Source organism: Methylobacterium sp. C25, from assembly GCF_021352225.1.
Lineage (GTDB): Bacteria > Pseudomonadota > Alphaproteobacteria > Rhizobiales > Beijerinckiaceae > Methylobacterium.
On record NZ_JAAUVI010000008.1, the window covers coordinates 57,672 to 113,185 of the forward strand.

Below are 55,514 nucleotides of genomic sequence, written 5' to 3' on the forward strand. Positions count from 1 at the left end.
GCACCGGGGTCGGAGAAGCCCGGCGCGTAGAGGCAGTCGGCACCGGCTTGAGCATAGGCGACGAGCCGCTCGATGGCTGGCCCGAGCTCCTTGCGCCCAATCAGAAATCCCTCGCTGCGACCGACGAGGATGGCGTCCCGGTCGATTGCGTCCATCGCCGCACGTGCCGCCGCAATGCGTTCGACGGCGAGAGCCTTGTCGTAGAGCGCGTCGCCCGTGCGATCCTCGATCGACAGCCCGGCGATGCCGGTCTCGAGGGCAAGGGCGACATTGCCGGCCACGCCCTCGGGATCATCGGCGAAACCGGATTCGAAATCCGCGTTCACGGGCAGATCCGTCGCTGCGCAAAGGGCGCGAAGATGGTCGAGCACCACCTCGCGGGTCACCGAGCGGTCGTCGAGACCAGCGCTCCAGGCTAGGCCGGCACTCGTCGAAGCGAGTGCCTTGAAACCGAGCTTTTCCAGCCGCTTGAGGCTGCCGATGTCCCAGGGGTTGGGAAGGGCGAAGCAACCCTGCGCATGCAGGGCGCGGAAGGCGATGCGCGCGGCTGTCGCCTTCGCGCTCATGTCAGATCGCGTCCGATCCCGTCTCACCCGTGCGGATGCGGATCGCATCCTCGATGCCCGAAACGAAGATCTTGCCGTCACCGATACGGCCGGTCTGGGCAGATTTGCGGATCGCCTCGACGGCAGCTTCCACCTGGGAATCCCCGAGCACGATCTCGAGCTTCACCTTCGGCAGGAAGTCCACGACGTATTCGGCGCCGCGATACAATTCGGTGTGGCCCTTCTGGCGGCCGAAACCCTTGGCCTCGATCACAGTGATGCCCTGCAAGCCGACGTCCTGAAGGGCCTCCTTCACTTCGTCGAGCTTGAACGGCTTGATGATCGCTTCGATCTTCTTCATTCGGTCGGCGCCTGACCTGCGCATTCGCGGAGCTAATGATTCCTAGCACCGCCTCTTGAGGATCGCCACGACGTTTTGCTGTGGCCCTCGCGCAAACTGCGCAAGCCTTGAGCAGAAAATGCACAACATTCGAGCATTTTGCCGCAATTCGCCCATCCCGCAGGCAGGCCTGGACCGTGTGCGAGCAGGAGCCATCCATGACCACCACCCGTCTGCTGACAGTCGACGCAATGCGATGCGTCGACGAGACCGCGATCTCGAGCGGCATCGCCGGCTACACGCTGATGCGCAATGCCGGGGCGGCGGTGGCAGAGCGGGCGCGGGCGCGACTGCCCGTCAGCGGGCGGGTTCTGATCCTGTGCGGCCCCGGCAATAACGGGGGCGACGGCTTCGTGGCCGGCCGGCTTCTTGCCGAAGGCGGCTACGCCGTGACTCTGCGCCTGCTGGGCGACGCGGCCGCCTTGTCCGGCGACGCGGCCCTCGCCGCCGCTGACTGGCGCGCGGGGGGCCATCCCGTCGCGCCGGCGCTCGCACGCGACGAGGTTTCAGGATTCGATCTGATCGTCGATGCGCTCTTCGGAGCTGGATTGTCGCGGGAGATCGCGGGCGAGGCGAGGGCGGTGATCGAGGCGGTCGACCGTTCAGGCACGCCCGTTCTCGCGGTGGACGTCCCGAGCGGGATTGATGGCGACACGGGCGAGGTGCGCGGCATCGCCCTCGCGGCCATCGAAACCGTCACCTTCGTCGCGCTGAAACCGGGCCACCTTCTGCAGCCGGGGCACTCCCTCTGCGGCGCGCTGCACGTCGCCGAGATCGGCACGGGCGAGGCGGCTCTTGCGGCGGGGCTCGCGGCCGGAGGCGCTCCGTCGTTCCGGAACGGGCCTGACCTGTGGCGCGAGGTGTTTCCGCGGCCGAGCGCGCAGGGCCACAAATACACCCGAGGCCATGCTCTCGTTCTGTCGGGACCGCCCTTCAAGACCGGGGCCGCCCGCCTCGCCGCGCGCGGCGCACTGCGGGTCGGCGCGGGGCTCGTCACGATGGTCTCGCCGAAGGCCGCGATGGCCGAGAACGCCGCCCATCTCACTGCCATCATGCTGCGCGCCTGCGACAGCCCCGACGACCTCGACGACCTGCTCACCGACGAGCGTCTCGACACGGTGCTGATCGGTCCGGGCCTCGGCATCGGCGACACGGCGCGCGACCTCGTCGTCGTGGCGGCCTCGGCCGGCCGCAAGCTCGTGCTCGATGCCGACGCACTGACGAGCTTCAAGGGTCAGGCGCCGCTGCTTGCCGAGCACCTCCGCCAGGGCGAGGCGCAGGCCGTCCTGACACCGCACGCAGGGGAATTCGCGCGGCTCTTCGCCAGCACGGGGGCGGTCGAGGAGGGGCTGAGCAAGATCGAGCGGACAAGGCGGGCGGCTGCGATCGCGGGATCGGTCGTCGTCCTGAAGGGCTCCGATACCGTGATCGCCGCGCCGGACGGCCGGGCTGCGATCAACGATCACGGTTCTCCCTATCTCGGTACGGCCGGTTCGGGGGACGTACTCGGCGGCCTGATCGCAGGGCTGCTGGCACAGGGGATGGCGCCGTTCGAGGCGGCCTGTGCCGGCGTCTGGCTGCACGGCGATGCGGGCTTGCGGCACGGGCCGGGGCTGATCGCCGAGGACATTCCGGAGATGATGCCGGAGGTGCTGGCGGGATTGCTCGGGGCCTAACTCACCTCGAAGCTCGTCCACATCCCCGTGTCGAACCGCTCCAGCACCGTGGAGCTGATCAGCCAGCGCCCCGGATTGTCGGCGAGGAAGGCGATGCGGGCGGTCTTCCCGTCTAGGAGCTGGAAGGTGTCGAGCCAGTAGGGCTCCCAGCCATCGTCGAGCGGGTGGAGCAGCCGGAAGGCGTGGCCGTGGACGTGCAGCGTCTGCAGGAACGCCGTATCGTTGCGCACCGCGAGCACCACGACCTGACCACGCTTCACCGAGAAGGCCGGTGCGGCGCCCGCGGTGCCGCTGGCTCCGTTGATCTGCCAGATCCGGGTCGGATCGCCGGTGAAGGCCGGCTCCGTGCCCGGCTTGTCCTTGTCGATCCGCGCGCCACCCGTGAGGACGAGATCGCGGCGAAACGCGCTCTGAAGCTTCACTTCGGCCGGCAGGAGGCTGTTGTTGCCGATAAGCGCGATCGGCGGCAGCGCGCTGCGCCGTTGCAGCGGCGCGCCCTTGGCGGTGAGGGTCGCCAGGGCCAGGCCCTGTCCGATCAGGGCATTGATCGTCACCGCCGCACCCGGCTCCGTCGGCATGTCGAGCAGCAGGTCGTAGCGAGTGCCTGGCGCGAAGGGCAGGGTGGCGCGCAGGGGCTCGAACAGATCGGTCGGCTGGCCATCGACGGCTACGACATAGGCCTTGGCCCCGTCGAAGCGGATGCGCGTCGCACGCGCGTTGCAGGCATTGGCGAGCCGCAGCCGCAGGCGGCTTCCCGGCGGCACCTCGACGGCCTCCGGGATCGGCCGGCCATTGACGGTGACGAGATTGCCGAGCCGGCCCGAGGCGGCAGCGAAGGCGAGCTGGCCAAAGGGGAGGGGCTGTCCGTCATCCTCCAGCCGCACGTCCTGCAGCAGGAAGGTCAGGTCGCGGTCGGTGGGAGGCGGCGTCGCCTCCTCGACGACGAGCATACCGGCGAGGCCGCGGCCCGACGGCTCGCTCGATCCGCCGACGACGAGGGGCCGGATCACCGAGGTGCCGGCATCGGGCGGCGTGAACTGGTAGGTGAAGCTCGCCCCCGGCGCGATCGGCGGCTGCGTGACCCCGCCGACGCCGTCCATGGCGTTGGTGTTGCGCACGCCGTGCCAGTGCAGCGAGAGCGGCTTGTCGGTCTTGTTGTCGAGCTTCAGCCGGACGGCCTCGCCCTTCCGGATCCGGAGAACCGGCGGCGCCGATTTCCCGTCGAAGCACCAGACCGGCGTCTCCTTGGCCGGCTCGGGCTTCAGCCGCGCCTGGCCGGGCGCCGCGGTCCAGGTGGTTTCGGCCGGGGGAGCGGACGGCGTGCCCTGCGCGACCGAGGGCCGCGGCAGCCAGGCGAGGGCAGCGACGCCTCCGAGCAGAGCGCGTCGCGACGGTCCTGTCGTGGCTTTGCGTGGCGGCATGGCACCCGGATGCTCGAGAGAGACGGTGCGCTCCGGCCGAAGCGCAGAGGGCTACTTAGCGGCGGCCGGGCCCCGTCGCCAACACGAGGCGGCCCCATGCGAAGTTTTTTGCTGCAGTCGGAAATGTGCGTGTTATAGAGCCGCCCCTGTGCGGTCGGACGTGTGCCTCCTCGCAGGTGCCCGCGGGCGTGGCGGAACTGGTAGACGCGCTGGATTTAGGTTCCAGTGTCGCAAGACGTGGGGGTTCGAGCCCCTCCGCCCGCACCAGTCCTGCCGCCGTGACCGCCGAGGGGCCTGGCGAAAGGGCATCCCGCGGCCGCGTGAGGCGGCCCGCATTCCCGGATCGGTCCGTCGCCCCGCCGAGGGTTCGCCCGCGGCGGACAAAGCCGTTGCTGAAAAGACTTTAGAGAATCGGACGAGACGACGATGCAGGTGACCGAGACGACTTCCGAGGGGCTGAAGCGCGAGTTTCAGGTGCTCCTCCCCGCGAGCGAACTCGAGGATCGCCTGAACACCGAGCTCTCGAACATCAAGGGCAAGGCCCAGCTCAAGGGCTTCCGCCCGGGCAAGGTGCCGGTGGCGCATCTGCGCAAGGTCTACGGCAAGTCGGTCATGGCCGACGTGCTGCAGAACGCCGTCAACGAGGCGAACCAGAAGATCGTCGCCGACAACAGCCTCAAGCTGGCGCTCGAGCCGCAGATCGAGTTCCCGAAGGACGAAGAGCAGAACATCGTCGAGAAGGCCCTCGAGGCGAAGGGTGACCTCGCCTTCAAGGTGAAGCTCGAGGTGCTGCCGACCTTCGACCTCGTCGACCTCTCCGACGTCACCCTGACCAAGCCCGTGCTCAAGCCCTCCGACGAGGAGGTGCAGGAGGCACTGGACCGCATGGCCAAGCAGAACCGCGACTTCGCCGCCAAGGACGAGGGCGCCGCGGCCGAGACCGGCGACAAGGTCTCGATCGACTTCGTCGGCAAGATCGACGGCGTCGAGTTCGAGGGCGGCAAGGGCGAGGACGTCGACCTGGAGCTCGGCTCGAACAGCTTCATCCCGGGCTTCGAGGACCAGCTCGTCGGCGCCAAGGCCGGCGACAGCCGCGTCGTCAAGGTGAACTTCCCCGAGGATTACCAGGCCGCCCAGCTCGCCGGTAAGGCCGCCGAGTTCGACATCACCGTAAAGGGCGTCCAGGCGCCGGGCGAGGTCACGATCGACGACGAGCTCGCCAAGCGCTTTGGCATGGAAGACCTCGAGAAGCTCAAGGAAGCCGTGAGCAAGGCGATCGGCACCGATTACGACGCCGCCTCGCGCCGCAAGACCAAGAAGGCGCTGCTCGACGCGCTGGACGGCAAATACGCCTTCGATCTGCCCCCGAGCCTCGTCGCCCAGGAATTCGCCAGCGTCTGGGCCCAGGTCGAGCAGGACCTGAAGACCCGCGAAAAGACCTTCGAGGACGAGGGTACGACCGAGGAAAAGGCTCAGGAAGAGTATCGCAAGATCGCCGAGCGGCGCGTGCGTCTCGGCCTGGTGCTTGCGCAGGTCGGCGAGACCGCCGATATCAAGGTCTCCGACGACGAGGTCAATCAGGCCCTCTTCGCCCGGGTACGTCAGTTCCCCGGCCAGGAGAAGGTGGTCTACGACTTCTACCGGAACAACCCGCAGGCGCTCGCCGAGCTTCGCGCGCCGCTGTTCGAGGAAAAGGTCGTCGACCACGTCCTCGGTCAGGTCAAACTCGTCGAAGAGCCGGTCTCCAAGGAGGCGCTCTTCGCCGAGGACGACGAAGAGGCCGCACCTGCCGAGACGAACGAGGCGGCGGCCGAGAAGGCCGCCGGCTGAGGCCCGCACCCACGGTTCAGGGTCAGCGGGTCCGATCAGGCGGTGTTAACAACCGCCGTAGTTGGCTTGTAACACCGGCCCGGGGATGATTCGCCCCGGCCGGTCCCTGACCTTGAGGGCGTGAGAATGAGAGATCCGGTCGACTACTTCCAGAACAGCCTCGTCCCGATGGTGGTCGAGCAGTCGAGCCGCGGCGAGCGCGCCTTCGACATCTATTCGCGCCTGCTCCGCGAGCGCATCATCTTCCTGACCGGCCCGGTCGAGGATCAAGGCGCGTCGCTGATCGTCGCGCAGCTGCTGTTCCTCGAGGCGGAGAACCCGAAGAAGGAAATTTCCTTCTACATCAACTCGCCCGGCGGCGTGGTGACCTCGGGTCTGTCGATCTACGACACCATGCAGTTCATCCGCTGCCCGGTGACGACGCTGTGCACCGGCCAGGCCGCCTCGATGGGCTCCCTGCTGCTCTGCGCCGGCGAGGCCGGTCATCGCTTCGCCCTGCCGAACGCGCGGATCATGGTCCACCAGCCCTCCGGCGGCTTCCAGGGTCAGGCCACCGACATCCTGATCCATGCCCGCGAGATCGAGGCCCTCAAAAAGCGCCTCAACGAGATCTACGTGAAGCATACGGGTCGCGACTACGAGACCATCCATCAGGCTCTCGAGCGCGATAACTTCATGACAGCCGAGGCGGCCAAGGAGTTCGGCCTGGTCGACGACATCCTGCACAAGCGGCCGGAGCCGGCCGCGGCTTAAGACGTTGCCGACGATGCGGATCAGCCTGCCTATGCGTCCTTTTGGCGACAGTTCAGCGCATTGAGCAGGTTGATCCGGAGACGGCAGCGTGATTGCATCGGAGTTCGTGCCCTCGATCGAACCCGGTGCATGCCCTGAGGTGACTGTTTCTTTAGGCGGATGCCTTTAATTCTGAGCGATGCGCGTTCGCCCCTTGCCGGCGCCGCGCTCGCGGAGCGGAGACCGATATGAGCAAGACTGGCGGCAACGACTCCAAGAGCACGCTGTACTGCTCGTTCTGCGGCAAGAGCCAGCACGAAGTCCGCAAGCTCATCGCGGGCCCGACGGTGTTCATCTGCGACGAGTGCGTCGAGCTGTGTATGGACATCATCCGCGAGGAATCGAAATCCTCGCTCGTGAAGTCGCGGGACGGCGTCCCGACCCCGAAGGAAATCCGGCGCGTCCTCGATGACTATGTCATCGGCCAGGACTACGCGAAGAAGGTCCTCTCGGTCGCGGTCCACAACCACTACAAGCGCCTCGCCCACGCGACGAAGCACTCTGACGTCGAGCTGGCGAAGTCCAACATCATGCTGATCGGGCCGACGGGCTCGGGCAAGACGCTGCTCGCGCAGACGCTCGCCCGCATCCTCGACGTGCCGTTCACCATGGCGGATGCCACGACGCTCACCGAGGCCGGCTATGTCGGCGAGGACGTCGAGAACATCATCCTGAAGCTGCTCCAGGCCTCCGACTACAACGTCGAGCGGGCGCAGCGCGGCATCGTCTACATCGACGAGATCGACAAGATCTCCCGCAAGTCCGACAACCCGTCGATCACCCGGGACGTGTCGGGCGAGGGCGTGCAGCAGGCTCTCCTGAAGATCATGGAAGGCACCGTCGCCTCCGTGCCTCCGCAGGGCGGCCGCAAGCACCCGCAGCAGGAGTTCCTGCAGGTCGACACGACGAACATCCTGTTCATCTGCGGCGGCGCCTTCGCGGGGCTGGAGCGGATCATCTCCCAGCGCGGCAAGGGCACCTCGATCGGCTTCGGCGCGACCGTGCAGGCTCCCGACGACCGCCGTACCGGCGAGATCTTCCGCTCGGTCGAGCCTGAGGACCTGCTGAAGTTCGGCCTGATTCCCGAATTCGTCGGCCGTCTCCCGGTCCTGGCGACGCTCGAGGATCTCGACGAAACCGCCCTCAAGCGGATCCTGCAGGAGCCGAAGAACGCCCTGGTGAAGCAGTACGCCCGTCTCTTCGAGATGGAGAACGTCGAGCTGACCTTCCAAGAAGAGGCGCTCTCCATGGTCGCCCGCAAGGCGATCGAGCGGAAGACCGGTGCGCGCGGCCTGCGCTCCATTCTGGAGACCATCCTCCTGGAGACGATGTACGACCTGCCGGGCCTCGACTCGGTCGAGCAGGTGGTGATCGGCCCCGAGGTGGTCGAGGGCAAGTCGCGGCCGCTCTACATCCACGGCGACCGCAACAAGGAAGCCCCGGCAAGCGTCAGCGCCTGATCCGATTTGGGGCCGCGCCGTGCAAGCGGCGCGGCCCTGTCATTCCACCGTCACGAAACTTGAAAGCCGTGGCGGCGAACGCCACCTGATCGTCAGCGCAGTGGCCGCATGCTCACCCCCGAGGTGCGGTGCCGCGTCACCAGCCGCAACGTTCGATCCGATCTCCGACCAAACGCGGCCCGGTCGGCCCTGGCAGGATGCTTGCTCGTCAAAGAGGAGCGAATGCCCGGCGTCAGAGCACAAGGGAAGCCAACCCCATGACCCAGTCGAAATCGCGCCAGCCGGTCGTCCCGGGCTCGACGGGCTCCTATGCCGTCCTGCCCCTGCGCGACATCGTCGTGTTTCCGCACATGATCGTGCCGCTCTTCGTCGGCCGCGAGAAATCCATCCGCGCCCTCGAAGAGGCTGTGAAGGCAGACAGGCACATCCTGCTGGCCACCCAGATCAATGCCGCTGACGACGATCCGTCGACCGACGCGATCTACAAGATCGGCACGCTCGCCAGCGTTCTGCAGCTCCTCAAGCTGCCCGACGGGACCGTGAAGGTTCTCGTCGAGGGCGCCGGACGCGCCAAGATCGAGGAGTTCGTCCGCTCGGACGAGTATTACGAGGCGACGGCGGAGACGCTGTCCGACGATCTCGGCGATCGCGTCGAGGCGGAAGCCCTCGCACGCTCGGTGATCTCCGAGTTCGAGAATTACGTGAAGCTCAACAAGAAGATCTCCCCCGAGGTCGTTGCCGCCGTTACGCAAATCGACGAGTCCTCGAAGCTCGCCGATACCGTTGGCTCGCATCTCGCGGTCAAGATCGCCGACAAGCAGGCGATCCTCGAGATCCCCACGGTGGCGCAGCGCCTCGAGCGCGTGCTGTCGCTAATGGAGAGCGAGATCTCCGTGCTCCAGGTGGAGAAGCGCATCCGGACCCGCGTCAAGCGGCAGATGGAGAAGACCCAGCGCGAGTACTACCTCAACGAGCAGATGAAGGCGATCCAGAAGGAGCTGGGCGACGAGGACGGCCGCGACGAGCTGGCCGAGCTCGAGGAGAAGATCGAGAAGACCAAGCTCTCGAAGGAAGCCCGCGACAAGGCGACGGCCGAGCTGAAGAAGCTGCGCCAGATGTCGCCGATGTCGGCCGAGGCGACCGTCGTGCGCAACTACCTCGATTGGATGCTCGGCATCCCGTGGAACAAGCGCTCGAAGATCAAGAAGGATCTCGTCGCGGCGCAGACCCTGCTCGACGAGGATCATTTCGGCCTCGACAAGGTCAAGGACCGCATCGTCGAGTACCTCGCCGTGCAGCAGCGCGCGAACAAGCTGACCGGCCCGATCCTGTGCCTCGTCGGCCCTCCGGGCGTCGGCAAGACCTCGCTCGGCAAGTCGATCGCGCGGGCAACGGGTCGCGAGTTCGTCCGGATGTCGCTCGGCGGCGTGCGGGACGAGGCCGAGATCCGCGGTCACCGCAGGACCTATATCGGCTCGATGCCGGGCAAGGTCGTGCAGTCGATGCGCAAGGCCAAGACCTCGAACCCGCTCATCCTGCTCGACGAGATCGACAAGATGGGCATGGATTTCCGCGGTGATCCGTCGGCCGCCCTGCTGGAGGTCCTCGACCCCGAACAGAACGCGACCTTCAACGACCATTACCTCGAGGTCGATTACGACCTGTCGAACGTGATGTTCGTGACCACGGCGAACACGCTGAACATCCCCGGCCCGCTGATGGACCGCATGGAGATCATCCGGATCGCCGGCTACACCGAGGAAGAGAAGGCGGAGATCGCCCGTCGCCACCTCATCCCGAACGCGCTCAAGAAGCACGGCCTGGATGAGAAGGAATGGTCGATCACCGACGATGGCCTGATGATGCTCATCCGCCGCTACACCCGTGAGGCGGGCGTGCGGAACCTGGAGCGCGAGATCTCCAACCTCGCCCGCAAGGCGGTGAAGGAGATCCTGATCTCGAAGGTGAAGTCCGTCGTGGGCAATCCCGAGACCCTGCCGGAATTCCTCGGCCCGCCGAAGTTCCGCTACGGCGAGATCGACGCGGACGATCAGGTCGGCGTCGTCACGGGTCTGGCCTGGACCGAGGTCGGCGGCGAGTTGCTGACGATCGAGGGCGTCATGATGCCCGGCAAGGGCAAGATGACGGTCACGGGCAACCTGCGCGACGTGATGAAGGAGTCGATCTCGGCTGCGGCGAGCTACGTCCGCTCGCGGGCCCTCGACTTCGGCATCGAGCCGCCGCTCTTCGAGCGCCGGGACATCCACGTCCACGTTCCGGAAGGGGCAACCCCGAAGGACGGTCCGTCGGCCGGCATCGCCATGGCCACCGCGATCATCTCGACGCTGACCGGCATCCCGGTCCGTCGCGACGTCGCAATGACGGGCGAGGTCACCCTGCGTGGCCGCGTCCTGCCGATCGGCGGCCTCAAGGAGAAGCTGCTCGCCGCTCTGCGCGGCGGCATCAAGACGGTGATGATCCCGGAAGAGAACGCCAAGGACCTCGCCGAGGTGCCGGACAGCGTGAAGAACGGGCTCGACATCATCCCCGTCGCCCGCATGGACCAGGTTCTGATCCACGCCCTCGTGCGCCAGCCCGAGGCGATCGAGTGGGACGAGCCGATCCCGGCAGTGAAGAAGCCGGGCCAGGAAGACGGCGCGGCAGTCGTCGCTCACTGACGCCGCTGGCCTGACGAACGAAACGAGCCTCCGGGACGATGTCCCGGAGGCTTTTTTCTTGAGCGGAGATCTGTGGCCGCGCGACGCTAGGCGTCAGCAGGCGCAGGGTTTACGTCTCGGAATTCGCTCGGTCTTCGCCGGAACCCGTGCCATGCTCCGCCTCTGCCCGCTCGCCCTGCTTCTTGCCGCCGCGCCGGCTGCCGCCTTCGAGCGGGCCCCGCTGCCGTCGGAAGGGCCGATGCAGAAATGTCCGGAGCAGGGGCCAAGCTTCGTCCGCATCCCTGGCACCAGCACCTGCATCCGCCTCTCGGGCCGCGTCGCCGCGGGAGCCGACGTCGCGACGGATGGGCGCACTTATAGCGCCGGCACGGGGAACGGCCGCTTCGCGATCGATACGCGCACCGACACGGCCGTCGGCCCGATGCGCTCATTCGTGCGCATCGACGCCGGCCGTCGCTGAAGCGTCAAAGGCTGCGCGAGAGCAGCAGCGGCCCGCGCCCCGCGTTGCGCCCGTAAGGGGAGGGCGGCGTCGAAGGCCGGCCGTAGACGGTCGGCGTCCCGGATTTTCCGAGTTCGTCGGCCAGAGTGCGGATCAGCCCTTCGGAGACGGTCCGCGCAGTGGCGAGGACCGTCTGGTTGGTCTCGACGACGGCGGCGAAGCGGCGATGGGCAGCCTTCAGGCTCTCGATGCCGTTTGGCGCGAATCGCGCGAGCGCGATGGCGTTGGACTTGGCGGCCTCCAGGCCGTTCAGGTAGGCAGAGGCCAACTCGGCCTTTCGCGGACCACCGACCATCGCCTCGCGGATGCGCCCGGCACGCACGCCCTCGCTCTCGCTGGCGAGCACGGCATCGAGGTCGTGCATCGTTGCCATCAGGCTGGCGATGAACGCCTCGGCAGAGGCCTTGTCCTGGATGCGGACGGCGCGCGGATCAGGCGGCTGCACGACCGGCCTCCTGCATCTTCATCATCTCGCCGTAAACCTGGCTCGAGATCCCGACGCCGCCGCTCTTCACGATCGAGCCGGCATATTCCTTGGTGAGCATAGAGCGCCAGACGCCGCCACCGGTGCCGTTCTCGCCGAGCGGCCCCTCGGTGCCGGTCGATTGCGTGACGGTCTCCAGGCTGTTCTCCAGGAACATCGATTCGAAATCGTCGGCGGTCTTGCGCGCCTTGGCCTGGGCGGTCGCCTTGGCCGTGTCCATCGTGTCGGTGCCGGTCTTGGCGACGGCACTGGCCAAGGCTTTGCCGACGCCGACTGCTGCGGATGCCGCGAAGGTTGCGAGAGGAAGCATGGTCTGGCTCTCCTTCTGGATCACATGAGTTCGATGTCGGCCTGCAGGGCGCCGGCGGTCTTGATGGCCTGCAGGATCGAGATCAGGTCGCGCGGGCCGACGCCCAGCGCATTGAGGCCGTCGACCAGTTCGCGCAGCGTCACGCCCTCGCGGACCAGGGCCAGCTTGTTGCCGTCGCCGGTATCGACCTTGAGGGCGGTGCGCGGCACCACGGCTGTCTGACCGTTCGAGAGCGGGCCGGGCTGGCTGACCTGCGGTTGCTCGGTGATCGTCACGGTCAGGTTGCCCTGGGCGATCGCCACGGTGGAGACCCGCACGTCGCGGCCCATGACGATGATGCCCGAGCGCTCGTCGACGATGACGCGGGCCGTCTGGTCGGGCTCGACCTTGAGCTGCTCCACCTCGGTGACGAGGCGGATCATGTTGCCGTGATACTTGGCCGGAATCTGGATCGTGACGGTTGCCGGGTCGGTGGGCTCGGCGGTGTCGGCGCCCATGAAGTCGTTGATCGCGGCCGCGATGCGCTTCGAGGTCGTGAAATCCGGGTTGCGCAGCGACAGGCGCAGCGAGCGCGCATCGTTGAGCTTGAACGCCACCTCGCGCTCGATGTTTGCACCGTTTGAGATGCGGCCGTTCGTCGGGACGCCCCGGGTAATCTTTGCCGCGTCGCCCTCGGCCGAGAAGCCGGCGATGGCGACGGAGCCCTGCGCCAGCGCGTAGACCTCGCCGTCGGCCCCCAGGAGCGGCGTCACGAGCAGCGTGCCGCCCTGGAGCGACTTGGCGTCGCCGAGCGAGGACACGGTGACGTCGATGCGATTGCCCTGCGCCGCGAAGGGCGGCAGGTTCGCGGTCACCATCACCGCCGCGAGGTTCTGCGTGCGCATGGTGGCGCCGCGCGTGTTCACGCCGAGCCGCTCGAGCATCGCCTGCAGCGACTGCTTGGTGAAGGGGATGTTGTTGAGCGTGTCGCCGGTGCCGTTGAGGCCGACGACGATGCCGTAGCCGACGAGCTGGTTCTGACGCACGCCCTCGATCGAGGCGAGGTCCTTGACCCGCGACAGAGCCGAGGCCCCGCCGATGCTCGACAGCCAGAGGCCGAGTCCCAGCACCAGCAGGCGCAGAACGGGAAAGGAAGGGGGCCGAACCGGACGCGGGGTCATGGTGGACTCGGGTGAATGACGCATCCTCTCCTGCGAGCCGCGTGCCATCCGCTCCGTTTCCGCAAAGCATTGAAATCGAGTGGTTTTTCTAACCGGCCGTTGGCAAGTGAGGCCTTGGCCAGCGCATCCCTTCCTGCCGGCCCGGCAGCTTCTGCCGGGCTGTTTACCGACGGTTAACCATGGCGGCCGGATGACTGGACAGGTCGAGCCACCATGGCTCCCGTCTTCTCTCCGGCCAGGATCATGCGCGTCGAGCAACGCTTTGCCGCTACCGCTGCCGGGCCGGCCACCGCCGGACGCCGCACGGACGCAACGCGCGCTTTCTCCCTCACGGAGGGCGCGCAGCAGGCCCGCGCCGGAACGAGCGCCGCGACGCAGACCGGCATGCTCGCCGGGCTCGATGCCATCCTGACCCTACAGGGCAACGAAGACGCGCCCCAGGAACGCCGCCGCCGCTCGGTCAAGCGCGGGCACGACCTCCTCGACGGCCTCGACCGGCTCAAGGCGGCCATCCTCGGCGGCCGCGTCGCCACGCACGAACTACAGGCCATTGCCGGCAGGTTGTCCGATCGCGCCGAGTCCAGCGGAGACCCGCGCCTCGACGGCTTGGTCGCCGAGATCGAGCTGCGGGCCGCCGTAGAGCTCGCCAAGCTCGAAGCCCTGCGCGAGGCCTGATCTCACTCAGGGCCCCAGAATCGCCTCCAGCGTGCAAGTCAGGCCCTCGGGCGCGTAATCCGTCGTCACCGATCCGCCCGCCAGGCCTCGCTCGATCAATCGCGAGCCGAACCCCTTGCGAGACGGCGTGGAGACGGGAGGACCGTCGCGCTCGACCCAGGCCAGGCGGAAAGTCGTCTCGGTCGTTCCGACGATCGACCAGGATACCGAGACGCGCCCGTTCTCCTGCGACAGCGATCCGTATTTGGCCGCGTTCGTCGCGAGTTCGTGCAGAATCATAGAGAGAGACAGGGCGAGGGACGGATCGAGGCGGATCATCGGGCCCTCGACCGTGAAGCGGCCCTCCCGGCCCGCATGCAGCGCGAGGGCGCCCGCGACCACGTCGGACACTTCCGCGCTCTCGCGGCTGCCGGCGAGCAGGATGTCGTGCGCCTTGCCGAGCGCGATGAGTCGCGGCACGAGGTCCTCGCGCGCCGCGTCGAGATCGGTGGCGTTGCGCAGCGTCTGGGTCGCAATCGACTGGACCATGGCGAGCGTGTTCTTGAGCCGGTGGCTCAATTCGCCGTTGAGCCAGCGCTGCTGCTCCTCGGCGCGAGCCCGCGCCACGGCGGCCTGGGTGCGGTCGGCCATCGTCCGGACGAAACCGACCTCTTCCTCCGTCCAGAGATGCGGCGCGTCGTAATGCACGAAGGCGACCGCAGCGAGCCGGCCGCGCTCCACGATCGGCACGTTGACGAGAACACGGATGCCGAGGGCGAGAAGCGTCTCGGACATCGCCCGCGTGCGCGGATCCGTCTCGACATCGGTGATGATCACGGTCTCGCCGCGCTTCAGGTCGTCGACGAAGTTGCCGTAATCGCGGAAGCGATGCAGCCCGGCGATGCTCGCCGCTCCCGGCAAGCGCCAGTCCGGCTGGATCACGATGCTCTCGTCGGCGTGGTCGACGAGGCCGTAGCCCGCCCGCGTGGCGCCGAGAGCCCGCGCCATCACCTCGGCCGCCGCAGAGGTGATCTCGCCGACGTCATCACGGTCGCGAATCCGGTCGCCGAGCTCGATCAGCGCATCCTTGCGCCGCTCGGCGCATTTGCGGTCGGTGATGTCGATGACGACGCCGGGGAAGCGCGACGGGCGTCCCGCGGCATCGTGATAGCAGCGCCCCCGGGCATAGACCCAGGTGACGCTGCCGTCGGCACCGAGCAGGCGGTATTCCTCCCGGAACTCGCCCGCTTCGGCGGCTGTCGCCGTGATCTTCGCTGCAACCACGTCCCGGTCGTCCGGGTGGATGCCATCGACGAAGGCCGAGAGCGGCGCGCCGGCTGCCGCCTCGGCGGGATCGACCCCGTACATCCGCGCGAAAACCTCGCCGGCATAGACCCGGTCGCGTGTGATATCCCAATCCCACCAGCCCAGCGCGCCCGATGCCTCGACGGCGAAAGCCAGACGTTCCTCGATGAGGGCAAGCGCGGCCTGGCTCGCGCGCAGTTCCACGGCAAGGTCGTCCGAGGCGGCGATATCAGAGACAGCGTCGGCAAGGTCGAGCTGGTAGTCGCGGTCGGTCGGCGGGCGTCGGCCGTCCTCTGCAGAGGATAGATCGGTCTCGGCGTCTCGCAGCAAGGCGCGCAAGCGCGCGTTCTCCGCCGCAAGTCGGTCGACCTCCGCTGGATATCGGTGATCTTCGGTCACGCAGCGCCTGTTTCAACCGATTCAGAGCTTAGCCGAAAAGCGCTTTTTCGACAACGAGATAGATCGGCCAGGGACCGGAGCGCATCGCCGCAGGAGAGCCGCCTCGCCGCGTCGAGCCAGCCCATCAGTCCGGGTCGTCCGTTGACCTGGCCGGATTGATCTTCGACAACGGCGCGGCGTGAGGGGAGGCTCGCAACGAGCCCTGCATCGCGCGCCTGATTCAGCGGCGATGCTCTTCAACTCCCACGTCTTTCTCCTCGTATTCCTGCCGTTTGCCTTCGGCCTGCACGCGCTGGTCGAGCGCTTCCGGCCACACTGGCGGCTCGCCGTGCTCGTCCTGCTGTCGCTCGTCTTCTACGGCTGGTGGGACATCCGCTTTGTGCCGCTGATGCTGGCCTCGATCGGCGTGAACTGGCTGGTGATGCGCGCTTTCCTGGCGCGTCCCGTCTCATGGCTGATCCCGCTGGCGATCGGCGCGAACCTGCTGGTTCTGGCCCTCTTCAAGTACATGAATTTCTTTGCGGACCTGGCGAGTCTGCTGCCCGGCGTGACGGCGCCCCACCTCGATTGGGTGCTGCCGCTCGGCATCTCGTTCTTCACCTTCCACCACATCATGTACCTGACAGACCTGAGGGCGGGCCGGGCACCGGCCTTCGGCCTGGTCAAGTACGCGCTCTACATCGCCTTCTTCCCGCAGGTTCTCGCCGGCCCGCTCGTGCGCTGGAGCGAGATCATGCACCAGTTCGACGAGCGCCCCTATGCGCGCCCCGACGCGATGGAGCGGATCGGGCGCGGGCTGCTGCTGCTCGTCATCGGCCTCTCGAAAAAGGTGCTGCTGAGCGACCCCCTCAGCTTCCAGGTCAATTCCGTGTTCGAGAATGCGGCCGCCGGGCACGTCGTCACCGTGACCGAGGCCTGGCAGGCGACACTCGGCTTTACCCTGCAGATCTATTTCGATTTCTCCGGCTACACCGACATGGCGCTCGGCATCGCCCTGCTCTTCGGTCTCGTCCTGCCGCAGAACTTCGACGTGCCCTACCGCGCCACCTCGCTGCGGGATTTCTGGCGGCGCTGGCACATGACCCTGTCGCGTTTCCTGCGCGACTACCTCTACATTGCCCTGGGCGGAAATCGCCGGGGGCTCGCCCTTCAATTGGCCGCCCTGTTCGCGACGATGACGCTGGGCGGCCTCTGGCACGGCGCCGGCCTGACCTTCGTCGCCTGGGGCGCGGCCCACGGCCTCGGCCTGTGCGCCGGCGTCCTCTGGCGCCGCACCGGCCGCCACATGCCGGCGCTGATTGGATGGGCGCTGACGCTGAGCTTCGTCGTGCTCACCTGGGTCTTGTTCCGCGCCACGAGCTTCGAGGGCGCCCTCAACATCTACAAGGGGCTGTTCGGTCAGGCGCCGATCGGTTCCCTGTTCCGGTGGCGCGGGCTCGCGATTCCCGCCGCCATCGCCTTGATCGGCCCGAGCGCCTGGGTTGCGGTGCATCGGCTGCCGGCGAGCCGAACGCTCGCGGTGGGGCTCGCGATGCTGTATGTCGTCATCCTCCTCAAGATCGGTGAGGACGCGAACCGCGAGTTTATTTACTTCCAGTTCTGACGCGAAGCCGCACGACTTGTTTCGCGAGCCTGCCCGTTGGCCGTCGCCCTGTCTCGGGGCGCCGATGGCTACAAAGGGCATGTATACCCCGGCGGGAAACGGCGTAGCTCCAAGCAACCCTCTCGTCCGCTGAAAAGAAAAATCTCAAACGCAGCCCGCAAGACATCGATCAAATTTGAATTTGCCGATTTTTCACCGTTTCGACCGTGGCGTGTTTGCCGCATGGCCACATCTTTTTGTTTTCATCGCCCCGGCTTCGCCGTGGTGCGTTGTGAAGACCGCACCCCTCGCTTATACGCTCGCGCAATGTCGCGGCAGCCGACAGTAATTGGCGTGAGGCAAGGCATGACCAAGGTGACGATCGACGAGAGCTACACGCCCTCCGACACCGAGCCTTTCATGAATGACCGGCAGCGCGAGTATTTTCGGCGCAAGCTGCTGAATTGGAAGAGCGAGATCCTGCGCGAAGCGCAGGGTACGCTGAGCGCCTTGCAGAGCGAGAACGAGAACCATCCGGACCTGGCCGACCGCGCCTCGTCCGAAACCGACCGTTCGATCGAGTTGCGGGCACGCGATCGGCAGCGCAAGCTCACCAGCAAGATCGACGCGGCTCTCTCGCGGATCGAGGATCGCTCCTACGGCTTCTGTGAGGAGACCGGTGAGCCGATCTCGTTGAAGCGCCTCGATGCTCGTCCGATCGCCACGCTGTCGCTGGAGGCGCAGGAGCGCCACGAGCGCCGCGAACGCGTCTACCGCGACGACTGACGCCTCGGATTGGGACCTGCGGTCGAGGAGAGATCCTCGACGCTCCCGCGTTGCCCGGCGGCACCGTCGGATGTCGTGTTGGATCGGGGCCGCCATCAGGCACAGAGGCAAGCGGTGTCATTCCGGTTACGCTTTCGACACGGCTTTCGGCCGACGATCGGACCTGATCCGAATCGGGTCCGGAGGCTTGCCATGGATATGTTCTATCGTGGGGTCGAGACGTCGCTGATCGCGTTGACCCTCGCCCTCGGCTTGGGCGCGGCGACCCTCTCAGGGCTCCACACGCGCGCCGCCGCTCCCGCGGAGACCATCATGTTGCCGATGATCTCCGTCACGGCCGGCGAGCCGGCGGAATAAGCTGCCCTAAGCTCCTGAGCAGAACACGGTCGAGGTGTCGCGACCGGATCGGTCGGCACGCCGTGCCCTCTAGGAAACGGCTGCCCGAGCCTGCGAAGCGTCCCTGCCGCTACGGCGCAGTAGCAGGAAACCCGTGATGGCGGCGAGCACGAGGATCGCGCCCTGCATGCCGAGCGCTTCCCAGCTACCGTTGAATCCGAGCGTGCCCACCCATTCCGGCACTCCGTCGTTGTGGACGGGAATGATGGCCTGTTCCTGAAGCTCCTGGAACGCGGCGCCGACCATCTTCAACGCCATCACGAACAGGAAGGCGGAGGTGACGAGGAACATTGGCCGCAACGGCAAACGCAGGGCGAGCCACTGCATGGCGACGAACATTGCCGCCAGCGCCACCACGGCCGCCGCCAAGCCGGCGAGCAGACTTCCGTCGAAGCCGTTGGCGCCCTTGGCCAAGGCGTGCACGAACAGCATGGTCTCCGCCCCCTCGCGGAAGACGGCGAGGAAGGCGATTGCGGCGAGGGAAACCACCGTGCCGGCGCCCAGGGCCTTCTCGGCAAGCCGGTTGAGATCGGTCTGCCAGGCTTTCGGATCCTGCCGCAGCAGGAGCCAGCCGCTCATATAGAACATCAGCGCAGCAGCGAGCAGCATCACCGCCGCCTCGAACAGATCGCTGTGGTTGCCGTCGTAATAGGTCTCGAACACCCAGGCCATGCCGAGGCTCGCGAGCACGGCCGCCGCGGCGCCGACATAGAGAGGCGCGATCCGCTCCGAGGCACCCGCGCGCCGCAGGAAGGCCGCCAGCGCCGCGATTACCAGGAGCGCTTCAAGCCCTTCGCGAAACAGGATCGTGAAGGCCTGAAGAAAAATCGATCCGCTCATAGTTTTTCAAGGCCTTTGCAACGTCGATCCGGCGCGCCGAAGGGCACGGCCGGCACAAAGATTGGCAAAATTCAATCTTATTCCCGAGATCTGTAATCTACACGATCTCAGGCAAAGAATTAATATGAAATCAGGATCAAATCTGGCGTACGGAACGGAAATTCGGGAGCAATTTCATTTCAGGCAGCGTCTCAACACAGAAATTTATCTCCGCAGTGCCGGCTCGGCAGACCGAGAGGACAGGTCCCTGCACCACTTTATTCCGCGCTCGCGACGTTTCAGGGCAACCGAATGGCCATGCTGTGAATTGGTCAGAAGTGTGGCCGAGCGTTCACGGCGGAATTCGAACGAACAGAGCGCGTCGCCGGATGGATGCGCGGGTAGGTTGGGATGACAAACAGGTTGGTATCGACGCTGACCGCCCTCTTGGGGGGTTGCCTGCTCGCTGGCGCGACGAGCGCCACGATCGCGACCGCAGCTCCCATCGAGCAGCGACCCACCAAGATCGCTGAAGCGGCCCAGGCCCAGACGGCGGTCGCGGATGACGACGCGTCGACGAATTGCAACAAATCCCGCAAGCGACTCTGGGTCGAGGGAGAGGGCTGGGTCGTCCGACGCGTCACGACCTGCCGCTGAGCTGAGCGAAAAACCCGCTGCGGCTGCACTTTGCACGGGATGGCGGCCCGTATCAGCATTCTGCACCGCTGGTGCGATGGGCTGCCGCGGAACGAGCTAGCGAAGGATGCGATTGACCCCGCATCGAGCCTGGAGTCCGTCCGATGCGTCCCATCCTTCTCGGCCTCGCCGTGATGATCTCGTCCTGTGCCGTGTCCGGCGCGATGGCCGGCGAGCGCTTCAGAGTCATTGGGGATTACGGGTACGGCGATCGATACGCGTTCGCCGGCGAGACGATCGGCGGCGCCTATGTCGGCGCCCCCCTGACACGGTTTCCGCGCCCGAACGAGATCGTGCCGCCCGCCTGGGGCTACGGCACCTATGGCGTCCCGACGATTACCGGAATTCGCCAAGCCCCGGCCGGGGCTCCTACGCTGACCGTGATCAACAGCCGCGACGCAGCGGCCGCGCGGAGCGGCGTTCGCGTGATCTCGGTGACCGTGCCGCGCCGCTGAGGCAGGCATCGTTTCGCGACGCGACGCGCCGAAGCAATCGAAGGGTGCGGGCAGGAAGTTCTCCCACCATCGCAAGTTGAACGGACTGTAAGCGGAGGTTTTAACCTCTTGGCGTCATCTTACCTGCACGGTTTCCGCGGGGCGGGACCGCTCACGGCAGGCCAAGATGCATATCGCGATCGTCGATTCGAGCCGCGTCGTCCTGAAGCTCATCGCAGGGCTTCTGGAGCCGCGCGGCCACGTGGTCGAACTGTTCACCGACTCCTCCGAGGCGCTCGACTATCTCGCCAAGCAGCCCTCGGTCAGGGCCCTGATCACGAGCCTGGAGGTTAGGCCGATCAGCGGGCTGGAACTGTGCTGGAGCTCGCGCCTGATCGGCGATGCCAACCGGCCGCTTTCCATTATCGTGATGTCCTCGACGCGCTGCACCCACACGCTTGCCGAGGCCCTCGACAGCGGTGCCGACGACTTCATCGAGAAGCCGCCGAGCGCCGAAGAGCTTCACGCGCGTCTGCGCGCGGCCGAGCGGCTCACCACCATGCAGGCGGCCTTGATCCGCCTCGCCGAGACGGATCCTCTCACCGGCCTGATGAATCGGCGCGCCTTCATGAGCCGCGCACACGATGCCGTCACCCATGCCGGCACCTCCGGCAACCTCGCAGCGGTCCTGCTCGACATCGACCATTTCAAGCGCATCAACGACGCCCACGGACATGATATCGGTGACGAGGTGATCAAGGCGGTGGCCACGCTGATTTCCGGACGGGGCATTGCCGGCCGGCTCGGCGGCGAGGAGTTCTCGCTGCTGCTGCCGGAGCACGATCTCGACAAGGCCATGGTGGTCGCGGAACGGCTGCGCCGCCGCGCCCTCGGCCTGCGCATCCCAGCCGAAAAAGGGCCGGTCAAGCTGTCCTGCAGCTTCGGCGTCAGCACCTGGCGCGACGGAGATACCGTCGACGGGTTGCTCAAGCGCGCCGACGTTGCGCTCTATGAGGCGAAGACGACCGGCCGCGACCGCGTGGTTGCCTCGGGCATGGAACGACTGCTGAGCAAAGCTTCCTGAGATCAACTGGAACGTTTTTCGCTGACATTAAGAAGTATTAATGTAACCTTACCAGAAATGTCCCGCGCCGGGACCAAGATGACACAGAATCGGCGACGCATTGCTGTTTTGAACCACTTTACTGCATAGAAGTGCTGGAACGGATTTTGTTCTGAACACCCCGATACGGCCGCGATGTATTGCGGCGGCACGCGTAAAGGGGAGTGCGGCATGAGTCACACCGTCGAAGTCCTGATCGTCGACGAGCCGTTCGGGTTCGATCCGAGCTTTCGGGCGGCTCTCGAGCATACCCCAGCCCTGCGCACGATCGGCGAGGAGGACCTCGCAGCAGACGCACCGGGCACCGTCGTCGCCCTGATCTGCGCTCGCGAGGCACTTCTCGACGCAGCCTGCGATCGGATCGCGGCGTTGCGCGATCGTCAGCCTTCGTTGCGTATCCTCGTCGTCTTCCAATCTCTGGGTTCTGACGACCTTCGTCACCTGCTGGCAGCCGGAGCCGACGCGTTCGTCGGGCGCGGAACCCCGGCGCGCGACGTCTGCGGTGTCATCCTCGGACTGGCCGGTGCCCCCGTCGAGACCGCCGTCGAGGCGCACAAGAACGGCTATGCCCCGGTCCCGGACGTCCTGGCCCTGACGCCGCGCGAGGCCGAGGTGCTGCGCTTCCTGAGTGCGGGGTTCTCGAACAAGGAGGTGGCGCGCCGCCTCTCGCTCTCGGTCCGAACGGTCGAGACGCATCGGCTCAACCTGCGCCGCAAGACGCAGACCGGCCGGCTCAAGGATCTCGTGATGCTCGCCCGCCAGCTCGGTCTCGATCCGGTGATCGACGCCGATCTCCCGCGCCGCTCCGCCTCGCATTGAGACAGGGCTCGATAGTGGCTCTCGCCGACACCGAGCTTCCACCTCGGTGCGGCACCTCGTCGGCTCACTCGATCACGCCGCACGCCGACGATGAGAGGCCACCCGGCCTGCGGCCGGCACCCCCTTGCGCGCCACCTTTGCCCGCGGCTTGGGCGCAGGTTGCTGGAGCCGGCTACGCAGCAGGCTGAGCACCGCGGCCTCCTCGGGCTTCAGTTGGTCGAGCTCCTCGGTCAGCTCGTCCTCGACCCTCTCCTTCACCTGCAGCAGCAGGGCGCCGTCGAGGTAGCAATCGAGCACCTGAGGGTGGATGTAGCATTTCCGGCAGATCGTCGGCGTGTTGCCGAGACGGGAGGCGACGGATTCGATGGCATCGCGCACGTTGCGCTTGGCCATGGCCTCACTGTCGAAGCTCTCGAATTCCTTCAACGCCAGAGCCGCGAGCACCGTGCCGGCCCAGGTTCGGAAATCCTTGGCGGTGAAATCCCGGCCCGTGATCTCGCGCAAATACGCGTTGACGTCGGACGAGGTGACGTCCCTGCGAACGCCCTCGTGGTCGAGATACTGGAACAGCTCCTGGCCCGGCAGGTCCTGGCAGGCCTTGACGATCCGGGCGACGCGCCGGTCGCGGATCGACAGGTTCCATTCCTGGCCGCTCTTGCCCTTGAAGCGGAAGGTCAGTTCCGAGCCCTCGATCTTCACGTGGCGATCGCGCAGCGTCGAAAGGCCGTAGCTCTTGTTCGAGCGGGCATAGTCGTCGTTGCCGACGCGGATCAGGGTGTTCTCGAGGAGGTGCACCACGGTAGCGAGCACCTTTTCGCGCGGCAGGCCGCGCTTGCCCATGTCGGCGTCGATGCGCGTGCGGATACCGGGCAGCGCGTCAGCGAACTCCATGATCCGTTCGAACTTCGTCGCCTCCCGCGCCTCGCGGAAATCAGGGTGATACCGGTATTGCTTGCGCCCCTTCGCATCGCGACCGGTCGCCTGGATGTGGCCGTTGGCGTGCGGGCAGATCCAGACGTCGGTGTAGGCGGGCGGGATGGCGAGCTTCTTGATCCGTGCGATCACGGCCTTGTCGCGGATCGCCGTGCCGTCGGTATCCCGGAACGAGAAGCCCGTCCCACTGCGCTTGCGCGTCCAGCCCGGCTTCGAATCGTCCACGTAGCGCAGGCCGGCCTCGCGGGCGGCCTCTCGCGGATCGACGGTCCCGGTGTCCTCGCAGGCTGACATGATGGCTCTCTCGCAAGACGCGAGGGCTCAACCGGAATCGGGCGGGCCGTGTTCCCGCCCAACGGCCTCGAGCTCCACCGCAAAGGTGCGAGACCCTGATCGGTTTCCGCGGAGGCGATTGATCCGGCCATCAAATAGCCGCAGGCACGTCCAAAACAAGGGAACGTTGCTTTTGAGGGCAAGATAATGACGCCAGCATTTTATGCAGTCACCGCACTCTCCATTGGCGCAACCCTCCCAATAGCCTCTCCTGCAGCCGCGTTTGATAATATTAAAGAAGTTAAAGTGAAATGCGCAGATTTACATCTGCGGCCAATCGATCTGTGTATCGATGATAATTCCGTTCAAGTGACCGTGATCTTCAAAAAATCGGTGAGCGCGGACGATAAAACAGCGCAAAAATTTACAGTGAACGTTCTTAAATCAGAAGACGAGAAATCGGTTCCTTTGGGGATCCATGCGGCGTTTTTTGAGCCAACCGCCGAGGCAAGAAAATTAAGCTACGAGGATGGGCAATCTGCCGATTTGAAGACAGAGCCGGAAGCGGACGGTGTATTGCGGCTTTATGCTCCCGTACCGGCACCGAAAGATGACCTGAAAGATTTTCGCTTCAACGCCGGCTCTCGGTTCTGAGCGAAGTCCAGCATCATGACCAATGCGGCGCGATCGGCGTCGAGGCCCTAAAGCCAGCGCTCCATCACGGTGCGCGGGCTCTCGGACCAGCCGATCCGCTCGTAGAAGGCGCGCACCGCCGTGTTGGTCTCGCGGATCAGGAGTTGCGCCTTGCGGATGCTCCGCGCACGCAGCCAGTCTTCGCCCGCACGCACCATGATCCGCCCGAATCCGGTGTCGCGATAAGCCGGATCGACGGCGACGTAGTAGAGCCAGCCGCGATGTCCGTCATGGCCCACCATGGCCGTCGCCGCGACCCTGCCGTCGGGCAGGATGCCGAGGAGGATGTCGGAATTCTCGCGGCCCGCCGCGAGGTCGATGTCGGCATCGGGGTCGTTGTACGGCACCACGAGCCCGCAGCCGAGCCAGAGAGCTTTGACCGGCCCGCGGTCGGCTTCGGCGAAGGGCCTGATGCTCAGCGTACCGTCCATGCCGCGACCCCGCGCCCATGCTACAGACCGTCCCGATGGACGATCCGACCCAATCCCCTAAAGCCGCGGCGGGCCCTGCGAAAACCGTCGCCTTCGTGTCGAGCGACGATGCCGTCTTCGCCGCGGACGGCCTGCCGATGGCCCGTGCCGCCATCGCGATGGGTCTGTCGGTGGCGGTGATCACACGGATCGGCTCGCATCGCGAGGCGATCGAAGCCACCGGTGCGCGCCTGGTCGCGCTGGATGACGGCCGATCCGGCCTCAACCCGATGAGTGCCGGCTACGCGGCAGGGCAGCTTTCGGCGATCCTGAAGGCGCTGAAGGCCGACATCGTGCATTGCGTCGGTCTGCGCGGCATCCTCGTCGGAGGCACGGCGGCCGCCATGGCCGGCATTCAAAGCCGCGTCTACGCGCCGGGCGCGCTCGCCCGCGACAGCGGCCGGCTGTCGCGGCTCGCGGTCAAGGGCCTCCTCCGCGGGCCGCTGGCGAACCGGAGCACGCGTTACCTGCTCGAGAGCGCGGACGACGCCCGTGCCCTCGGGCTCGATCCGGCAGATACCGCCGTGACCATCCTCGACCGGACGGGCAGCGACCCCAGTCCCGTCGCCGGCATCTATGCGGAGCTGCTGTCCGCGTGACCCCGTCCCGCGACCCGCTCGCCTTCATCCGCGCCAATACCCGGCTCATGCCGGTCCCGCACGCCCCCGAGATCCGCCTGCACGTCGCCGACGAAGCGACCGAGCTCTGGCAGAAGACCGAGGAGGAGTTGGAAGAGATCGGCCTGCCGCCGCCGTTCTGGGCCTTTGCGTGGGCGGGCGGGCAGGCTCTTGCCCGCTACATCCTCGATCATCCCGAGACGGTCGCCGGCAAGCGCCTGCTCGATTTCGCCTCGGGCTCCGGCCTCGTCGCCATTGCTGCGGCCAAGGCTGGCGCCGCGCATGTACTGGCGAGCGACCTCGACGCCTTCGCGCTCGCCGCCATCCCGCTCAACGCCGCCGCGAACGGTGTCGCCGACCGGATCACCGCGACGGGCGAGAACCTGATCGGCAGCGAAGAGAGCTTCGACGGGTTGTTCGCCGCCGACATCTTCTACGAGCGCGACCTCGCCGGTGCCGTGGGCGCCTGGCTGCAGGGCCTGCACGCGCGCGGCACCGCCGTGCTGATCGGCGATCCCGGTCGCTCCTACCTGCCGCGCGAGCGGCTCGACGCCATCGCGGCCTACGAGGTGCCGGTGACGCGTTCGCTCGAAGACGCCGAGATCAAGCGCTCGAGCGTCTGGCGGTTTCGGGATTAGCAACCGGGTCCGGGTCAGGGCTCACGAAGCTTCGGCGGCCCGGTCGAAATCGGAGGCGTCGTGGCGTTCGCGCAGGAACTCGCCCGGCGCGCCCGAGGTGCGGTTGACGATCCGTCCTCGCGCCACTGCCGGCCGGGCGGCGATGGCCTCGTACCAGCGAAGCAGGTGCGGATACTCCTCGACGGCGAGGAACTCGCTCGCCTTGTAGGCGCCGTAGAGGCTTCCGGGCTGCCAGGGCCAGACCGCCATGTCCGCGATCGTGTATTGGTCGCCGGCAAGAAATTCGTGCGAGGCGAGATGCGTGTCGAGCACGTGCAGCTGGCGTTTGACCTCCATCGCGTAGCGGTCGATCGCGTATTCGATCTTGATCGGCGCGTAGGCATAGAAGTGGCCGAAGCCGCCACCCACGAAGGGCGCCGACCCCATCTGCCACATCAGCCAGTTGAAGGTCTCGGTTCTGGCGCGGTGCTCGGTCGGAAGGAACGCGCCGAATTTTTCCGCCAGATAGACGAGGATCGAACCGCTCTCGAAGACGCGCGTGGTCGGGTCCGTCGTATGGTCCACGAGCGCCGGGATCTTCGAATTGGGGTTGATGCCGACGAAGCCGCTGCCGAACTGGTCACCCTGGAAGATGTCGATCAGCCACGCATCGTAATCGGCCTCCGCATGGCCGGCAGCCAGGAGTTCTTCGAGCAGGATCGTCACCTTCTGCCCATTGGGCGTGCCCTGCGAGTAGAGTTGCAGCTTGTGCCGCCCGACCGGCAGTTCCCGTTCGAAGCGCGGCCCCGAGACCGGCTGGTTGATGCTGCCGAACGTGCCGCCGAGGGGCGCTTTCGGCGCCCAGACCTTCGGCGGCACGTAGTCTGCGGGCTGGTTGTCCAAGGGGTCGGTCATCGCTCTTCCTCTGGCCGAGACTGTCGGGGAATCGTCATTCACCTGACCGGAACCTACCGCGCCCGGAGGCCCTCGGCTTCCAGTGACGCGCGAACACTCGGCCGCAGCTCCATGCGGGCCATGAATTTCCGAATGAAGGCATGCTCGGACAGATCAACGTCGACGCGCGGAGACCAGGACAGAACGTTGTAGAGATAGGCATCCGCGACGCAGAACCGATCGCCCAGCACGTAGTCGTTGATCGACAGATGCTCGTCCACATACGCGAATTTGCTCGAGAGATTGCCCTCGAAGAACCTCGTCTTCGCGACCCGCTCCAGGAAGGGCGAGAACAATACCGCGAAGCCTCTGTGCAGGTCGGTGGCGACGAAGTTCAGCCACTCCAAAGCCATGTAGCGCGCCCTGCTGCCGAATGGCGGAAGCAGGCCATCCGCCGGATTTCGGTCCGCGATCCATTGCAGGATGACAGCAGCCTCCGTCAGCACGTCGCCGTCGTCGAGCTGAAGTGCGGGCACGGCCCCTTTGGGCGTCACCTGGAAATAGTCGCCTTCGGCCGTCGTCTTCGTCTTGAAGTCGACGGCGACCATATCGAACGGCCGCCCGGCTTCGCGCAGGGCGATTTGTGGCGCGAGCCCGCACGAGCCCGCGGAAAAATAGAGTTTCATTTGAAACACCGCGAAGAGAGGGAAGAGGTATCCGGACGGGCAAGTGTCCGGACGGATCGACATGCCGGTCAGGCGACGGCTTTCCTGTCTTCGAGGGTCGGATAGTCGGTGTAGCCCTCTGCGCCCTGGGTGTAGAAGGTCTCCTGCTGCGCCTCGCTCAACGGCGCGCGCTCCCGCAGCCGACGGACCAGATCGGGATTGGCAATGAAGGCCCGCCCGTAGCTGATCGCATCGGCGAGCCCGCTATCGAGATCGGCCTGGTGATCGGCCCGTTCGTACTCGCAGTTGAGGACCAGCGCCCCTCTGAAGTGCCGGCGCATCATCGGCGATTGGCGTGGCACGTCGGTCTTGAGGAACCTGCCATCGGGCCGCGGCTCCTTCAATTCGAGGAACGCGATGCCGATGGCGTCGAGCATCGACGCCGCCGCCGTGAACAGCGGCGTGGGGTCGCTGTCGTCGACGCCCCAGGTCTCTCCGTTGGGGGAGAGGCGCACCGACGTGCGATCCGGACCGACCGCCTCGGCAACAGCCTGCGTGAGCTGACGGAGCAGGCGAAGGCGGTTCTCGACGCTGCCGCCGTATTCGTCTGCGCGCGCATTGCTGTTGTCGCGCAGGAACTGGTCGATCAGCATGCCGTTGGCAGCATGGATCTGGACCCCGTCGAAGCCGGCGGCGATCGCGTTCTTGGCTGCGCGCGAATAGCTGGCCACGAGGCCGGGGAACTCCTCCACCCTCAGCGGACGCGACATCTCGGCGGGTTTCGGCCCGTCATAGGTCCAGGCAGCAACCGGCGAGACCGTGGCGCTGGACGAGACGGGCTGTTCGCCGATCACGGTATGATGTCCGGCACGGCCGGTATGGGCGAGCTGGGCGATGATCAGGCCGCCCGCCTCATGCACGCCCCGCGTCACCGGCTTCCAGGCGTCGACCTGCGCCTCGTTCCAGAGCCCCGGCGTGTAGGTGAAGCCGTTGCCCTGGCGCGAGACCCCGATGGCCTCGCTGATGATCAGCCCGGCCGAGGCGCGCTGCGCGTAGTACTCCGCCATCATCGGCGTCGGCATGCCGTCACGCGTCGCACGGCTGCGGGTCAGCGGCGCCATGATCACACGGTTCGGGACGGTCAGCGCGCCGAGCGCGAGGGGCTCGAAGAGCGTCGGCATGGAAACTCCTTCGTCACAGTCGCGGCCTTCAGGGCGACGCTCGATTGACTAAGGCGGAATGGATGGCCGAAAAACAGGCTGCTTTTCCGAACATTGCGGACGAAACCGACGCCATGAGCATCCGTGTCGAGAGCGTGAGCGCCCTTTCCGCCTTCGTGCAATCGGCGGAGTTGCAGAGCTTCAAGCTGGCCGGACAGCACTTCGGGCTGTCCTCCTCGGCGATCGGGAAGACCATCGCGAGGCTGGAGGGTCAGCTCGGCGTGCGGCTGTTCCACCGCTCCACCCGCGCCATCCGGCTGACGCATGAGGGCGAGGCGTTTCTCACGCGCTGCCGTAGTGTCCTGTCGGAGCTGGAGGCGGCCGAAGCGGAGCTGGCACAGAGCGCGGTCTCTCCGCGGGGCCGGCTCCGCGTCGCCGTTCCCTTCGCCGGCGACCTGCTCACGCCGCTCTTCGGCGCATTCATGGCCCGTTATCCGGAGATCGACCTCGACCTCGACTACAACGATCGGATGGTCGACGTGATCGAGGACGGGTTCGACGCGGTCATCCGCTCGGGCGAGGTCAGCGACAGCCGGCTGATGCACGTGAAGCTCGGCGACTTCTCATCGCTCCTCGTCGCAGCCCCGAGCTATCTCGCCCGAATGGGCACGCCGGAGACACCTTCTGATCTGGCGAGTCACCGCCTGCTGCATCACCGCTTCTACGAAACCGGAAAACTCGGCGACTGGGGCCTGCCCCTTCCCGAAGGCATGGTCCTGCCTGTGGCGCTCGCGGCAACCTCCCTGGAACCGCTGATCGGCCTGGCCGAGGCAGGGACTGGGATCGCCTGGCTGCCTTCTTTCGCGGTGGCCGACCGGATCAGGACGGGCCGCCTCTGCGAGGTGCTTCCCGACGCCGAGAAGACGTGCCGCGCACTCCGCCTGCTCTGGCCCCGCAGCAACTTTCCGCTCCCGAAGGTCTCCTCATTCGTGGCGTTCATGACGGAGGCGGTGAGAACCGCGCTGCACGACGCCGCCGGGTGATGTCGGTCAAGGCACCCCGAAATCGCCCCGATTGACGGTTCAACCTCCGTTCATGAGGGGAAGAGCGCTCTGGTGCCGCCCCGGCTCGTCCTTCGAGCCAGCCGAGGGAGGCTTTTCATGCGCGCAGCGTCGCGGATTCTCGCTCTTCTGACGATCCTGTCGTGGTGCCTCATCGGCGGCATCGCCCAGGCCGACCCGGTGCCGGGCGGCTCCGAGAAGCGCATCGCCCTCGTCATCGGCAATGCGGGCTACAAGGCCGGAGAGCTGGCGACGCCCGCCAACGATGCCGGCCTCGTCGCGCAGACGCTGCAGGCGGCCGGCTTCGACGTCGTCGGCGCTCGAGACCTCGACGAGGATTCGCTGCGGCGCGCGATGCGCGATTTCACCGACAAGGCCGCGCAATCGGGACCCGACACCGTCGCCTTCGTCTACCTCGCCGGCTACGGCTTGCAGCTCAACGGCGAAAATTACTTCGCGCCGGTCGACGCCGAGATCGCCTCCGCCGCGGACGTGCCGGTTCGGGCTCTGCGGCTCTCCGACTACAAGCGCCAGCTCGCGGCGATCCCGCTGAAGGCACGCTTCGTGGTACTCGATGCCGCCCGTACCGCGCCCTTCGCCAAGACCGGCGATCCGCTCGCCGGCGGCCTCGCACTGACCGAGGCCGAGCCTGGCTCGCTCGTCGCCTTCAACGCAGCGCCGGGAACGGTGGGCCCGCAGGAGAAGGGGCCCTACGGCGCCTATGCCCAGGCGTTGGTCGAGATGATCCGCGAGGGCGGATTGCCGCCGGCCGAGCTGTTCGACCGGGTGCGCCTGCGCGTCAGCGAGACGACGCAGGGCGGCGAGGTTCCGTGGAGCGCCTCGCGGATCGAGGGCGCCTTCGAGTTCTTCAAGCGCGCGGCCGATGCGCCGCCCGTCGCCGATGCCGAGAAGGTCGCGGCCCTCAGTCAACGCCCGTTGAAGGATATCGGGGCCCAGGACGCCTATGCCGCCTGCCTGCACCGCGACACGCTTCAGGGCTACCAGGAGTTTGTCTCCGCCTATCCGCGGGATGCGCTGGCCAAGCGCGTACGCGTGCTGATCGCGGCGCGGCGCGAGGCGCAGACCTGGCGGCGCAGCTACCTCGCCGACAATCCCGATGGCTACTGGTCCTATCTCAGCCGCTATCCGCGCGGACCGCACGCCTGGGACGCTCGCCGACGGCTGCGTGAGCTCTCGGTGGCGCTGGAGCCGCCGCCGCACTTCGCGATGCTCGATTACGACGTGCCGCCGCCCCCGCCGGAGGAGGTGGTCTATGTCGAGCGCCCAGCGGTTTATTTCGACGACCCCTCCTACGAGCTTGCGCCGCCGCCCCCGCCACCGGCTTTCTTCCTGCCGCCGCGGCCAGCCTACATCGTCGACCTCGCGCCGCCGCCACCGGTCTATGTCGATTACGCGCTGCCGGCCCCGGCCTTCGTGCCGATCCCGGCCTATGTCAGTGCGCCGGCCTACATCGCCGCGCCGCCGAACAACGTCTATTACGAGAACATCCACAACGTGACGGTGATCGACCAGATCAACCGTCAGAACCTGGAATTCTCGCGGGAGCGCCGCGGCCCTTCGGCCCTGGCGGTCGGAGCCGGCGCGGTCGCGGGTGCGGCTGCCGGGCTTGCCATCTCGCGCGTCGCGCTGCCGCCCGCCGTCGCCAACCGAGCGGCGCTTCAGGGCAACGCTCCCCCCGGCGTCGCAGGGCCGGCAGGCGCTCCCGGTCTCAGGCCCGGCATCATCGGCAATCCCGGCCTCGCACCGAACGGCCAGGGCCTTCCGCAGCAGGCCAATCGCCCGGGCCAACCGGTCCTGCCCGGACAGCCGCCGCAGGGGATCGCACCCGGCGCGCGTCCGGGGCTCGGCCAGCCGCTCCCGGGCCAGAATGGTCAGCCGCTCCCGCAACAAGCGAACCGTCCCGGGCAGCCCGGACAGGGGCTCGTTCCCGGCAATCGGCCCGGACAGCCCGGGCAGGGCCTTCCCAACCCGAACGGGCAGGTGCAGCCGCTTCAGGCCAACCGGCCGGGCCAGCCGCTTCAACCCGGTCAGGTGCAGCCCGGCGTCACGCCCGGCCGTCCGGGCGTCGGCCAGGGGCTTCCGGGGCAGGGCGGCGCGCAACCCTTGCAGCAGGCCAACCGTCCCGGCCAACCGGCGCAGGGCCTACCCAACGGGAACAGGCCTGGGATTGCGCAGGGCCTGCCGCCTCAAAACGGCGCGGCCCCGCAGATCGTGCGGCCGGGACAGCCTCCGGGAGGTGCGGGCGCCGCTCAGCAGCAGGCGATCCAGCAGCGCCAATTGCAGCAGCAACAGGCGGCCCAGCAGAGGGCGGCGCTTCAGCAGCAGCAATCCGCGCAGCGCCAGCAGATGATGCAGCAGCAACAGCAGCAGAGAGCCGCCGCTCAGCAGCAAGCCGGTCAACGGGCCGCGATGCAGCAGCAGGCGGCGCAGCAGCGCCAGATGCAGCAGCAGGCCGCACAGCGGCAGCAACAGCAGGCAGCCCAGCAGCGGCAGATGATGCAGCAGCAACAGATGCAGCAACGCGCCGCTCAGCAGCAGCAGATGGCCCAACAGCGGCAGATGCAGATGCAACAGCAGGCCGCACAGCGGCAGCAGATGATGGCGCGCCCGCAACAGCAGCCTCAGCAGCAGCCTCGCGGTGGCGGACGCGTCTGTCCGCCGGGAGTGCCGTGTCGGTGATCACTCCGGCGTTCGCGCGGACCATGGCGGCCTACAACGCCGTCCTGAACACGAAGATCTACGCCGCGGCGGCCCGGCTCTCCGATGCCGATCGCAAGGCGGATCGCGGCGCCTTCTGGCGCTCGATCCATGGCACGCTGAACCATCTCGTCTGGGCCGACCGGATGTGGATGTCGCGGATCGACGGCTGGAAGGCGCCGTCCCAGAGCCTCGCCGAGAGCGGGACGCTGCACGAGGCCTTCGATGCGCTCAGCGAGGTCCGCGAAACGATCGACGCGGATCTTGCCGCTTGGGCGGCACGGCTGGAGCCGGGATGGCTCGACGGCGCCCTGACATGGTTCAGCGGCGCGGCCGGCCATGAGATCACGGCGCCGCGGGCGCTGATCGTCACGCATCTCTTCAACCATCAGACCCACCATCGCGGACAGGTCCACGCCATGCTGACCGCTGCCGGGGAGCGTGTCGGCGATACGGACCTGCCGCTGGTGCTGCGGTCGCCGAACTGACGGCCGGCCGCGTCGGCCATCGTCGGCGGCTGAGCCGTTGCCGAAGAAATGCCCGATTGGCGAGCCGTGGTCTCGACGCGATTCCAACAGGAGCGAGACATGCCACGTATCCTCCCCTCCGCCATCGTCGCGTCGCTGGCGATGACGCTCGCAGGCAGCGCCTTCGCGCAGGGCCGTCCGAAAGCCCCACCGCCTCCGCCGCCGCCGCAGGGTGCGCCGCCCAATCCTGGCCTGTTTCCGTGCCGGAGCGAAAAGGAGATCTGCTTCGTCGGCGCGGTGAAGGACGGCAAGCTGGTGCTTCTGTTCACGAACGATCCCAAGGGCGAGGAGGCCATCGGCAAGCCGGTCGGCGCAACCACGGGTGAGGGGGGTGCCCCGCTCGACCTCACCGCGAACGAGGGCAAGGTCGTGATGCTGACCGGCAGCTACGATGCCAAGGCCGGCGTGGCGAAGGCCGAGGTCGTCGACGTTGCGAGCCCGCTCGTCGCCTTCGCGATCAAGGCGAATGCCGGCGGCGGTGGCGATGACGGGCCGCCCGGCCCACCGCCGCCTCCGGCCGGCAAGAAGCGCTGACGCGAAGGGCCGGCCCGGACTCCCGCTACGGTTGGGAAAACTCGGGGCCGGCCCTTCTCAGCACCGGGCGTGCGGCGTAGGTTCCCAATACTGGCAAACGCTGCGCCAGGGAGGTTTCATCCCATGTCCCGTTTGATCTTCGCTGTTTCCGTCCTCGCTCTCACCTGTGCCGCGAGCGCGCCGGCCTCGGCCCTCTCGGCAAGCGAATGCTCCACCAAGTACCAGGCGGCCAAGAAGGACGGCACGCTCGGCAGCATGAAGTGGAACGACTTCCGCAAGGCCCAATGTGGCGCGGATGCTCAGCCGGCTGCCGCGGCGACCACGGCGCCTGCCGCTGCTCCGGCAGCCGCGCCTGCCCCGGCTCCCGCGCCGGCCCAGCCGGCAGCCAAGGCCGAGCCTGCCGCGAAGCCGGCAGCTCCCGCAGCCTCGGGCTCCGCGGTGTTCCCGAGCAAGATCGACCCGAAATACGCCAGCGAGTCAGCCGGCAAGCAGCGCCAGAAGACCTGCCTCGACCAGTACAACGTCAACAAGGCCAATGGCGGCAACGGCGGCCTGAACTGGATCCAGAAGGGCGGCGGCTATTACTCGGAGTGCAACAAGCGCCTGAAGAGCTGACGCGACGCCCAACCCGGGCTGCCGGTCGTAGAGTAAGGACCTCGACGCCGTGATCCGGCGCCGAGGCCGCTTCGATCACGATACCGCGGCGAGTTTGTCCGCCATGCTCTGGTCCTTGTCGCGTCGCGACCCGAAGACCATCGTGTAGAACAGGCGCTCGACGCCGAGCGCGTTGAGCTTGGCTTCGCATTCCTCGATCAGCTTGCAGATGTCGGAGAGCTCGCCTTCGATGTTGGTGCCGTTGGCATGCATCTCGGCGTTCAGCGGACTGGCATCGATGATCGCCTTGATCTCCCGCACATAGGGAGACACCGACGGCCCGACGCCCATCGGCACGATGCACAGATCAGCGATAACGCGCATGCTCAGCCTCTCGGATGTGAGGCCGAGCGCGGCACCGTTCGCGACGATCCGCGTCGGCCAACGATATGATGGATGGATCGAAAACTGGAGCGGGCGAAGGGATTCGAACCCTCGACCCCAACCTTGGCAAGGTTGTGCTCTACCCCTGAGCTACACCCGCTCGCAGCGGCTCCGCGGCAGCGCCGCCGGACCCGAACGGCGCTCTCTAAACACCATTCCGCCGGACGTTGCAAGCCTCGCTTTGACGGCTTCGGATCATTCTTTCGCAGAGGCAGGACAACGGCCCGGAACGGCAAGATCCTGCCACTCGCACCTGACTTATTTCCCCATCGCGAGGAAGCGCGTGATCAGCCAAAGCGGCACCACCACGATCGCGCCGGCCAAGATCCAGCGACCGAAATCGTGGAAGGTATCGAGTCCGAGTTCGATCATCGCACGGCCAGTATCGTAGAGCCGCCAGAACAGCTGGCCCGGGGTGAGGCCGAGCATGGCCATCGCCGCACCGACGAGCACGGAGAGGAACAGCAGCTTCACGAACACCGCCATCGGCGATCCGCCGAGGAAGCGGCGCAGCCCCGAGCGTCGCTCCCCATAGGCGCGCGGATCGCCGACCTCGGGCAGGTCCCGATAAGGAGTGGCGCGACTGCGTCGATCCTGGTCGCCGATCATGCCTCGTTTCCCGTCTGGTGCCGTCTGCCGGCGGCGCGTGTTCGCTCTGAACAGGTGATGCGTCGGCGCAGATTTCACAACGACGATGAGCCGGGGCAAGCGTGGCCGGCACGACACAGCCGTGCGAAACCGCCCCAGCCTGAGTGCGTTACGCCCTTTCGTGAGAGCCTGCGAGATGCGACCCGGATCGGACGGGTCGTATCAATGGGATCGACCAGCGCGGTCTCAGCGCGATTCGCAACCGGGGAGCATTCATGCTCGATCATGCCTTGTTCGACCCGGCGACGATCGACCCCGAGACGAAGCGCCTCAACGAGGAGATCCGCAAGGATCAGGCGAGCCAGCCCGATCCGTGGTCGATGCCCATCGCCGAGGCGAGGGCGTTGCGGGCCAAGGGCTCGATCGCCTTTCCGCGGCTCACGCGCAGCGCCCGTGCGGAGACGATCACCATCGACGGCCCCGGCGGCCCCGTCGCGCTGCGGGTCATCCGGCCGCAGGGAAAGTCGGCGGACAAGCCGAGGGGCGCCTACCTGCACATCCATGGCGGCGGCTGGGTGTTCGGGGGGGCCGACGACCAGGACCCGTGGCTCGTGCGCATTGCCGATACCTGCGGATTCGTCTGCCTCTCGGTGGGGTACCGGCTCGCGCCCGAGCATCCCTATCCCGCCGCGCTCGAGGATTGCGAGGCGGCGGCGCTCTGGCTCGCCGGGCCGGGCAAGGCGAGCCTCAACGTCTCCTCGCTGACCATCGGCGGCGAGTCGGTCGGGGCGCACCTTGCCGTTTCGACGCTGCTGCGCCTGCGCGACCATCACGAGCAGCCCCGCGCGTTTCGGGGCGCCAACCTCAATTGCGGTTTCTTCGACCTCGGCCTGACGCCGAGCGTGCGCGCCTGGGGCGAGGAGCGCCTGGTCAACAACACGCGCGACCTCGAGACCTTCGCCGACGGCTTCTGCGCGGGAAAGGTCGACCGCCGCCAACCGGAGATCTCGCCGCTCTACGCGGATCTCAAGGGTTTGCCGCCGGCCCTGTTCTCGGTGGGCACGGCCGACGCGCTCCTCGACGACACGCTCTACATGTCGGCCCGCTGGGCGGCGGCCGGCAATGGCGGCCACACCGCGATCTATCCCGGTGGCTGCCATGTGTTCATCCGCTATCCCGGCCCGCTCACCGAGCGTGCGCAGGAACTGAGCGAGCGGTTCCTCATGGCACTGGCCTAAAGCTCTCGCCGGGCGCCTCTCGCTTCAAACACCTCGTCCTGGCAATGCCACGAATCCTGCTGCCTGCGTGAAAAGGACGCTGCCAACAGTGCCAGCCCGACGCCGGCAGGCGGACGGCGCGACCCATAGTTCGAGCCTCTAATCATTGGGGCTTGTCCAAGCCCATTACTATCTGACGTTGATCATCCGGCATGAAATCAACGCGCCCCGACCATTGAAAACAGGGGTACACCAGTCTTCGACACCCTCGCAATCAACCGGAAATGGATTGATTATTTGGATTTATCTTAAGGAAGCCCTCCTGGCGAAATTTGTTATTCTGTTAAGATTGCAAAATATCTCGTTTCGATAATCGTCGTAAAAAACTACAAATCCAGATCAACTGAAGCTGATATTAAACTCCGTGCGTATGATGATCGGTCATACACGTAACGCGCGAGCCGATGCACCGCGTCTCAAATGAATTTTTAATACCGATCAAATAAACGGGTGAGCAAATAAAGCCTCGATGGGGCAACGCGCTCGAGCTGGTCGGAACGATGCTTAAGGTTCTGGGGTGTTTCGCCACCGCCCATGATCTGCGGTTGGTCGGTTTGGCCGCGGTCATATGTGCCCTGGCGGCTTTCACGTCGGTTCAACTTCTGCTTGACGCCAGGCGCGCCGGATCGGCACACCGGGTCGCCTGGCTGGCGGTCGCGGCGATCGCGGGCGGCTCGGGGATCTGGGCGACGCATTTCATCGCCATGCTGGCATTCAGCACAGGCCTGCCGAGCGGCTACGCTCTCGGCCTGACAGGCGTGTCGCTCGCTTGTGCGATCATTCTGGTCGGCATCGGCTTCGCCATGGCGGCTTACGGCGGGCGCATCGCCGCCTCGGTCGGCGGCGCCGTCGTCGGCGGTGGCATCGCGGCGATGCATTATACCGGCATGGCGGCGTGGGAAGTTCCGGGCCACGTCACCTGGGACATGGAGCTCGTCGCCGCCTCCATCGCCATTGGCGGGATCTTCGGCGCAGGCGCTCTCTGGGTAGCACGCGAGGCTCGTACCTTCCCGCGTCAGCTTCTCGCCGTCTTGCTTCTGATCGTCGCCATCTGCGGACACCACTTCACCGCCATGGGCGCGGTGACGGTCAGCCCGGACCTGACCGTCGCGATCTCGGCGAGCGCGCTACCCGCGAGTTGGCTCGCGGTGGCGGTCGCGCTGGCCGGGTTCGCCATCCTGCTGCTGGCGATTGCCGCCCTCGGACTGGACTTGCGCGATCGCCGGCGTGCCGCGCTGGAAGGGGACCGACTCCGCAGCCTCGCCAACGCCGCGGTCGAGGGCCTCGTGGTCTGTGCCGGCGACACGATCGTCAGCGGCAACGAAAGCTTCGCACAACTCGCCGGCGTGGCCGACGACGTCCTGCCCGGCGCGCTGCTGTCGCGGTTCCTGGCGAGCGGCGCGGCGCAGTTCGCCCTTAACGCCGCAGCGGACCACTCCATCGAGACGAGCCTGCGCCGGGAGGATGGCGAAGAGATCCCCGTCGAGCTGATCGTGCGCCCGGTCCAATATGCCAGCAGCGCTCACTACGCGGTGGCCGTCCGCGATCTGAGCGCGCGACGCCGCGCCGAGCAGCAGATTCAGTTTCTCGCCCACCACGACGCGCTGACCGGGCTCGCCAACCGGGCGAGCTTCGGTAAGCGGCTCGAACAGGAGATCAGGACGGCTACGGCGGAGGATCGCAAGCTCGCCGCGCTCTGCCTCGACCTCGACCGCTTCAAGGAGGTCAACGACCTGTTCGGGCACTCGGCCGGCGATGCCATGCTCGTCGAGGTCGCCCGCGTGGTGACGGGCGTACTCGACGACACTCACATGATGGCCCGCCTCGGCGGCGACGAGTTCGCGGTTCTCGCGCGCTGCGACAGCGCATCCGCCGTCGCCAGGCTGGCTGAGCGCATCTTCGAAGCGATACGCGCCAGAAATGCCGACGCGACCGGTCCTCTGATCGCGTCGAGCATCGGCATCGCCATCTTCCCGGACGACTCGCCCGATCCGCATCTCCTGATGAGCCACGCCGATACGGCGCTGTATCGCGCCAAGGGCGACGGTCGGGGGACCTACCGCTTCTACGAGGCCAAGATGGGCGCGGAGGTGCGCGACCGGCGCGTGCTCGAACACGAGCTGCGCCATGCGGCGGCGCGCGGCGAATTCGAGTTGGTCTATCAACCGCAGAGCCAGGTCGAGACCGGCGAGGTCGTCGGCTTCGAGGCCCTGCTGCGTTGGCACCACCCCCAACGCGGCCATGTTTCCCCGTCCGTGTTCATTCCGATTGCGGAAGAGTGCGGACTGATCCTGCAGATCGGCGAATGGGTCCTACGCGAGACCTGCCGCGAGGCGGCGTCTTGGCCGCGCCCCCTGACGATCGCAGTGAACGTCTCGGGAGTGCAGATCCACAGCCCGCATTTCGTCCCGCTGGTCCACGAGGTCCTGTTCGAGACGGGCATCGCCCCCAGCCGACTGGAGATCGAGATCACCGAGACGGCGCTGATCCGCGATCCCGCGCGTGCCCTGCTGACCCTGCGTCAGCTCAAGGCGCTCGGCATCCGCATCGCCATGGACGATTTCGGCACGGGATACTCGTCGCTGTCGAACCTGCGCTCGTTCCCCTTCGACAAGATCAAGATCGACGGCTCGTTCGTGCGCTCCGTGCACAGCAACGAGCAGACCGCGGCAATCGTCCGGTCGGTGCTGGGTCTCGGTCGGGGACTCGGCCTGCCCGTCCTCGCGGAGGGCGTCGAGACCGAGGAGGAGCTGCGCTTCCTGCAGCGCGAATCCTGCAACGAGGCGCAGGGCTACCTGATGGGCCGACCCGGTCCGATCGGGCAGTTCTCGCGGTTCACCGGATTGCCGGCAGAGCCCGACGCCACCAAGGCGGTGGCCTGAGCCCGCGCTCGTTCGGCCTGCGGACGACATACTCGTCGCCGCAGGGGCTGCCGATCCGGCGCGCGGTCCTTAGATAGAGCGTCGGTCCATTCCGCTGGGAACGTGGCCACCTCCATCCAGTCCGTCACGGCCCCGTGCCTGCCTCGCCGCTCCCGCAACGCTTCACCGACTGGTTCGCTTCGCGGGGCTGGCAGCCGCGCGCGCACCAAATTGCGTTGTTGGATAACGCCCGAGCCGGCCGTTCTACGCTGCTGGTGGCTCCGACCGGCGCCGGCAAGACGCTCGCCGGGTTTCTGCCCTCGCTCGTCGCCTTGAGCGAGGCGCGGCGGAAGCCGACCGAGCACCGGCTGCACACGCTTTACGTCTCGCCGCTCAAGGCGCTCGCCGTCGACATTGCGCGCAACCTCGACGCACCGATCGCCGAGATGGGGCTGTCGATCCGCGTCGAGACCCGCACCGGCGACACGCCCTCGCACAAGCGCACCCGCCAGATCGCGCGGCCACCGGACATCCTGCTGACGACGCCGGAACAGCTCTCGCTGCTGCTCGCGCATCGCGAAGCGGCAGAGCTGCTGGGCGGCTTGCAGCACATCGTGCTGGACGAGTTGCATGCGCTCGTCACCTCGAAACGGGGAGACCTGCTCTCTCTGGCCCTGGCGCGGCTGCGCCGTCTGAGCCCGCAAGCCACGGCGATCGGGCTCTCGGCGACGGTGCGGGAACCGGACGAGTTGCGGCGGTATCTGGTGGGGCAGGGGATGGCCGCGCCCAGCCCTCTCCCGTCTGCGGGAGAGGGTAGAGGGTCGGCTGAGCCGCCCATGGCCGACCTCGTCGTGGTCGAGGGCGGCGCAAAAGCCGATCTGCACATGCTCGACATCGCGCGGACATTGCCACTCGCCGGGCACACCGCCTGGCACTCGATGCCAGCGATTTACGATCTGATCCGCGAGCACCGCACGGTGCTGGTCTTCGTGAACACACGGCTGCAGGCCGAATACACTTTCCAGGAACTCTGGCGGCTCAACGACGACGTTCTGCCGATCGCGATCCATCACGGCTCGCTCGATGCCGCCCAACGCCGCCGGGTCGAGGCCGCGATGTCGGCCGGGCAATTGCGCGCCATCGTCTGCACCGCGACGCTCGATCTCGGCATCGACTGGGGCGATGTCGACCTCGTCATCAATATCGGCGCGCCGAAGGGCGCGAGCCGGATCATGCAGCGGATCGGCCGCGCCAATCACCGGATGGACGAGCCCTCGAAGGCCTATCTGGTGCCAGGCAACCGCTTCGAGATGCTCGAATGCCGGGCCGCCCTCGACGCCGTCGAAGAAGCCGCCCAGGACACGCCGGATGCCCGCATCGGGGCCCTCGACGTGCTCGCCCAGCACGTCCTCGGCATGGCCTGTGCCGAGGCTTTCGACGCGAACGAGCTCTACGACGAGATCGTCTCGGCGGCGCCCTATCAGTACCTCACCTGGGAGATGTTCGAGGCGGTCGTCGATTATGTCGCCACGGGCGGCTACGCGCTGCGTGCCTACGAGCGTTTCGCCAAGATCCTGCGTGGTCCCGATGGGCTCTGGCGGGTGCGGGATGCACGCATTGCCCAGCAATACCGCATGAATGTCGGCACCATCGTCGAGGCGGCACGGGTCAAGGTGCGGCTGACCCGGCACCTGCGCGGCAAGCCCGGCACGGTCATGCCGAAATCGGGCCGCGTGCTCGGCGAGATCGAGGAAGAATTCGGCGAGACGCTGACGGTGGGTGACACCTTCCTGTTCGCCGGCGAGGTGCTGCGCTTCGAGGGCATGTTCGAGGACGACTGTCTCGTCACCCGCGCCAAGAACATCGAGGACCCGGCGATCCCTTCCTATGCCGGATCGAAGTTCCCGCTCTCGACGTTTCTCGCCGCGCGGGTGCGGGCGATCATAGCCGACCCGTTCGAATGGGACCGGCTGCCGCCGCAGCTCTCCAAGTATCTGCTGCAGCAGCGCAAACACTCGGTGCTGCCGGGCGAGCGCGATCTACTCGTCGAGACGTTTCCGCGGGGCAACCGCTTCTATCTGACCGCCTTTCCCTTCGAGGGGCGGCTGGCGCACCAGACGCTCGGCATGCTGCTCACCCGCCGCCTGGAGCGCGCTCGGCTGCAGCCGCACGGCTTCGCGGCGAACGATTACGGCATCGCCATCTGGATGGGCCGCGACGTCAGCGAGCGCATCGCCATCGATCCGGGCTTCGCGCAGGCGCTGTTCGACGAAGACATGCTCGGTGACGATCTCGAAGCCTGGCTCGACGAATCCGCGATGATGAAGCGGACCTTTCGCCAGTGCGCAGTGATCGCGGGGCTGATCGAGCGGCGCTACCCGGGCCAGAAGAAGACCGGCCGGCAGGTCACGATCTCGACAGACCTGATCTACGACGTGCTGCGCAAGCACCAGCCCGACCACCTGCTCCTGCAGGCCGCGCGGCAGGATGCGGCAACCGGACTCCTCGACGTGGCACGCCTCGGCATGATGCTAAGACGCATCAAGGGGCGAATCACCCACAAAGCACTGGACCGGGTCTCGCCTCTCTCCGTGTCGGTCATGCTCGAGATCGGGCGTGAGCGCGTCTACGGGGAGGGGGCCGACGAGATTCTGGCCGAAGCCGAAGCAGAGCTTCTCGAAGAGGCCCTGGCGTGAGCGATTCCTCCCATCGGTTCGATGAGGATGCGCTGTTGTCGCTCGGCCTGAGACTGGAAAAGACCGCAAGGGCGGCGGGGCTGATGCTCGCCGGCGAAACCCTGACCCTCGACCGCACCGGCGCGCTCTGGCTGGAGGCACATCGCACATTGGTGGTCTCGGATCTGCACCTCGAGAAGGGCTCGTCCTTCGCAGAACGCTCAGGCCAGTTTCTTCCGCCCTACGACACGCGCGAGACGTTGTCCTGCCTGCACGAGGTGATCCAACGGCTCGATCCGGCCTGCGTGGTCGCGCTCGGCGATTCCTTCCACGATGCCCGTGGGCCGGAGCGGCTGGAACCGGGCGACCGCGCCATGGTCGCCGCCCTGCAAGCCGGCCGGGACTGGATCTGGATCGCTGGAAATCATGATGCGACGGTGCGCGAGGGAATTGGCGGAAGCTATTGCGAACACATCGCAATCGGCGGACTGACCCTGAGGCACGAACCCTCCGCGGAGGCCGGGGAGGGGGAGATTGCCGGCCATCTCCACCCCTGCGGCAAGGTGACGATGCGGGGGCGCAGCGTGCGGCGGCGCTGCTTCGTCACGGACGAGCGGAGACTCGTGATGCCGGCCTTCGGCGCCTTCACCGGTGGCCTGAACGTACGTGCGGCAGCGTTCGACCCGCTGTTCCCGCAGGGCTTCACCGCCCACCTCCTGGGCGATGGCCGCGTCTTCGCCATCGGCCGCGCGATGCTCGGCAAGGATTAGGAATCGAGCTCGGCGATCTGCCGGGCGATGCCGTGGCGCATGGTCGAGCTGGCTCCGACCGCCCTTAGTACGAGGCTGCGCAAGCCCCGACCCATCGGGCCGTTCAGCGCCGCAAGGCGTGTCATCCGGTCGGTCATCGCGACGACGCCCTCGGCGACCGGGCGACGCTCGCGTTCGTAGGCGTCGAGGGCCTCGAGGCGGCCGTCCCGGATTGCTTCGGCGAGAAGCTCGGCGAGGCGCACGGAGTCCTGGATCCCGGTGTTCATGCCCTGGCCCCCGGCCGGGCTGTGAACATGGGCGGCATCCCCCGCAAGCAGAAATGGCCCCTCGCGATAACGCTCGGCGACGCCGTGGTGGATGCGAAAGCGCGATGACCAGACCAGCCGTTCGAGTCGCACGCCTGACGGTCCACGGGCCGTGGCAATAGCGGAGAGATCGTCGAGCGAGGGATGCTCGGGCGCCTGATCGCAGGTCGCGACGATCCGAAGGTGCCTGGGCGAGAACGGCACCACCACCATCAAACCTTCCGGATGGAGGTAGAGCTGGATCACGTCCGGCGGGAGCGGCCAGTGGCCCTCGACGTCACCGAGGATGAAGGATTCCGGATACGTACCGTGGTGGAAGGGGATTTGGGCCGCCTCGCGAACTGCGCTGTGGAAGCCGTCCGTGCCAATCACGAAGCGCGCTGCGACCTCTTGGATCGTGCCGTCTTTCTGCCGAACGGAGACCGTAGCGCCGTCTTCGCCGCGGGCGATGCCGACGACCTCGTGGCTCCAGTTCACGGCACCGCCCAGTTCGGCCAGTCGTTCGCGCAGGATCGCCTCGGTGCGATCCTGTGGGATGATCAGCCCGTAAGGATAGGCGGTCTCCAGCGTCGAGAGGTCGACGGTGAGACGGCGCGTCTCGCCCTCGCAAACGGCGAAGGTCGGGATCGGATTGCCCTGTGCCACCAGCCGGTTACTGATCCCGAGAGTCTCCAGGCGCTCCAGGGTACGGGCATGGACGACGGCCGCACGGGAGGTGTTCTGACCTTCGGCCAGCCGATCGCAGAGCAGGTGAGGCACACCTCGCTGCTGCAATCCGACGGCAAGGGCAAGGCCGGCTGGGCCGGCTCCGCAGATGAACACCTCGGTCCGGTCGGGCAGGGGCATGACGCACCTCCATGCTAGTCAATTAGGTCAACGGTTGTTGACCAAGGGTAGGCCCCACATCTCTCTTGTCAACACACGTTGACTGCCGTTAAGCCCAGGGCATGAACACCCGCCCGACAGGCGCGCGCGAGCGGCTCCTCGCATCGGCGAAGACGCTGTTCGCGGAACAGGGCTACGAGCGTACGACGGTGCGCGCGGTGGCGCAGGCCGCCGCCGCCGACCCGGCCCTCGTCATCCGCTATTTCGGCAGCAAGGACGGCCTGTTCGCGCGGGCCGTCGAGGTCGATCTGCGCTTCCCGGATCTCGCAACGCTGCCGAGGGAGGAGCGCGGCAGCCGGCTCGCACGCCACGTGATCGCGCTCTGGGACGGCCCTGACGGCGCGACCTTGCTACCGATGCTGCGCGCCTGCGCCACTCACGAAACTGCCGCCGAGACGGCACGGGGCATCTTCGCAGGTCAGGTCCTTGCGATGGTGAAGGGGCTCGGCCTGTCCGATCCCGAACGCCGGGCGGCCCTCGTTGCCTCTCAGGTGCTCGGCCTGGTGTTCTGCCGCTACATCCTGGGCCTGCCGCCGGTCGTCGCGATGGATGCGGATGCCGTGGCGGCCGGGCTCGGTCCGACGCTGCAGCGCTATCTGCACGGCGCGATCACATGATGGTCCAGACGAGGGCAGCCAGCCGTCAGATCCGGTGTACCTGAAGCGGCTTCAGCCCGATCGCGCGCGCGAGAGACCGCGACAGCGACCCTGAAAGCGAAAGCTGTCCCGCGTCCATCCCGAGTGCAGCCGCAACCGCCCGAACGGCATCGTCGGGATGCCGCGTCAGGGTCGTGTAGACTGCGCCATGCGAATGACAGTCGCCGGGCGAGGTCACGAGAAAAGCTTTTCGCGAATCAGAGCGTGCCATCTTGCGATGATTGCACGGAGTTTATGATCAATCTGCGAACACCCGTTCATGATTGGCTCTCTGTAGTAAACGCAACACAGTTTTGACGTCACACCGCGTGCCGATGCAGCAGAAATAAGCAAAGCTTGCCGCAGCCGCGTGCGAACTGCGTGCGCCGGAGGCTCCGATGGCAGCCTGCGACGATCCTCCATCTCCGCCGCCTCGCAGAAGGGCCCAGCATCACGGCCGGAACCAAACCTCTGGGGCAATCACATCGGCGCGATCACCTCTCGCAGACACGGCGCGCGGGAAATACTTCGTTGCTCGGCTTGGCCAGCACCGCGCCATCCACTCGTTCGGAGACCACCCATGCGCCCAGTCACCGCTTCGGCTCTTCTTCTGGCCCTCGTCGGCCTGACGGTCCCGCTTGCGTCGTCCGGCGCCTTCGCGCGCGCATCCGGCGCCGAGAAGACGCTGAAGGCAGTCGACACGGACAATGACGGCAGCATCGACCTGAAGGAGGCGACCGCCGCGGCCGAGGCGACCTTCACCAAGCTCGACAAGGACAATGACGGCTCGGTCGATACCAAGGAATTGCAGGGCCGCCTCAGCAAAAAGGACCTGAAGGCCGCCGACCCCGACAATGACGGTCATCTCGACAAGAAGGAATACTCTGCCCTGGTGGAGCAGCGCTTCAAGGCAGCCGATCCGGATGGCGACGGAACAGTCGACGCCAAGGAGTTGAAGACCCCCGCTGGCCGCGCTCTCTCGGCGCTCCTGAAGTAGTCCGCCGGGCCCCTCGCTCGTCGCAGCGGCTAAGCTGTGACGAGCAGAGACAGGCCTGCCACGCATGAGAGCAGAAGGCGCAGGCGCCCCATCCAGACCGGCGTCATGCCGCGGCGGCTGAGGTCCTGATCGATCACACCCCAGAGCAGAACGAGACACCCGAGCACGCGCAGGTCCCAGGGCGCTGGCGCGGCAAGCGCCGCCCAGGCGAGCAGGGAAGGAATCACGGCGACGAGGTAGTCGGCGTTGCCGGCATTGCGGGCTGCAGCAGCGCCCCAGCGTATCCCGCCGAGAAAGGATGCGATGACCGCACCGTAAGCCGAGAGGATCGTGCGCGGGGACAGCCCGACTGGGCCGAGGCCCCCGTCGGATCCGCTGATCGAGAGAGCCGCGAATCCGAGGAAAGGGATGAGGCCGGCGACACCAAGGATGACGGCGCCGATCGGCACCGTGGTCATCCGCGCCATGAAGTCTCCCCGTCGGGCGGGAGACGACGTCTCGTGCCTTGGCGGTCCTGCCCGTTCATCGCCCGCCTGCTCCCGAGCACCAGCATGTGGCCGCGGAGGAGCGGCCCGTGCGCCGGCTGTCAGATTTACACGCGCAGAAACGGGCGAAACCGGCAACCGGGACGCGTTGGCACACGCGGCCGAGACTGCGCACTATTTCGCGAGGGAATCCGGGCGCAGAGACGCCGCTCTCGCGAGCGGCGCTCGATCAGACGCCAGTGCGCGACGCAGAGCGGGCGAAGTTGCCAGTCGGCGAACCAGGCGGGGGCGCTCCGAGAAGCGACATCGCCGCGGGCGCCGCAGCCTTGGCAGGCGGCATGTCATTCGCGGAAGGGTCGGCCACCTTGGGCTTGTGGGCCGAGGCGACGGCCTTGGCCGCGGCGAGGTCCTTCGGCGAGAGCTTGGCCGCCACGTCGTCCCGCTTCTTCCCAGCCTCCTCGTCGCCCTGTGCGGCGGCTGCAGAGAACCAGGCGTAGGACTGGATGAGGTCCTGGCCGACGCCGAGGCCGCGGGCATAGAGAACCGCGAGGTTGTACTGGCTGTCGCGCACGCCGTACTCGGCAGCGCGGCGGAACCAGGTGGAGGCGGTGGCGAAGTCCGGCTTGCCGCTCGCGCTCGGGTTCTCGGCGTGCAGCACGGCGAGGTTGTGCATCGCGCGGATGTTGCCGCGGTCGGCGGCGCGGCCGTACCAGGTCTTGGCCTGTCCGAGGTCGCGGATCACGCCGGAACCCTTCTCGAAGAAGCTGCCGAGCTTGAACTGTGCCGGAGCGTAACCGGCATCGGCGAGCTTCTCGTAGAGCTTGGCGGCGACGGCGAGATCGCGCGGCATGCCGCGGCCATCGGCCTCGCGGGCGGCGAGTTCGTAGATGGCAGCGCCGTCACCGTCGAGGGCGGATTGCTTCAGGGTCGCAAGGCCAGCCGGGACCGAGGACAATTCGCGGCCGAGCGAGGCCATCGTGATGACCTTCGGGATCGCGGGCTGCGTGGCGACCGGGGCAGCGCTCTCCTCCGCACGGGCTGCTTCGACGGGCTTCGTGGCGGCCGGGCCTGAATCGGCGATGGACTGTGTCGTCTGAGGTCCGGCGGAAGACGCCGTGGCAGCTGCGGGTGCAGCCGTGTCGACGGCGGCTTCGGCGGCCGGCGGCTCGATGGCAGCCGGCTTGGCGGCGGCCACCGGCTTCGCCGGTTCCGCCTGACCGGCAGGGCTGCCCATCTGGTAGGCCTGGAGCGCGCCGAGGACGAGGACGATGGCGGCAAGGCCGAGGATCAGCGGACGGCGGCGCTTGTCGAGACTGCCGAGCAGGCGGCCGACGACGCCTGTCGCCGGAGAAGCGGCGGGGCTAGTGCGCGCGGTGGCGGTCTCGCGACGCTCGGGGGCGGCTGGCGCCTCTGCGGCGATATCGGCCTGCGCGGCCTGTGCGGCACGGCGCGCGGCGGCAATGAAGCTGGTCTTGATGTCGCTGGCCGGCGCGGACGAAGCCTCGGACGCCGCGCTGCGAGCGGGGCTCGGCCGGCCGGCACCGGGTTCGAGGAGCTCATCGCCGAGGCTCGCCGGCTCCAGGGCCGGCTCTGCACGGCGCGCCGCACGGCTGCGCGGGGCGGAGACCGGGATCGTCTCGATCTTCGGTGCACCGAGCGTGGTCGAGGCGCGAAGCTGTTCTCCGAGCGAATGGGTCTCGTCCTGGGCCGGCGGACGGATCACCGGGCCGGCCTCGGACATGCCGAGCCGGTCGACGAGCCGCGTCAGCACCGAGTTCAGGCCGTCCATCGTCGCCTGCATGCGCTGGTCGGCAGAGATCTGGCGAGCGCGCAGGTCGTCGAGATCGGCGCGGACCGCATCGAACTTGGCCGGAGCCGGATCGAGGGCGCCTTGGCCGGCGGCCTCGGAGAATGCCCGGCGCGTCGCGCGCTCGACGGCAGCCTCGACGTCGGTATCGTCGCGCAGGGCGGAGATCTGGGTCAGCAACTCATCCATCGTCCGTTCAAGGCCGGCCACCGCCGGATCGACGGCGCGGGTGTCGAGGCGCTCGGCGAGGCTGACGACGTGGCTCTCGAGGGCATCGAGGTTGCTGCCGCCGGAACCGATGCGATCGACCTTCTCGGCGATGCCGCGCAGGAGCGCATGCATCGACGCGAGCTCCGCAGGCGCGGCCGCCGGTCGGTGCAGGGTTTCGCCGATGGTCTCCAGGCGCCCGATGAGGTCGCGCACCGGTTTGACGTCGACGCGGCTCTGCAGGTCAGCGATCTGTCCGCTCATGGCCTGCAGGCCTTGCGCGAGGCTCTGAATGCGCTCGGGGCCGGCGAGGCCCGCGATCATCTGGCGGATTTCGTCGAGCTCGCGATGGACGCCGTCGAGCGCGCTCTGGTCGGCATGGCTCGAGGCCGCACCGTCGGCGCGGCGCGCCAAGCGCTCGACTTCGCCCGCCAGACGGGCTTGGACGTTGTCGGCGAATTCTTCCGCGAGCGTCTCAGCCTGACGGCGCATCGCCTCGATCGGCGCGGCGAACTCGGCCGGATCGCGCGAGCGGTGCACGTCCTCCGCGAGCGAGCGCATCGCCTTTTCGAGGGCGCCGACGTCGCTGCCGGTGGCGAGATGGCCGAGCGATTCACGCAGACGCGCGGTCTCGGCCTGCAAGTCGGTGATGGCCGGGGAGGGGACGGTGGACTCGGCGACGGGCTGCGCGCTCGCGCCATCCGCGTCGAGCTCGCGTTGGCGGCGGCGGACCTCGTCCACGGCTTCACGCATCTCGGCGGCGATGGGACGGCCGCGACGTCCGAGGGGACGCTGGCCGCCGAACTGGGCGGTCATCTCGCCCATGCGACGCTCGATCTCGGCGAGGCGCTCGGCGACATGGTCGACATTGGCTGTGGCCGGAGCCTCCGCGTTCACGGCGCTGCGGTCTTCCTTGAGCGTGCGGTCGAGGGCGTCGAGGCGGCGCATCATCTCGCCGATCGAGGCGGCAGCCGGCTCGGCCGAAGCGGGCGCGGGCGCGACGGCGCGGGTCGCTGCCGGCGCTTTCACGGGCTTCGGCTTGGGCGCGGCTGCGATCGGGGCCGGCGCGGGCACAGCCGCGGCAGGCGTCGGTTCGGGAGCGGGTTGAGAGGCCTGCGGCTCGGCAGGAGCGGCCTGGACGCTCTTCGACTCGGCGGCAGAGGGAGTGCGGGTGGCGGCGCGGGCTCGCTGGCGGGGTGCCGGTTTGGTCTCGGTCTTCTCGGGCGCGACGACCGAGGCGATCCATGTCTCGAGCGGGACGCCGGCGCGCTGCGCGACCTCGCGCGCCGCCTCGATCACGTCGGGATCGAAACCTTCGAGGCTGAGCGTCGCGGTACGTCTCATCGTCGGACCCGGGGTCGGAAGCGTCGTTCGGTCGGCCGTTACCCGCTGGCGCAACGCGCGGAACGGGCAAAAACCTGAACGGTCCGGCAGACCTTTAACAATCTTGGTAAACCTCCGGTTAATTCCGGCCGGGCCGACGCCACTCGATCGGCCGAATTCGGATTTCTCGACGTGCCGGGCCGGGAAGGTCTTTTCGAACCGAATGAGATAGTTTACATGTGAACTATCGAAGCGCGCCGCCGATCCGCGCACGGGGAGACAGGAAATGCCGAGCTACCGGGCACCGGTCGAGGACGTCACGTTCCTCCTGAACGACGTCCTCGGCATCCGCCGCTATGACAACCTTCCGGGCTTCTCCGATGCATCGGACGACGTGATCGAGGCCTTGCTCAACGAAGGTGGGAAGCTTGCGGGCAACGTGTTCGCTCCGGCCAACCTCGCCGGCGATCGGGAAGGCTGCACCCGCAACGACGACGGCAGCGTGACGACGCCGAAGGGCTTCAAGAAGGCATACCAGGCCCATGTCGAGGGCGGCTGGAACGGCCTCTCGGTGCCCGAGGAATATGGCGGCCAGGGTCTGCCGCACGTCCTGAACACGGCAATTTCCGAATTCGCCTCCGGCGCGAACCTCGCGCTCGCCATGTATCCGGGCCTGACCCAGGGCGCGATTGCAGCGCTGCTCGTGCACGGCAACGAGGAGCAGAAGCAGGCCTACATCCCGAAGATGGTCGAGGGGACCTGGACCGGCACGATGAACCTCACCGAGCCGCATTGCGGCACGGATCTCGGACTCCTCAAGACCAAGGCCGTGCCGAACGGCGACGGCTCCTACAGCCTTTCCGGCACCAAGATCTTCATCTCCGCCGGCGAGCACGATCTTTCTGAAAACATCATTCACCTCGTCATCGCTCGCATCGAGGGCGCGCCGGCCGGCACCAAGGGCATCTCGCTCTTCGTGGTGCCGAAGTTCCTGGTGAACGAGGACGGCTCGGTGGGTGAGCGCAATGCCGTCTCCTGCGGCTCGATCGAGCACAAGATGGGCATCCACGGAAATTCCACCTGCGTGATGAACTACGATGGTGCCAAGGGCTGGCTCGTCGGCGCCGAGAACAAGGGTCTCGCGGCGATGTTCGTGATGATGAACGAGGCCCGCCTCGCCGTCGGCGTGCAGGGCCTCGGCCAGTCCGAGGTCGCCTACCAGAACGCCGTCGCCTACGCGAAGGACCGCCTGCAGGGCAGGGCGCTGACTGGAGCCAAGGAGCCGGGCAAGTCCGCCGATCCGATCATCGTGCATCCGGACGTGCGCCGCACGCTGATGGGGATCCGCGCCTTCAACGAGGCCGCCCGCGCGCTGGCGCTCTGGACGGCGCTCCAATCCGACATCGCCCACCGCTCGCAGGACGCCAAGGAGCGCCAGGCCGCCGACGACCTGCTCGGGCTGCTCACCCCGGTGGTGAAGGGCGTGCTCACCGACAAGGGCTTCGCCAACGCGGTCGAGGCGCAGCAGATGTTCGGCGGCCACGGCTACATCGAAGAATGGGGCATGTCGCAGTTCGTGCGCGATGCCCGCATCGCCATGATCTACGAGGGCGCCAACGGCGTTCAGGCCATGGACCTGATCGGCCGCAAGCTGCCCAAGGATGGCGGCCGCGCGATGATGGGCTTCCTCGGCGAGGTCCAGACCTTCGTGAAGGACCACGGTGAGGACGAGCAGCTCAAGGCCTTCACCGGCCCGCTCCAGGCTGCGCTCAACGACCTACAAGGCGCGACGATGTGGCTGATGCAGAACGCAATGGCCAAGCCCGACAATGCCGGCGCCGGCGCCACCGACTACATGCACCTGCTCGGCCTCGTCGCCCTGGGCTATATGTGGGGCCGCATCGCCAAGGCGGCGCTCGCGGCCAAGGCGGAGGGCAAGGACGCCGAGCGGATGGAGGCGAAGCTCGTCACGGGCCGCTTCTTCGCCGAGCGGATGCTGCCGGAGACGGCCCTGCGTCTGGCCCGAATCAAGACCGGCTCCGACGCGACGATGGCCTTGGCGGCCGAGGCGTTCTAAGCAGTCGCAAGCGAAACCCTCCCCTGTTTCCGGGGAGGGTGCCTCGCGGATGCGAGGCGGGAGAGGGGCCGGCACTGCCCTCTCCGGATACGGCGCTCCCCTCTCCCGACCTTCGCTCGCGCGAAGGCCACCCTCTCCCGCAGAGGGGAGAGGGACGGCCCGCGAGAACGGTGAGAACTGAGGAAGCGGATATGCCCGAGGCCTATATCTACGATCACGTGCGCACCCCGCGCGGGCGCGGCAAGCCGGACGGCGCGCTGCACGAGGTCACGGCGCTTCGCCTCGCCGAGACGGCGCTGCGGGCGATCAAGGACCGCAACAACCTCGACACCCGGCGGGTCGACGACGTGGTGCTCGGCTGCGTCGACCCGGTCGGTGAGGCAGGCGGGGACATCGCCCGCGCGGCGGCCCTCGTCGCCGATTACGGCACGCACGTTCCTGGCGTGCAGATCAATCGGTTCTGCGCCTCGGGCCTCGACGCGATCAACTTCGCGGCGGCGCAGGTCATGGCCGGCCAGCACGATATGACGGTGGGCGGCGGCGTCGAGTCGATGAGCCGCGTCGGTCTCGGCGCCTCGGGGGGGGCCTGGCCGGTCGACCCGGCCATCGCGGTCAAATCCTACTTCATGCCGCAGGGCGTCTCGGCCGATCTGATCGCCACCAAGTATGGCTTCACGCGCGACGATTGCGACGCCTACGCCGTGCAGTCGCAGCAGCGCTCGGGCAAGTCCTGGGACGCTGGCAAGTTCGACGGCTCGATCGTGCCGGTGAAAGACATCAACGGCATCACGCTCCTGGCGAAAGACGAGCATATGCGGCCGACGACCGACATGCAGTCGCTCGGCCAGCTCAAGCCCTCCTTCGTGCAGATGGGCCAGATGGGCGGCTTCGACGCCGTGGCCCTCGATGCGCATCCGGAAGTGGAAGCGGTGGATCACGTCCACCATGCAGGCAACTCGTCGGGCATCGTCGACGGCGCCGCCGCCGTGCTGATCGGCTCCAAGGAAGCCGGCAGCGCGGCCGGTCTCCGTCCGCGCGCTCGTATCCGCGCCTTCGCCAATATCGGCTCGGACCCGGCCCTGATGCTTACCGGCCCGGTGGACGTCACCAAGAAGGTGCTGGCGCGAGCCGGGATGAGCCTCGACGACATCGATCTCTTCGAGATCAACGAGGCCTTCGCCTCAGTGGTCCTGCGCTTCCAGCAGGCTTTCAACCTCGACCCGTCCCGCGTGAACGTCAATGGCGGCGCCATCGCCATGGGCCACCCGCTCGGCGCCACCGGCGCGATGATCCTGGGCACCGTGCTCGACGAACTGGAGCGGACCGGCAAGGAACGGGCGCTCGTCACCCTTTGCATCGGGGCCGGAATGGGCACGGCCACGATCATCGAGCGGGTGTGACGGCGAGGCTTGCTCGGGGAGGTGGCCGCCGGCCGGCAAAGGCTGGTAAAGGCGGCCCGCCGGCGCCTGTCCAGCGGTGCGGCCGTCGAAACGGGAGAAACACCAAGATGATGAGACTGTTCGCAACCGCCGGCCTCGCGCTCGCGCTCACTGTGCCGCTGGCAGCGCATGCCGACGAAATGGCCGACAAGGTCGCCGTCGCGAAGGCGCTCGTCGACAAGACGACCCTGAAGACCCTCGACATGGGATTCTCCGGCGCCCTGGAGAAGACCGTCGCGCAGATGCCAGAGGACAAGGCCGAGAAGGTCCGCAAGGAGGCTCGCGCCGAGTTCGACACGCAGCGTCAGAACCTGCTCGACGGCATCTCCAAGGAATACGCCGAGAAGTTCAGCCTTGCCGATCTGAAGCACCTGCAGGGCATCTACGAAGATCCGATCTACCAGAAGTATCAGGCCATAAACGCCGACCCGAAGTCGGAGATCAACGTGATCTCGCAGGCCGCGGTCACGAGGCTCCTGAACATGCTCACGCTGGCTGCAGCCGGCGATCAGAAGCCCAACGTGCCGAACTACGAGAAGCAGATGCAGATGCCGTCCAAATGAGGCCTCGGTCGTCGCTGGCGCGCCCGTGCGCCGGCGACGACCCGTGCCGAACGAGGGACGCCGCCTTTTCCGAGGATCCGCGATGAGCGCCTACACGAATTTCCGCCTCGAGACCGACGCAGACGGCATCGCGCTGGCAACCTGGGACATGCCCGGCCGCTCGATGAACGTCATCACCATGGAGGTGATGGACGAGTTGGAGCGGATCGTGGAGACGGTGGCGGCGGATGCCGGCCTCAAGGGCTGCGTCATCACGAGCGGGAAGGAGCAGTTCTCGGGCGGTGCCGACCTGACGATGCTCCAGGGCCTCGGCGCCGAGTACGAGCGGCTGAAGGCCACCGCCGGCGAGGAAGAGGCGATGCGCCACTTCTTCGAGGGCGCGCGTCGCCTGAACCTCGTCTTCCGAAAGCTCGAGACCTGCGGCAAGCCGTTTGCTGCGGCGATCCACGGGCTCTGTCTCGGCGGGGCGTTCGAGCTGGCTTTGTCCTGTCATCACAGGATCCTGTCCGACGACGACAAGACCCGGGTCGGCCTGCCCGAGATCAAGGTCGGCCTCTTCCCAGGCGGCGGCGGCACCCAGCGCGTGCCGCGCCTGATGCAGACGGGCGACGCCCTGCAGATGCTGTTCAAAGGCGAGCAGATCCGCGCGCCCATGGCCAAGGGCATGGGCCTCGTCCACGCCGTCGCGCCACGCGCCGAGATCGTCGAGAAGGCCAAGGCCTGGATCCGGGACGGCGGCTCGGCCGTCGCGCCTTGGGACGTGCCGAAATACAAGGCCCCGTCGGGCAAGGTCTATTCACCGGCCGGCATGATGATCTGGCCGCCGGCCAACGCGATCTACCGCCGCGAGACTCACGACAACTACCCCGCCGCCAAGGCGATCCTGCACTCGGTCTACGAGGGCCTGCAGCTGCCGATGGATCTCGCCCTCAAGGTCGAGAGCCGGTACTTCACCAACATCCTGCGCACCAAGGAAGCGCAGGCGATGATCCGCACCCTGTTCATCTCAATGGGCGAGATCAACAAGGGTGCTCGCCGCCCCAAGGACGTGCCTCCGACCGCGATCAAGAAGGTCGGTGTCGTCGGCGCCGGCTTCATGGGTGCGGGCGTCGCCTATGTCACGGCCGAGGCCGGCATGGAGGTCGTCCTCGTCGACCAGAGCCTGGAGGCCGCCGAGAAGGGCAAGGCCCACGCCCAGAAACTCATCACCGACCGCGTCAACAAGGGCCGCGCCAAGTCCGCCGACCGTGATGCCCTGCTCGGACGCATCCATGCCAGCGGCGATTATGCCGATCTCGCCGGCTGCGACCTCGTCATCGAAGCCGTGTTCGAGGATCCGCAGGTGAAGGCTGAGGTCATCGCCAAAGTCGAGGCGGTGATCGGAGAGGGCGCGATCTTCGCCTCCAACACGTCGACGCTTCCGATCTCCGGCCTCGCCAAGGCCTCGTCGCGGCCGACCGATTTCGTCGGCATCCATTTCTTCTCCCCGGTCGAGAAGATGCTGCTCGTCGAGATCATCAAGGGCGAGCAGACCGGCGACAAGGCCATCGCCACCGCGCTCGACTATGTCCGCGCCATCAAGAAGACCCCGATCCTCGTCAACGACTCGCGCGGCTTCTTCGCCAATCGCTGCGTCATCGCCTATCTCGAAGAGGGCCACCGCATGCTCGCCGAGGGCGTGCCGCCGGCCATGATCGAGAATGCCGGCAAGATGGCCGGCATGCCGGTCGGTCCGCTCTCGCTCAACGACGAGGTCGGGATCGATCTCGGCCTCAAGATCCTCAAGGCCACCGAGGCGCAGCTCGGTCCCGACGCCGTCGACCCGATCCAGAAGGCCCTGCTTACCGAGCTCGTCGAGAAGCAGGGCCGGCTCGGCCGCAAGAACCGCAAGGGCTTCTACGACTACCCGGAAAGCGGCCAGAAGCGCCTCTGGCCAGCGCTCCGCGAGATGCAGGCCGAGCCGCTTCCCGCCGACGAGATCGACGTCGCCGAGCTGAAGCAGCGCTTCCTCGTCGTGCAGGCGCTCGAAGCTGCGCGCACGGTCCAGGAGGGCGTGATCACCGATCCGCGCGAGGCCGATGTCGGCTCGATCCTCGGCTTCGGCTTCGCTCCCTTCACGGGAGGCGCATTGTCCTACATCGACTTCATGGGG

Annotated in this window: 49 protein-coding genes, 2 tRNA genes and 1 pseudogene (2 of these 52 cut by a window edge); 33 read left to right on the forward strand and 19 right to left on the reverse strand. The window is 67.2% G+C overall.

All coding sequences use genetic code 11. The features are described 5' to 3' along the window. Both HCU64_RS18100 and HCU64_RS18105 read right to left on the reverse strand, forming a co-directional pair. A protein-coding gene (locus tag HCU64_RS18100) for an isocitrate lyase/PEP mutase family protein (protein ID WP_233385569.1) crosses the window boundary here: on the reverse strand, positions 1 to 566 show its 5' portion. 214 nt of this gene lie to the left of the window's left edge; the window shows 566 of its 780 coding nt (coding positions 1-566); the start codon lies at positions 564 to 566; its stop codon lies beyond the left edge, outside the window. 1 nt (position 567) lies between these two features. Then, positions 568 to 906 carry a P-II family nitrogen regulator gene (locus HCU64_RS18105; protein ID WP_233385570.1) on the reverse strand — a complete coding sequence of 113 codons (339 nt, stop codon included), beginning with the start codon at positions 904 to 906 and terminating at the stop codon, positions 568 to 570. Positions 907 to 1,103: 197 nt separating this feature from the next. Here HCU64_RS18105 and HCU64_RS18110 point away from each other — a divergent pair, with 197 nt between their 5' ends. Continuing rightward, on the forward strand, positions 1,104 to 2,621 hold the full coding sequence (locus HCU64_RS18110; protein WP_233385571.1) for an NAD(P)H-hydrate dehydratase: 1,518 nt from the start codon (positions 1,104 to 1,106) through the stop codon (positions 2,619 to 2,621). Here the strand turns inward: HCU64_RS18110 and HCU64_RS18115 are convergent. Further along, positions 2,618 to 4,042, reverse strand: a complete 1,425-nt coding sequence (locus tag HCU64_RS18115; protein WP_233385572.1) for a multicopper oxidase family protein — start codon at positions 4,040 to 4,042, stop codon at positions 2,618 to 2,620. The genes HCU64_RS18110 and HCU64_RS18115 overlap by 4 nt on opposite strands. A 182-nt stretch (positions 4,043 to 4,224) precedes the next feature. Here HCU64_RS18115 and HCU64_RS18120 point away from each other — a divergent pair. From HCU64_RS18120 to HCU64_RS18145, 6 genes are all read left to right on the forward strand, one after another. Then, positions 4,225 to 4,309, forward strand: a tRNA-Leu gene (locus tag HCU64_RS18120). Positions 4,310 to 4,468: 159 nt separating this feature from the next. Next, on the forward strand, positions 4,469 to 5,872 hold the full coding sequence (tig, locus tag HCU64_RS18125; protein ID WP_233385573.1) for a trigger factor: 1,404 nt from the start codon (positions 4,469 to 4,471) through the stop codon (positions 5,870 to 5,872). 126 nt (positions 5,873 to 5,998) lie between these two features. After that, positions 5,999 to 6,625 carry an ATP-dependent Clp protease proteolytic subunit gene (locus HCU64_RS18130; RefSeq protein WP_233385574.1) on the forward strand — a complete coding sequence of 209 codons (627 nt, stop codon included), beginning with the start codon at positions 5,999 to 6,001 and terminating at the stop codon, positions 6,623 to 6,625. 227 nt (positions 6,626 to 6,852) lie between these two features. Beyond that, complete coding sequence (gene clpX / locus HCU64_RS18135) at positions 6,853 to 8,124, forward strand: ATP-dependent Clp protease ATP-binding subunit ClpX (protein ID WP_183506258.1); 1,272 nt, start codon at positions 6,853 to 6,855, stop codon at positions 8,122 to 8,124. A gap of 257 nt (positions 8,125 to 8,381) precedes the next feature. Beyond that, positions 8,382 to 10,802 (forward strand): endopeptidase La, encoded by a 2,421-nt coding sequence (gene lon, locus HCU64_RS18140; RefSeq protein WP_233385576.1) that lies wholly within the window; start codon positions 8,382 to 8,384, stop codon positions 10,800 to 10,802. Between the two features lie 151 nt (positions 10,803 to 10,953). Beyond that, on the forward strand, positions 10,954 to 11,262 hold the full coding sequence (locus HCU64_RS18145; protein WP_233385577.1) for a porin: 309 nt from the start codon (positions 10,954 to 10,956) through the stop codon (positions 11,260 to 11,262). Between the two features lie 4 nt (positions 11,263 to 11,266). Here HCU64_RS18145 and HCU64_RS18150 read toward each other — a convergent pair whose 3' ends face one another. From HCU64_RS18150 to HCU64_RS18160, 3 genes are read right to left on the reverse strand one after another with little or no spacing between them, the layout of a single operon-like run. Further along, positions 11,267 to 11,746 carry a hypothetical protein gene (locus HCU64_RS18150; protein WP_233385578.1) on the reverse strand — a complete coding sequence of 160 codons (480 nt, stop codon included), beginning with the start codon at positions 11,744 to 11,746 and terminating at the stop codon, positions 11,267 to 11,269. Continuing rightward, on the reverse strand, positions 11,733 to 12,095 hold the full coding sequence (locus tag HCU64_RS18155) for a rod-binding protein (protein ID WP_233385579.1): 363 nt from the start codon (positions 12,093 to 12,095) through the stop codon (positions 11,733 to 11,735). The genes HCU64_RS18150 and HCU64_RS18155 overlap by 14 nt, the downstream gene beginning before the upstream one ends. Positions 12,096 to 12,115: 20 nt before the next feature. Continuing rightward, positions 12,116 to 13,255: a flagellar basal body P-ring protein FlgI gene (locus HCU64_RS18160; protein WP_442785981.1), complete on the reverse strand. Its 1,140-nt coding sequence runs from the start codon at positions 13,253 to 13,255 to the stop codon at positions 12,116 to 12,118. 243 nt (positions 13,256 to 13,498) lie between these two features. Between HCU64_RS18160 and HCU64_RS18165 the strand changes: the two genes are divergently transcribed. Continuing rightward, a complete protein-coding gene (locus HCU64_RS18165; protein ID WP_233385712.1) occupies positions 13,499 to 13,930 on the forward strand; it encodes a flagellar assembly protein FliX in 432 nt (143 codons plus the stop codon). Between the two features lie 6 nt (positions 13,931 to 13,936). Here HCU64_RS18165 and HCU64_RS18170 read toward each other — a convergent pair whose 3' ends face one another. Next, positions 13,937 to 15,553, reverse strand: coding sequence for a sensor histidine kinase (locus HCU64_RS18170; RefSeq protein ID WP_233385580.1), 1,617 nt, complete (start codon positions 15,551 to 15,553; stop codon positions 13,937 to 13,939). A gap of 289 nt (positions 15,554 to 15,842) precedes the next feature. Between HCU64_RS18170 and HCU64_RS18175 the strand changes: the two genes are divergently transcribed. From HCU64_RS18175 to HCU64_RS18185, 3 genes are all read left to right on the forward strand, one after another. Then, positions 15,843 to 17,216, forward strand: a complete 1,374-nt coding sequence (locus HCU64_RS18175; protein WP_233385581.1) for an MBOAT family O-acyltransferase — start codon at positions 15,843 to 15,845, stop codon at positions 17,214 to 17,216. 345 nt (positions 17,217 to 17,561) lie between these two features. Beyond that, positions 17,562 to 17,981 (forward strand): RNA polymerase-binding protein DksA, encoded by a 420-nt coding sequence (dksA, locus tag HCU64_RS18180; protein WP_233385582.1) that lies wholly within the window; start codon positions 17,562 to 17,564, stop codon positions 17,979 to 17,981. A gap of 192 nt (positions 17,982 to 18,173) precedes the next feature. Further along, positions 18,174 to 18,338, forward strand: coding sequence for a hypothetical protein (locus HCU64_RS18185; RefSeq protein ID WP_233385583.1), 165 nt, complete (start codon positions 18,174 to 18,176; stop codon positions 18,336 to 18,338). 69 nt (positions 18,339 to 18,407) lie between these two features. Here HCU64_RS18185 and HCU64_RS18190 read toward each other — a convergent pair whose 3' ends face one another. Then, on the reverse strand, positions 18,408 to 19,217 hold the full coding sequence (locus HCU64_RS18190) for an FTR1 family protein (RefSeq protein ID WP_233385584.1): 810 nt from the start codon (positions 19,215 to 19,217) through the stop codon (positions 18,408 to 18,410). 390 nt (positions 19,218 to 19,607) lie between these two features. Here HCU64_RS18190 and HCU64_RS18195 point away from each other — a divergent pair, with 390 nt between their 5' ends. The 4 genes from HCU64_RS18195 (at position 19,608) to HCU64_RS18210 (ending at position 22,268) form a co-directional block, all read left to right on the forward strand. Next, complete coding sequence (locus HCU64_RS18195; protein WP_233385585.1) at positions 19,608 to 19,853, forward strand: hypothetical protein; 246 nt, start codon at positions 19,608 to 19,610, stop codon at positions 19,851 to 19,853. Positions 19,854 to 19,996: 143 nt separating this feature from the next. After that, entirely contained in the window at positions 19,997 to 20,347 is a 351-nt protein-coding gene (locus tag HCU64_RS18200) for a hypothetical protein (RefSeq protein ID WP_233385586.1), read from the forward strand. Between the two features lie 166 nt (positions 20,348 to 20,513). Then, positions 20,514 to 21,410 (forward strand): GGDEF domain-containing response regulator, encoded by an 897-nt coding sequence (locus tag HCU64_RS18205; RefSeq protein ID WP_233385587.1) that lies wholly within the window; start codon positions 20,514 to 20,516, stop codon positions 21,408 to 21,410. A gap of 210 nt (positions 21,411 to 21,620) precedes the next feature. Then, positions 21,621 to 22,268: a LuxR C-terminal-related transcriptional regulator gene (locus HCU64_RS18210; protein ID WP_233385589.1), complete on the forward strand. Its 648-nt coding sequence runs from the start codon at positions 21,621 to 21,623 to the stop codon at positions 22,266 to 22,268. Between the two features lie 72 nt (positions 22,269 to 22,340). Here the strand turns inward: HCU64_RS18210 and HCU64_RS18215 are convergent, their stop codons facing one another. Then, positions 22,341 to 23,495: a DNA topoisomerase IB gene (locus tag HCU64_RS18215; protein WP_233385590.1), complete on the reverse strand. Its 1,155-nt coding sequence runs from the start codon at positions 23,493 to 23,495 to the stop codon at positions 22,341 to 22,343. 186 nt (positions 23,496 to 23,681) lie between these two features. On the opposite strand from HCU64_RS18215, the gene HCU64_RS18220 reads away from it, so the two are divergent. Next, on the forward strand, positions 23,682 to 24,128 hold the full coding sequence (locus tag HCU64_RS18220; RefSeq protein WP_233385591.1) for a hypothetical protein: 447 nt from the start codon (positions 23,682 to 23,684) through the stop codon (positions 24,126 to 24,128). Positions 24,129 to 24,175: 47 nt separating this feature from the next. Here HCU64_RS18220 and HCU64_RS18225 read toward each other — a convergent pair whose 3' ends face one another. Continuing rightward, the gene (locus HCU64_RS18225; protein ID WP_233385592.1) at positions 24,176 to 24,598 is read right to left on the reverse strand and encodes a GNAT family acetyltransferase; all 423 of its coding nucleotides are present in this window, start codon (positions 24,596 to 24,598) and stop codon (positions 24,176 to 24,178) included. Between the two features lie 35 nt (positions 24,599 to 24,633). On the opposite strand from HCU64_RS18225, the pseudogene HCU64_RS18230 reads away from it, so the two are divergent. Together HCU64_RS18230 and HCU64_RS18235 are read left to right on the forward strand one after the other, a co-directional pair. Next, positions 24,634 to 25,206: pseudogene (locus HCU64_RS18230) on the forward strand (glycosyltransferase); the annotation flags it as partial. Positions 25,207 to 25,283: 77 nt separating this feature from the next. Next, on the forward strand, positions 25,284 to 25,892 hold the full coding sequence (locus HCU64_RS18235; protein ID WP_233385713.1) for a class I SAM-dependent methyltransferase: 609 nt from the start codon (positions 25,284 to 25,286) through the stop codon (positions 25,890 to 25,892). A gap of 21 nt (positions 25,893 to 25,913) precedes the next feature. On the opposite strand, the gene yghU is transcribed toward HCU64_RS18235, so the two are convergent. From yghU to HCU64_RS18250, 3 genes are all read right to left on the reverse strand, one after another. Continuing rightward, complete coding sequence (gene yghU / locus HCU64_RS18240) at positions 25,914 to 26,786, reverse strand: glutathione-dependent disulfide-bond oxidoreductase (protein ID WP_233385593.1); 873 nt, start codon at positions 26,784 to 26,786, stop codon at positions 25,914 to 25,916. Between the two features lie 53 nt (positions 26,787 to 26,839). Further along, a complete protein-coding gene (gene gstA / locus HCU64_RS18245) occupies positions 26,840 to 27,451 on the reverse strand; it encodes a glutathione transferase GstA (protein WP_233385594.1) in 612 nt (203 codons plus the stop codon). Between the two features lie 68 nt (positions 27,452 to 27,519). Then, positions 27,520 to 28,611 carry an alkene reductase gene (locus HCU64_RS18250; RefSeq protein ID WP_233385595.1) on the reverse strand — a complete coding sequence of 364 codons (1,092 nt, stop codon included), beginning with the start codon at positions 28,609 to 28,611 and terminating at the stop codon, positions 27,520 to 27,522. 113 nt (positions 28,612 to 28,724) lie between these two features. Between HCU64_RS18250 and HCU64_RS18255 the strand changes: the two genes are divergently transcribed. From HCU64_RS18255 to HCU64_RS18275, 5 genes are all read left to right on the forward strand, one after another. After that, positions 28,725 to 29,633, forward strand: a complete 909-nt coding sequence (locus tag HCU64_RS18255) for a LysR family transcriptional regulator (protein WP_233385597.1) — start codon at positions 28,725 to 28,727, stop codon at positions 29,631 to 29,633. A 117-nt stretch (positions 29,634 to 29,750) separates the two neighbouring features. Beyond that, the gene (locus HCU64_RS18260; protein WP_233385598.1) at positions 29,751 to 32,351 is read left to right on the forward strand and encodes a caspase family protein; all 2,601 of its coding nucleotides are present in this window, start codon (positions 29,751 to 29,753) and stop codon (positions 32,349 to 32,351) included. Then, positions 32,342 to 32,857 (forward strand): DinB family protein, encoded by a 516-nt coding sequence (locus HCU64_RS18265; RefSeq protein ID WP_233385599.1) that lies wholly within the window; start codon positions 32,342 to 32,344, stop codon positions 32,855 to 32,857. The genes HCU64_RS18260 and HCU64_RS18265 overlap by 10 nt, the downstream gene beginning before the upstream one ends. A 99-nt stretch (positions 32,858 to 32,956) precedes the next feature. Then, positions 32,957 to 33,430 carry a hypothetical protein gene (locus HCU64_RS18270; RefSeq protein ID WP_233385600.1) on the forward strand — a complete coding sequence of 158 codons (474 nt, stop codon included), beginning with the start codon at positions 32,957 to 32,959 and terminating at the stop codon, positions 33,428 to 33,430. Positions 33,431 to 33,553: 123 nt separating this feature from the next. Beyond that, the gene (locus HCU64_RS18275; protein ID WP_233385601.1) at positions 33,554 to 34,045 is read left to right on the forward strand and encodes a hypothetical protein; all 492 of its coding nucleotides are present in this window, start codon (positions 33,554 to 33,556) and stop codon (positions 34,043 to 34,045) included. 75 nt (positions 34,046 to 34,120) lie between these two features. Here HCU64_RS18275 and HCU64_RS18280 read toward each other — a convergent pair whose 3' ends face one another. From HCU64_RS18280 to HCU64_RS18290, 3 genes are all read right to left on the reverse strand, one after another. Next, the gene (locus HCU64_RS18280; RefSeq protein ID WP_233385602.1) at positions 34,121 to 34,408 is read right to left on the reverse strand and encodes an MTH1187 family thiamine-binding protein; all 288 of its coding nucleotides are present in this window, start codon (positions 34,406 to 34,408) and stop codon (positions 34,121 to 34,123) included. Between the two features lie 85 nt (positions 34,409 to 34,493). Then, positions 34,494 to 34,568, reverse strand: a tRNA-Gly gene (locus HCU64_RS18285). Positions 34,569 to 34,726: 158 nt separating this feature from the next. Beyond that, a complete protein-coding gene (locus tag HCU64_RS18290; RefSeq protein WP_233385603.1) occupies positions 34,727 to 35,077 on the reverse strand; it encodes a DUF6460 domain-containing protein in 351 nt (116 codons plus the stop codon). Positions 35,078 to 35,331: 254 nt separating this feature from the next. Here HCU64_RS18290 and HCU64_RS18295 point away from each other — a divergent pair, with 254 nt between their 5' ends. The 4 genes from HCU64_RS18295 to pdeM all read left to right on the forward strand — a co-directional run bounded on the left by HCU64_RS18295 (position 35,332) and on the right by pdeM (position 42,639). Continuing rightward, a complete protein-coding gene (locus tag HCU64_RS18295) occupies positions 35,332 to 36,294 on the forward strand; it encodes an alpha/beta hydrolase (protein WP_233385604.1) in 963 nt (320 codons plus the stop codon). Between the two features lie 539 nt (positions 36,295 to 36,833). Then, on the forward strand, positions 36,834 to 39,215 hold the full coding sequence (locus HCU64_RS18300; RefSeq protein ID WP_233385606.1) for an EAL domain-containing protein: 2,382 nt from the start codon (positions 36,834 to 36,836) through the stop codon (positions 39,213 to 39,215). 134 nt (positions 39,216 to 39,349) lie between these two features. Further along, positions 39,350 to 41,890, forward strand: a complete 2,541-nt coding sequence (locus HCU64_RS18305; RefSeq protein ID WP_233385608.1) for a ligase-associated DNA damage response DEXH box helicase — start codon at positions 39,350 to 39,352, stop codon at positions 41,888 to 41,890. Positions 41,891 to 41,925: 35 nt separating this feature from the next. Next, the gene (gene pdeM, locus HCU64_RS18310) at positions 41,926 to 42,639 is read left to right on the forward strand and encodes a ligase-associated DNA damage response endonuclease PdeM (protein WP_233385714.1); all 714 of its coding nucleotides are present in this window, start codon (positions 41,926 to 41,928) and stop codon (positions 42,637 to 42,639) included. On the opposite strand, the gene HCU64_RS18315 is transcribed toward pdeM, so the two are convergent. Next, a complete protein-coding gene (locus HCU64_RS18315; protein WP_233385610.1) occupies positions 42,636 to 43,790 on the reverse strand; it encodes an FAD-dependent oxidoreductase in 1,155 nt (384 codons plus the stop codon). The two genes, pdeM and HCU64_RS18315, sit on opposite strands and share 4 nt — an antisense overlap. A 101-nt stretch (positions 43,791 to 43,891) precedes the next feature. Between HCU64_RS18315 and HCU64_RS18320 the strand changes: the two genes are divergently transcribed. Together HCU64_RS18320 and HCU64_RS18325 are read left to right on the forward strand one after the other, a co-directional pair. After that, the gene (locus tag HCU64_RS18320) at positions 43,892 to 44,446 is read left to right on the forward strand and encodes a TetR/AcrR family transcriptional regulator (protein WP_233385611.1); all 555 of its coding nucleotides are present in this window, start codon (positions 43,892 to 43,894) and stop codon (positions 44,444 to 44,446) included. Positions 44,447 to 45,044: 598 nt separating this feature from the next. After that, on the forward strand, positions 45,045 to 45,461 hold the full coding sequence (locus tag HCU64_RS18325) for an EF-hand domain-containing protein (protein WP_233385613.1): 417 nt from the start codon (positions 45,045 to 45,047) through the stop codon (positions 45,459 to 45,461). A gap of 29 nt (positions 45,462 to 45,490) precedes the next feature. On the opposite strand, the gene HCU64_RS18330 is transcribed toward HCU64_RS18325, so the two are convergent. Next, the gene (locus HCU64_RS18330) at positions 45,491 to 45,928 is read right to left on the reverse strand and encodes a DUF3429 domain-containing protein (RefSeq protein WP_233385615.1); all 438 of its coding nucleotides are present in this window, start codon (positions 45,926 to 45,928) and stop codon (positions 45,491 to 45,493) included. A 247-nt stretch (positions 45,929 to 46,175) separates the two neighbouring features. After that, entirely contained in the window at positions 46,176 to 49,304 is a 3,129-nt protein-coding gene (locus HCU64_RS18335) for a tetratricopeptide repeat protein (RefSeq protein ID WP_233385617.1), read from the reverse strand. A gap of 265 nt (positions 49,305 to 49,569) precedes the next feature. On the opposite strand from HCU64_RS18335, the gene HCU64_RS18340 reads away from it, so the two are divergent. The 4 genes from HCU64_RS18340 to HCU64_RS18355 all read left to right on the forward strand — a co-directional run. Then, complete coding sequence (locus tag HCU64_RS18340) at positions 49,570 to 51,360, forward strand: acyl-CoA dehydrogenase C-terminal domain-containing protein (RefSeq protein ID WP_233385618.1); 1,791 nt, start codon at positions 49,570 to 49,572, stop codon at positions 51,358 to 51,360. Positions 51,361 to 51,551: 191 nt separating this feature from the next. Then, the gene (locus tag HCU64_RS18345; protein WP_233385620.1) at positions 51,552 to 52,760 is read left to right on the forward strand and encodes an acetyl-CoA C-acetyltransferase; all 1,209 of its coding nucleotides are present in this window, start codon (positions 51,552 to 51,554) and stop codon (positions 52,758 to 52,760) included. A 107-nt stretch (positions 52,761 to 52,867) separates the two neighbouring features. Then, entirely contained in the window at positions 52,868 to 53,362 is a 495-nt protein-coding gene (locus HCU64_RS18350; protein WP_233385621.1) for a hypothetical protein, read from the forward strand. An 82-nt stretch (positions 53,363 to 53,444) separates the two neighbouring features. Then, positions 53,445 to 55,514 carry the 5' portion of a 3-hydroxyacyl-CoA dehydrogenase NAD-binding domain-containing protein gene (locus HCU64_RS18355; RefSeq protein ID WP_233385622.1) on the forward strand. It continues 135 nt past the right edge of the window, so the window shows 2,070 of its 2,205 coding nt (coding positions 1-2,070); its start codon is at positions 53,445 to 53,447; the stop codon falls past the right edge of the window.

What these genes read in the sequence shown, in the direction of transcription:
- HCU64_RS18145 (WP_233385577.1), top strand. Translation starts at nt 10,954, where the DNA reads ATGCTCCGCCTCTGCCCGCTCGCCCTGCTTCTTGCCGCCGCGCCGGCT.
- HCU64_RS18235 (WP_233385713.1), top strand. Translation starts at nt 25,284, where the DNA reads ATGCCGGTCCCGCACGCCCCCGAGATCCGCCTGCACGTCGCCGACGAA.
- HCU64_RS18115 (WP_233385572.1), bottom strand. Translation starts at nt 4,042, where the DNA reads ATGCCGCCACGCAAAGCCACGACAGGACCGTCGCGACGCGCTCTGCTC.
- HCU64_RS18205 (WP_233385587.1), top strand. Translation starts at nt 20,514, where the DNA reads ATGCATATCGCGATCGTCGATTCGAGCCGCGTCGTCCTGAAGCTCATC.
- HCU64_RS18210 (WP_233385589.1), top strand. Translation starts at nt 21,621, where the DNA reads ATGAGTCACACCGTCGAAGTCCTGATCGTCGACGAGCCGTTCGGGTTC.
- HCU64_RS18260 (WP_233385598.1), top strand. Translation starts at nt 29,751, where the DNA reads ATGCGCGCAGCGTCGCGGATTCTCGCTCTTCTGACGATCCTGTCGTGG.
- HCU64_RS18255 (WP_233385597.1), top strand. Translation starts at nt 28,725, where the DNA reads ATGAGCATCCGTGTCGAGAGCGTGAGCGCCCTTTCCGCCTTCGTGCAA.
- HCU64_RS18185 (WP_233385583.1), top strand. Translation starts at nt 18,174, where the DNA reads ATGGATATGTTCTATCGTGGGGTCGAGACGTCGCTGATCGCGTTGACC.
- HCU64_RS18130 (WP_233385574.1), top strand. Translation starts at nt 5,999, where the DNA reads ATGAGAGATCCGGTCGACTACTTCCAGAACAGCCTCGTCCCGATGGTG.
- HCU64_RS18110 (WP_233385571.1), top strand. Translation starts at nt 1,104, where the DNA reads ATGACCACCACCCGTCTGCTGACAGTCGACGCAATGCGATGCGTCGAC.
- HCU64_RS18250 (WP_233385595.1), bottom strand. Translation starts at nt 28,611, where the DNA reads ATGCCGACGCTCTTCGAGCCCCTCGCGCTCGGCGCGCTGACCGTCCCG.
- HCU64_RS18290 (WP_233385603.1), bottom strand. Translation starts at nt 35,077, where the DNA reads ATGATCGGCGACCAGGATCGACGCAGTCGCGCCACTCCTTATCGGGAC.
- HCU64_RS18350 (WP_233385621.1), top strand. Translation starts at nt 52,868, where the DNA reads ATGATGAGACTGTTCGCAACCGCCGGCCTCGCGCTCGCGCTCACTGTG.
- HCU64_RS18275 (WP_233385601.1), top strand. Translation starts at nt 33,554, where the DNA reads ATGTCCCGTTTGATCTTCGCTGTTTCCGTCCTCGCTCTCACCTGTGCC.
- HCU64_RS18220 (WP_233385591.1), top strand. Translation starts at nt 23,682, where the DNA reads ATGACGCCAGCATTTTATGCAGTCACCGCACTCTCCATTGGCGCAACC.
- HCU64_RS18315 (WP_233385610.1), bottom strand. Translation starts at nt 43,790, where the DNA reads ATGCCCCTGCCCGACCGGACCGAGGTGTTCATCTGCGGAGCCGGCCCA.
- HCU64_RS18165 (WP_233385712.1), top strand. Translation starts at nt 13,499, where the DNA reads ATGCGCGTCGAGCAACGCTTTGCCGCTACCGCTGCCGGGCCGGCCACC.
- dksA (WP_233385582.1), top strand. Translation starts at nt 17,562, where the DNA reads ATGACCAAGGTGACGATCGACGAGAGCTACACGCCCTCCGACACCGAG.
- HCU64_RS18300 (WP_233385606.1), top strand. Translation starts at nt 36,834, where the DNA reads ATGCTTAAGGTTCTGGGGTGTTTCGCCACCGCCCATGATCTGCGGTTG.
- tig (WP_233385573.1), top strand. Translation starts at nt 4,469, where the DNA reads ATGCAGGTGACCGAGACGACTTCCGAGGGGCTGAAGCGCGAGTTTCAG.
- HCU64_RS18340 (WP_233385618.1), top strand. Translation starts at nt 49,570, where the DNA reads ATGCCGAGCTACCGGGCACCGGTCGAGGACGTCACGTTCCTCCTGAAC.
- lon (WP_233385576.1), top strand. Translation starts at nt 8,382, where the DNA reads ATGACCCAGTCGAAATCGCGCCAGCCGGTCGTCCCGGGCTCGACGGGC.
- HCU64_RS18320 (WP_233385611.1), top strand. Translation starts at nt 43,892, where the DNA reads ATGAACACCCGCCCGACAGGCGCGCGCGAGCGGCTCCTCGCATCGGCG.
- HCU64_RS18175 (WP_233385581.1), top strand. Translation starts at nt 15,843, where the DNA reads ATGCTCTTCAACTCCCACGTCTTTCTCCTCGTATTCCTGCCGTTTGCC.
- HCU64_RS18335 (WP_233385617.1), bottom strand. Translation starts at nt 49,304, where the DNA reads ATGAGACGTACCGCGACGCTCAGCCTCGAAGGTTTCGATCCCGACGTG.
- HCU64_RS18190 (WP_233385584.1), bottom strand. Translation starts at nt 19,217, where the DNA reads ATGAGCGGATCGATTTTTCTTCAGGCCTTCACGATCCTGTTTCGCGAA.
- HCU64_RS18280 (WP_233385602.1), bottom strand. Translation starts at nt 34,408, where the DNA reads ATGCGCGTTATCGCTGATCTGTGCATCGTGCCGATGGGCGTCGGGCCG.
- HCU64_RS18270 (WP_233385600.1), top strand. Translation starts at nt 32,957, where the DNA reads ATGCCACGTATCCTCCCCTCCGCCATCGTCGCGTCGCTGGCGATGACG.
- HCU64_RS18155 (WP_233385579.1), bottom strand. Translation starts at nt 12,095, where the DNA reads ATGCTTCCTCTCGCAACCTTCGCGGCATCCGCAGCAGTCGGCGTCGGC.
- HCU64_RS18225 (WP_233385592.1), bottom strand. Translation starts at nt 24,598, where the DNA reads ATGGACGGTACGCTGAGCATCAGGCCCTTCGCCGAAGCCGACCGCGGG.
- HCU64_RS18325 (WP_233385613.1), top strand. Translation starts at nt 45,045, where the DNA reads ATGCGCCCAGTCACCGCTTCGGCTCTTCTTCTGGCCCTCGTCGGCCTG.
- HCU64_RS18330 (WP_233385615.1), bottom strand. Translation starts at nt 45,928, where the DNA reads ATGGCGCGGATGACCACGGTGCCGATCGGCGCCGTCATCCTTGGTGTC.
- HCU64_RS18195 (WP_233385585.1), top strand. Translation starts at nt 19,608, where the DNA reads ATGACAAACAGGTTGGTATCGACGCTGACCGCCCTCTTGGGGGGTTGC.
- HCU64_RS18295 (WP_233385604.1), top strand. Translation starts at nt 35,332, where the DNA reads ATGCTCGATCATGCCTTGTTCGACCCGGCGACGATCGACCCCGAGACG.
- HCU64_RS18345 (WP_233385620.1), top strand. Translation starts at nt 51,552, where the DNA reads ATGCCCGAGGCCTATATCTACGATCACGTGCGCACCCCGCGCGGGCGC.
- HCU64_RS18105 (WP_233385570.1), bottom strand. Translation starts at nt 906, where the DNA reads ATGAAGAAGATCGAAGCGATCATCAAGCCGTTCAAGCTCGACGAAGTG.
- HCU64_RS18215 (WP_233385590.1), bottom strand. Translation starts at nt 23,495, where the DNA reads ATGTCAGCCTGCGAGGACACCGGGACCGTCGATCCGCGAGAGGCCGCC.
- yghU (WP_233385593.1), bottom strand. Translation starts at nt 26,786, where the DNA reads ATGACCGACCCCTTGGACAACCAGCCCGCAGACTACGTGCCGCCGAAG.
- clpX (WP_183506258.1), top strand. Translation starts at nt 6,853, where the DNA reads ATGAGCAAGACTGGCGGCAACGACTCCAAGAGCACGCTGTACTGCTCG.
- HCU64_RS18200 (WP_233385586.1), top strand. Translation starts at nt 19,997, where the DNA reads ATGCGTCCCATCCTTCTCGGCCTCGCCGTGATGATCTCGTCCTGTGCC.
- HCU64_RS18160 (WP_442785981.1), bottom strand. Translation starts at nt 13,255, where the DNA reads ATGACCCCGCGTCCGGTTCGGCCCCCTTCCTTTCCCGTTCTGCGCCTG.
- gstA (WP_233385594.1), bottom strand. Translation starts at nt 27,451, where the DNA reads ATGAAACTCTATTTTTCCGCGGGCTCGTGCGGGCTCGCGCCACAAATC.